The sequence below is a fragment of the Paenibacillus arenilitoris genome (assembly GCF_014705655.1).
GTDB classification, from domain to species: Bacteria; Bacillota; Bacilli; order Paenibacillales; family Paenibacillaceae; genus Pristimantibacillus; species Pristimantibacillus arenilitoris.
Window position 1 is genome coordinate 1 of sequence record NZ_JACXIY010000023.1, and the last position, 57,671, is coordinate 57,671.

Sequence of the window (57,671 nt, forward strand, 5' to 3'; positions counted from 1 at the left end):
GGCGCGGCAGAGGCGTACGTCGCCGCCTCTGCCGCTGCCGCTTCGCGGACCTGGCCGCCTCCGATGACGGCGACCGCGTCCGCGAGCGGCAGGAGCGCGTCGAGGTCGTGCGTGGCCACGACCGCTCCGCGCCCTGCCGCCCTGTGCGCCTGCAGCGCCGCGCACAGGCGGCTGATCCCGACGGCGTCAAGCCCCGCCGTCGGCTCGTCGAGCAGCAGCCATTCCGGCCCGCACGCCAGCAGGCAGGCGAGCGAGAGCCTTCGCTGCTGGCCGCCGCTAAGCGTCCACGGGTCGCGCTCGAGCAGCGACGTCTCCAATCCGACCTCGGAGAGCGCGGCCGCGATGCGCCGATCCGCCTCTGCGTCCTTCAAGCCGTATGGCCGCAGCGAATATAGCAGCTCTTCCCGGACGGTCGCGGCAAACCATTGCGATTCCGAATGCTGCATGGCGATGCCGACCTTCAGGATCGCTTCGCGGTTCAGCTTCCCCCTTCCGTCTCTCCGAAGCCATAGCGGGTTCTCCCCGACGGCAATCGTACCGGCCTCTAGCGGCCGCAGCCCCGCCATCGTCTCCAGCAGCGTCGATTTACCCGAGCCGTTGCGCCCGACGAGCAGCGTAATTTGTCCCGGACGAAAAGTTGCTCGAACGCCTCTTAGCAGCTGCCGCTTCTTGTCGCCATCCGCGGCGACCGTTACCCCTTCAAGCTTCCATTCACCGGCCATAACGTTTCACCGCCTCTGCGAGCATCTCTTCCGTATAAGGAAACGGACGAACGGAAAGGCCGAGCTGTTCCAGCTCCCAAGCGACTCGGACGGGATAAGGCGCCTCGAAGCCGAGTCGTTCGCAGATGCTCCCGCCGTCCGCCCGCAGCGTCCTCTCGTAAAATCCGTCCGCGTACCCGTCGTAAACGATTCGTCCGTCTTCCAGGACGACGATCCGATCGCCTTCCCTCAGCTCCTCTAGCTTTTGCGTGATCCACAGTACGGCGATCCCTTCCAAGTGAAGCGAGCGCGCTTGCTCCAGCACGCTTCGTGACGCTCCCGGATCCAGCATGGACGTCGCCTCGTCGAGCATGAGCAGCGGCGAATCCATGGCCAGGCAGCCGGCGATGGCGACGAGCTGCTTCTGGCCGCCCGATAACGTCCCGATCGGCTGGTGCATTCGCTCCCCTAATCCGACCTTCCGCAAAGCCCGCTCGGCTATGCCGATGATCGATTCCGCCGCCAGCTCATTCTGCTCAAGCAGCAGCACGACGTCCTCGAGCGGCGTTGCGCCAAGCAATGCCGCCTCCGGCTGCTGCATGACGATCGGGACCGGCTTGCCGCTCGCTTCGGCGGACCGCGACGCGTTCGCAATCCGCCCCTTCAGCCCGGAGAGCCGGAAGCCGGCCGCCGCCTTCGCGAGCGTGCTTTTCCCGCTTCCGTTCCGTCCGAGCAGCGTGACCCACTGCCCGTTATATACCGTGAAATCGATGTCCTTCAATACAGTCGGCGGCTTCCGTCCTGCCGCCTGCGCGGGCGGCGTGACCGACACCCGCTTCATTTCAATTAACGCGCGATGCTCCAAAAAATTTCACCCAACCTCTTCCCCAATACGATTGGCTATGCTACAATTCGATTTGTTAACCTTAATCAAATATATATGGTTAACAATAAATCCGCAAGTACATAAAGGAGTCGTGTATGCTTATGCCAACCAATAATATCCGGTCGCTCGTCTTCACCGCCCTCTTCGCGGCGCTGTTCGTCGTCATGAGCTCGCTGACGATCAAGCTGGGCGGCTCGTTCGTCCCGTTCACGCTGCAGACGCTAGCCGTCGCGCTGACCGGCCTGTTCCTGACGCCGCGCAATGCGTTTCTAAGCATCGCCGCCGTCATCGTGCTGGCCGCCTTCGGACTGCCGCTGTTCAGCGGGCAAGGCGGGATCGCGACGCTGACCGGACATACCGCCGGCTTTATATTCGCGTTCCCGTTCTGCGCCATGCTCATCAGCCTGGCGGTCGGCGCCTACTTGAAGAAGGAAGGCACCAAACGGAGCAAAACGGCGGCCCTTGTCGCCTTCTTCCTCATTTTCGAGCTGTTCAGCTCGCTCTGCGCTTACGTTCCCGGCATTCCTTGGCTCATGCACGTGACGGGCTTGCCGCTTGGCAAAGCGCTTGCCGCCGGCTGCTATCCGTTCCTGATCGGAGACGCGGTCAAATCGCTGGCGGCTGCCCTATTGGCCGTCTCCATGCTGCCGTACGTCATCCATATCCGGACATCGACGGTCAAAGCGAGGCCGGACGGCGCGGCTTACGAAGCGTAACCGAAAGATCGGCCTATACGGAAAGAAGCGTTTGTCGCCAAGGACAAACGCTTCTTTTTTTTTATCGGAATCGGATTCAGCCGTTAAATTGCGCCGCCCTAGTCGCTGCATTCCTCGGGAGCCGGCTCGGAAGCGTCCTCCACGTTGATTTTGTCGGAGACGGTATCGCGCACGATCGTAACGACCAGCTGCATCAAATAGTTAATGTCGGCTTGGCTTTGCTGAAATTCCGCTACGATCGGGATGCCGTCAAGCTCGTCCTGCAGCTCGTTCATTTCGCTTTCGATTTTTTTCACCATATCGGCGTTTTTGAACGTCGTTTCGAAGGCGACGACTTCCTTCTGCTTCTTCTTGATTTGGCTGATCAGCTTCTGCACCCGTTCGTTGCCGTTAATTTGCTGCTCCGCGCGGCGGTAATGCTGAACTTCCGCAGAGGTAAAAATAAGATCGGCCATTTCCTTCGCTTTATTCATAATATCCTCGCGCACGATCAGGTCGCGGGTATGGAAGCTCGGAATGCCGCAGCCTTCTCCGTGCGCATGGTCATGGTCATGACCGCTATGCTCCGGATGATTGACTGCCGTTTGCTGCTCTGCCATTTGTCATCTCTCCTGTTTTGCCGTTAACCAACGGCTTCTTGTGCGCCTTGGTCCATCGCTTCCGCCTTGATGTACCAAGTTTGCGCGTCGGTAACCTTTGCCTGGATGAATTGCCCGATCCATTCCTTCGGTCCTTCCAGATGAACCAATTTATTCGTCCGCGTTCGCCCGGACAAAATCGCGGCGTTGTTTTTGCTTTCGCCTTCGATCAGCACTTCCATGACTCGGCCGCGCAGCTGCTCGTTCTTCTCCCGGGCGATCGAAGCCAGCAGCGCGTTCAATCTCGCGAGACGCGCCTTCTTCACTTCCTGCGGCACGTTATCCTCCATCCCGGCAGCAGGCGTGCCTTCGCGCGGCGAATAGATGAACGTGTAGGCCGAATCGAAACCGACCTCTTCCACCAGCGTCAGCGTATCCTCGAACTGCTCCTCCGTCTCGCCCGGGAAGCCCACGATAATATCCGTCGTCAGCATGACGTCAGGGATGGCCCGCTTGATTTTTCCGACGAGCTCAAGGAACGCTTCACGGGAATACTTGCGGCTCATCCGCTTCAAAATTTCCGTGCTTCCCGATTGTACAGGCAGATGGATATGCTCCACAAGATTGCCTCGGGTAGCGAGCACCTCGATCAGATGATCGTCGAAATCGCGCGGATGGCTCGTCATGAACCGTATGCGCGGAATATCGATCTTCGACATGTCGTGCATCAGATCGCCGAAACGATAGTCGATATCCTCGAAATCTTTGCCGTACGCGTTCACGTTCTGGCCGAGCAGCGTAATTTCCTTGAAGCCTTGGCGGGCGAGATCCCGGACCTCCGCGATGACGTCCTCGGGACGGCGGCTTCTCTCCTTGCCGCGCGTATACGGAACGATGCAGTACGTGCAGAACTTGTCGCAGCCGTACATAATGTTCACCCAAGCGCGCATTCCTTCGCGTTTCTTAGGCAAATTTTCGATAATGTCGCCTTCCTTGGACCATACCTCGACGACCATTTCCTTGCTGAAATATGCGTTTTGCAGCAAGGAAGGCAGCCGGTGAATGTTATGCGTTCCGAAGATCATGTCGACGAAGGCATGCCTCTGCAAAATGCGGGCGACGACCGATTCCTCCTGCGACATGCAGCCGCATACGCCGAGCAGCAAATCCGGCTTCTCCGTCTTGAGCGTCTTCAAGTGCCCGAGCTCGCCGAACACCTTGTCCTCCGCGTTCTCGCGGATGGCGCATGTATTCAGCAGGATGACATCCGCTTGGCGACGGTCCTCCGTGGCCGTATAGCCCATCTGCTCGAACATGCCCTTCATGACCTCGGTGTCGTGCTCGTTCATTTGGCAGCCGTACGTTTGAATCAGATAAAACTTTCCGGCGCCGATCGTCCTCAGCTCTTCCGGAATCGAGAAGTCGTAGTGCACCTGAATGTCCTCTTTGCCGCGTTTTTTCTCGTCTTTATGGCTCGGCGCCGAATTTATGTTGACGATCCTTCCCTTGATCCGGTAGGTCGTAGAATGCTCATCCTGACCGATGACCTTCGCATCGCTGAAATCGAAATATTTGGAGAAGTCCTTCTCCCCGGCGGACTTTCCCTCCGTCTTCCCCCGATTGCTATCCAACGTCAATTCAGCTCACTTCCTTAAGGGTCCATTTAAATTGCCGTTTCGTATAGCCCAATTCAGTATTATACCAGTTAACGAAATAGAGGGTCAATAAACGTGCCGCAAAAACAGCGCTGGATCTCCTCGCGCGTCAAGCCCATCGTATCCCGCAAATGCCTCAGCGTATGCGGCGAATGGACCGCGATGAACGCATGGGCCGTGTAGCCCGGGTCGATATCCGGAATAAGCCCTTCGTCCGCGGCCTCGCGCAGCAGTCCGCTAAGCGTAGCGTGCAAATACAAGTAAGGCGGAGCTTGAAAGAAATCGGATTTTTTCTCGTCTACTTTTATGTGGGCATGAAGAACGCCGAACCATTGCGATTTTTTGTCGATGAACGCGATGACCTGCTTCATCACCTCGCAGAGCCGATCGTATACGGGCGGCTGCGGCTCCGCCGTCAAATAGTCGTCGATCTGCTTTATAAAAGCGCCGAAGTTTTCTTTCATCATGTCCATGCACAAATCGCCTTTGTTGGCGTAGCGCCGATAGAGCGTCCCTTGTCCGATGCCGGCCGCTTTCGCGATTTGGTGCATGCTGACCGATTCGATCCCATGCTCCTCGAACAAGTGATTGGCCGTGTTCAGTATGACATTGCTCAAATCTTGTTTCGTTCTGCCCCCGTCTGGTATCGTCATCGCCACTGTCTCCTAAACGAATTCTTACAAATATTTTCAAAATAAACAATTGACAATTGCGTCATTCGTCTTTATTATTCAGTAATGCGGACAATTGTCCGCTCATAGAAAACGGTCATCCTAATTGTAGCCTGTTCCGCTAGGAACGGTCAACAATTCGAAGAATGGCTTCATTCGGATAGGAGGGAAAGAAATGGCTTCAACAGCCAAACAAGCGGCGCCGGCAGGAGATTCCATGTCGATTCGCGCCATTCTCGCGCCGCTGGTCGCCATTATCGTCGGCATGTTTATGGTTATTCTGGACGGAACGGCGATGAACGTCGCCATGCCAGGGCTCATGGACGATTTCAAAAGCTCGATGACGGTCGTTCAGTGGACGATTACCGGCTACGCTTTGGCGCAAGCGGCGGTCATTCCGCTCGCGGGCTGGTTGTCGGACCGGTTCGGCGCCAAACAAATTTTTCTGTTCTCGATCATTATGTTCACGATCGGCTCGGGGCTCTGCGCCCTGGCATCCACGGCGGAGCAGCTGATCGTATTCCGCGTCATTCAAGGGCTCGGCGGCGGCATGGTGGCGCCGATCGCGATGGCCTTCACCTTCAGGCTGAGCCCTCCCGGCAAACAGGGCGCGGTCATGGGCATGATCGGCATCCCGATGCTGCTTGCTCCTGCGCTCGGCCCCGTCGTAGCCGGCTGGCTTGTCGATTACGTGTCCTGGCATTGGATTTTCATTATCAACTTGCCGATCGGCGTCATCGCCGTTATCGTCGGACTCCGCACGCTGCCTAATCTCGAACGGAAGCGCGTGCCTGCGCTCGACTTCCTCGGCATGCTCCTTGCTCCGCTTGCCTTCGCCATGCTCGCCTACGGCGTAAGCTCGGCGGGAGGCGGCGAAGGCGGCGGCGGAAGCGGCTGGTCTTCGACCGAGGCGCTGACGGGCATGATCGTCGGCGGCGTCGCGCTTATCATTTTCATTATCGTTGAACTGAACCGCAAAGAGCCTTTGCTCGAGCTTCGCGTGTTCAAATCAAGCCTTTTTACGCGCGGAATCATCCTGCAATGGATCGTGCAAATCGCATTGTTCGGCACGATGTTCCTTGTACCGGTCTTTCTGCAGATCGCTAAAGGCTACACAGCTTTCAACACGGGGCTGATCATGCTCCCTCAGGCGCTGGCAGCCGGTCTCTTCATGCCGATCGGCGGCAGGCTGTTCGATAAGTTCGGGGCGCGTCCCGTCGTCATCACCGGCCTCTCCATCGTTACGATTGCGGCTTACCTGCTTAGCCGAATGTCGGCCGACACGACGCTTGTTATGTTAATGATTCCGCTTGCGATGCTCGGGGCCGGCATGGGCTTATCGATGATGCCGCTCAATACGCATATTATGCAGTCTGCGCCAAGAGAACTCGTTAGCCGCGTCACCTCGCTGACGGCAGCGGCGCAGCAGGTGATGACCTCCTTCGCGATTGCCGGGTTGTCCACCATTCTGGCGGGCAGGATGGAGCATTACTCGGCGACGGAGCCGGGCCCGAACATCGTCTACTTGTCCTACGGCGATACGTTCTTCATCCTTGCCTCCATCGCGATCGTCGGAGCGATCGTCGCCATGCTTCTGCGCAGGCCGAAGCAGGAGCCGATTGCCGGCCCGGATGAGAAGCAGCCTGAGGTCAGCATGATGATGGGCCATTAATCGGCGATACAAATTAACAAAGCTGCAGCGCTTCGTCTTCGACAGACGACGCTGCAGCTTTTTGCATTAATCGATAATTTCGCCTATATCCCCGTTCTTCACGCCGGCGGCATTCGCTTCGTCCGTATCGATGTGCATATCGAGCGCGTACTGCTCCGATACCCGCGCGACGACCTGCTCGAACACGACGCCGCGTTCGCCGCCGAACCGAACGCGAAGCAGCTGTTTGTCGGCAATGCCGAATTTCTCGGCATCGGTCGTATGAAAGTGGATATGCCTGGCCGCGACGATCACGCCTTCCTCGATGTCGATCTCGCCTGCCGGCCCTTTGATCTTGATGCCGGCCGAGCCGGCCGTATTGCCGGATTCACGGACGGGCGGGTTAACGCCGAGCGCGAACGCATCGGTGCGCGATACTTCCAGCTGCGTCCCCTTGCGTGCCGGACCTAGAATCCGCACCTTCGGGAAGCTGCCCTTCGGCCCGATCACTTCCACCGATTCGTTAGCGGCGTATTGTCCCGGCTGGGATAACGGCTTCATCTCCGTCAGTCCGTATCCTTCGCCGAATAATAATTCCACATGCGCTTGCGACAAATGTATATGTCTCGCGGACACCCCGATTGGAACTTGTTTATGTATCATGCTGCCACTCTCCTGCTACGAAATAAAAAGCATACGGCCCGGGGGGCCATATGCTTATCATATCACTTATTTAAACTCGGCAACAAGCTTGTCGAACTCGCCGGAAGTAATCATCACATCCTGCTTCGCGAGCGCTTCTTGCTTGAAGCCCGTAATGAGATCCTCGTACGATTTGCGCGACGTATTCTGGTAGATGAGACCGGTCAGCATGCTGTTCGTTTCCATGATCTTGTTCATCGCAAGCATCCGGTTCGACGGATCGTAATCCGGGAATTGCTCCAAGTTCACGATGTTTTCCTTGAACCAGTCGTACGTATTGATCTTATTGAAGGTCACGCACGGACTGAACACGTTGATAAGCGAGAAGCCCTCGTGCTTGATGCCCTGCTCGATCAGGCTCGTCAGCTGCTTCAAATCGCTGGAGAACGACTGGGCCACGAATGTGGCGCCGGCAGACATCGCGATCTCGAGCGGCGAAAGCGTCGACTCGATCGAGCCTTCCGGCGTCGATTTCGTCTTGAAGCCTTCCGCGCTTCGCGGCGAGGTTTGGCCCTTCGTCAAACCGTAAATCTGATTGTCCATAACGATATACGTGATGTTCAGGTTGCGGCGGATCGCATGAACCGTATGCCCCATGCCGATCGCAAAGCCGTCTCCGTCGCCGCCAGACGCGATGACGGTAAGTTCGCGGTTCGCCAGCTTCACCCCTTGCGCGATCGGAAGCGCTCGTCCGTGAATGCCGTGAAAGCCGTAAGCGTTAATGTAGCCGGAAATCCGTCCGGAGCAGCCGATGCCCGATACGACGGCAAGCTGTTCGGGCTCGAGGCCAACGTTCGCGGCCGCGCGCTGAATCGCCGCTTGTATGGAGAAGTCCCCGCAGCCGGGGCACCAGTTAGGCTTTACATTATTTCTAAACTCTTTGAACGTTGCCATTTGCGCTCAACTCCTTGCAAGCTTTATGAACCTCGGAAGGCAGGAACGGATTTCCATCGTATTTCAGCAAACTTTCGATCTTGTCGGCAAAGCCGGCGTTCATTTTGATTTGAGAGGCGAGTTGAGCCGTCGCGTTGTTCTCGATGACGATAACTTGCTTCGCATTGTGCAGATAAGGCCGCAGCAGCTCCGTCGGGAACGGATGGATTTGACGCACCGTTACGTGATTGGAAGTTATGCCATCCTCGGCAAGCGCCCGGCGCGCTTCGTCGATCGTTCCGCCCGTGGATCCCATGCCGACGATGAGCAAATCCGGCTTCTCGCTCGGAGCGTCAACCCGGATCGCGTCGCGAATGTACATGCCGCTCAGCTTGCCGAGACGCTTATCCATCATTTTTTGGCGGTTGACCGCGTTCTCGGACGGTCGGCCCGTCTCGTCGTGCTCAACGCCCGTTACGTGGTGGAGTCCGCCCTTCTCGCCAGGCAATACGCGCGGGGAGATGCCGTCTTCCGTAAGTTCGTACCGTTTGAACAAATCGTGACCCTCGAGTGCCGGCACGTTCTCGGCCAGCTTGCCCCGTCTGATTTCGATTTTGCCGTAATCGAGCGGCTCGCAGGATTGTTTGCCCAGCGACAGCTGCAAATCGGTCATCAGGATGACGGGTACCTGGTATTCCTCAGCCAGGTTGAAGGATTCGATCGTATCGTAGAAGCAGTCTTCAATCGACGCGGGCGCGATGACGATCTTCGGAATTTCGCCGTGCGTACCGTAGATCATCGCGTTAAGGTCGGATTGCTCCTGCTTGGTTGGCAGACCCGTGGACGGACCCCCGCGCTGCGTATTGACGATGACGAGCGGCGTCTCCGTCATGCCCGCAAGGCCGATCGCCTCCATCATGAGCGAAAGCCCCGGACCGGCTGAAGCCGTCATTGTGCGGACGCCCGCATAGTTGGCGCCGATCGCCATCGTGACGGCAGCGATTTCATCTTCGGTTTGAATGACGGTGCCGCCGAATTTCGGCAGCTTCTTGATCAGATATTCCATAATTTCCGAAGCCGGGGTAATCGGATAGGCGGACATCAATCGGCAGCCTGCCGCGATGGAGCCGAGGCCGATCGCTTCGTTGCCGATCATGAACAGCTTCTGCATGCCGTCCGCTTCGTCGAGCTTGAACGCGTCAAGCGGGCCGCCTGCCTGTTCGAGCACGAACTCTGCGCCGCGCTTTACGGCTTCGATATTTTTCTCGACGATCGCTGCGCCCTTCCGTCCGAACTCTTCCTCCACCGCTTTGTTGAACACTTCCAGCGGCAGCCCGAGCAGAGCCCAAGACGCGCCGGAGGCAACCATGTTCTTCATAAGCGACGTGCCAAGCTCTTCCGCCATGGCCGTAATCGGCACGGCGAACAGCTTCGCGTCGATCCCGTCCGGAACGACCGGATTGAACTTCGCGTCCGCGACGATGACGCCTCCGGAACGCAATTCCTTCGCGTTCAGATCGATGCTCTCCTGGTCGAAGGCGACCAGAATGTCCAGATCATCGGAAATCGCGCGAATCGGCTTCGTGCTGATGCGGATCTTATTGTTCGTATGCCCGCCTTTGATTCTCGAAGAAAAGTGACGATATCCGTACAAATAATAGCCCAAACGGTTGAGCGCCGTGGAAAAGATACGGTCCGTGCTCTCGACGCCTTCCCCTTGTTGCCCCCCGATCTTCCAAGACAATTGACTGATCAAAATGCCCATCTCCTCTTTTTCTAGAACGTGCAATTATTCGACGCATCAAGCAATTATATAATAGAAGTTATAATAGTCACAACAAGTTTAAAGGGCATTATTGCAAAAATCAAGATGTAAACGCTTAAATGAAACATAGTTTGTTTCGATTGAATTCATATCGCAAATAGATCGGACTGTGGTTCATTGTTGCGGCAAATGTCGGCTTAAGAACCGCAGCGCGTTCCCGGACATCAACCTGTCCGCCACGCTTGCCGAATACCGGCGCAGAACCGCTTCCCGAAGCCTCCAGACCTCCGCCGGATGGGTAAGCTCCGTCACGTAACGGTCAATCCCGTCGAAGTCGGATCCCAGCATAACTTGCTCCGCTCCCCCGAGCTCGCATATGCGCTCGATATGGATCAGAATATCGTCTACCGTAACGTTTTCTTCCTTGGAAACAAACCACGGAACGTAAGTGATCCCGATCAGGCCCCGCATCGCGATAATCCGCTTGATCTGCTCGTCGGTCAAATTTCTCGGATGGTCGCAAACCGATCTGGAATTGGAATGCGATGCGATGATCGGCTTGGTCGAAAGCTCTGCTACATCCCAGAACGCCCGCTCGGACAGATGCGATACATCTACCAGTATACCCAAATGATTGCATTCTTCTACAAAAGCTCTTCCTTTTGCCGTTAATCCCGCTCCGCGAGCTTCCATCGCGCCGTCCGCCGCCCAATTCGCATGATTCCAAGTAAGCCCGGCGGCCCGGATGCCGAGCTGGTGCATGATGCGAAGCAGAGACAGATTGCCCTGCAATCCGTCCACTCCTTCAAGGGATAGCAAAGCGCCGATCTTGCCGTCGTTCAAGCAGCTCTCCAAGTCGGCGGAAGTCCGCACCCAGCGCATATCCTCGCAAGACAATACCGATTGATGAAATCGGTCCAGGCTTTCCAAGATCGGCTCAAGCCGGCCGTTCATCGAAGCCGGAATATAGACCGCGAAGGTCTGCAATGCGACTCCGGCCGATTTCAATCGCTCGTATGTAACGTCCAGCGTGCCCGGTTTACCGCCATGAAACGTTAATTTATCGTCCAGCAGCAGCTTGCACAGGACGTCGCAATGAAAATCAACGATCCTCATCTCCGCACCTCGCCGTCTTCTGTCTTCTCGAATCGCAGCAAAAAACCTGTCTACGACGTAAACAGGCGATTAGTCAACTTATTTTCTCCGCCTCTTACGCCCAAACGATGGCTTTACCGAGGCTCCACGATCAATTTAATGGCTGTACGATCCTCTCCGTCAATCACGATGTCCGTGAAGGCCGGAATACAAATTAAATCCACCCCGCTGGGAGCGACGAAACCGCGCGCGATCGCGACAGCCTTAATGGCTTGGTTCAATGCGCCAGCACCAATAGCCTGCAGTTCCGCGCCGCCGCGTTCGCGAAGAACACCTGCAAGCGCGCCTGCAACGGAATTTGGATTGGATTTTGCTGAAACTTTTAATACATCCATGAAAAAGAACCTCCCCTTGGACTGTTGGATGGATTCCACTTTTAAATAGTATTCGAGAGAGGTTAAAAAATTCCTGCTTTATTCCTTTCAATTAACGAACAGTTCTGAATTGTCGGAATGTTTCAATGTTTCAAAATTTCCGAGCGCTACATGAGCAGCCAATCTTCTTCGGTTAACCGGATTTTCTCGATTTTTCGCGCCAAGCCGGTCGCATCGTCCAGCTGCACCGAGATCGCATGCAGATGCCACTTTCCTTCGTCGACGACGAATCGGACCGGAAGCTGCGTCATAAATTTGTGGAGCACCGCGTTTCTCTCCATGCCCAGCACGCCTTCCTTCGGGCCTACCATTCCAACGTCCGTAATGTATGCCGTGCCGCCCGGCAAGATCGTATCGTCGTTCGTCTGCACATGGGTGTGCGTGCCAAGCACGATCGATGCGCGGCCGTCCAGATGCCAGCCCATCGCAATTTTCTCCGAGGTTGCTTCGGCATGAAAATCAACCAAAATGTTCTTGGTCTTCGCATCCGCTTCCTCGACCAGCTCATCGGCTTTGCGGAACGGGCAATCGATCGGAGGCAGAAACGTGCGGCCCTGCAAATTGATGATCGCCAGCTGCTTGCCGTTCGCTTTGATGAAAGCCATCCCTTGCCCCGGCGCGCCGGGAGCGTAGTTCGCCGGGCGGACGATACGCGGTTCCTCGTCGATCCATTCAAAAATATCTTTATTGTCCCACGTATGGTTGCCCATCGTAATGCCGTGGACGCCCCACTCGAAAAATTCCTTTGCGATCGTTGCCGTAATGCCCCGCCCCGCCGCCGCGTTTTCGCCATTGGCGATAATGATATGCGGATTGTATTTGCTCTTCAGCGCGGGCAGTACTCGTTTCAGCGCGTTTCTTCCCACATTTCCTACGATGTCTCCGATGAATAATACGTTCATGTCTTCACACTTCCTTTATGTACGCTTGCAGACAGAAAAGTGGCTGCCAAGCAGCCACTTTTCTGCAATGCATATGGGATTGTGCTTATTTCGCGTATTCGACTGCACGGGTTTCCCGAATAACCGTAACTTTAATATGTCCCGGATAATCGAGCTCGCTCTCGATTTTTTTCGTAATATCGCGAGCAAGACGGAAAGCTTCCGTATCGTCGATCTTGTCTGGCTGAACCATGACGCGCAATTCGCGTCCGGCTTGGATCGCGTAAGATTTCTCCACGCCGTCAAACGATTCGGAGATGTCTTCAAGCTTCTCCAGCCGTTTGATGTACGTCTCGAGCGTCTCGCGGCGAGCGCCTGGACGTGCTGCCGACAATGCGTCAGCTGCGCCCACCAGCATCGCGATAACGGAAGTTGCTTCCGTATCGCCGTGGTGGGAAGCGATACTGTTGATGACAACAGGATGCTCCTTGTATTTCTTCGCAAGCTCAACGCCGATCTCTACATGCGAGCCTTCCACTTCATGGTCAAGAGCCTTGCCGATGTCATGCAGCAATCCTGCGCGCTTCGCCAGCGTGATGTCTTCGCCGAGCTCCGCCGCCATCAAGCCGGTCAGGTAAGCGACCTCCATCGAATGCTTCAATACGTTCTGTCCGTAGCTTGTCCGGTATTTCAATCGTCCCAAAATCTTGATCAAATCCGGATGCAAGCCGTGAACGCCGACCTCGAAGGTAGCCTGCTCCCCGTATTCCCGGATGCGCTCATCCACTTCCTTGCGAGATTTCTCGACCATTTCCTCAATGCGGGCAGGATGGATACGACCGTCAGCCACAAGCTTCTCCAAAGATGTGCGGGCAATTTCGCGTCTAATAGGGTCGAATCCAGACAAAATGACCGCTTCCGGTGTATCGTCGATGATTAGATCGATACCGGTCAAAGTTTCCAAGGCGCGAATATTCCGGCCTTCGCGTCCGATGATGCGGCCCTTCATCTCTTCGTTCGGCAGCGTAACGACGGATACCGTCGTCTCCGCTACATGATCCGCCGCACAACGCTGGATCGCCAACGAAATAATGTCGCGCGCTTTCTTATCGGCCTCTTCTTTCGCTTGCTGCTCGATCTCTTTAATCATCTGCGCTGTTTCATGTCGTACTTCTTGCTCAACATTGGATAAAATAATCGACTTCGCATCTTCCATCGTCAAGCTGGAAATCCGCTCAAGCTCGCTGAGCTGCTGCTTGTAAATGGAATCAATCTGCTCTTGCGTTTCATCGATCCGTTTCTCTTTGTTGGCTACCGATTCTTCTTTGCGCTCTAACGCTTCCAGCTTTTTATCCAACGACTCCTCTTTTTGGAGCAAACGTCTTTCCTGACGCTGAGCCTCGTTGCGTCGCTCACGAATGTCTCTCTCGGCTTCGGAACGAAGTTTGTGGACTTCGTCTTTTGCCTCCAGCACCGTTTCTTTTTTCTGGGCTTCTGCTTCCTTCTTCGCGTTCTCCACGATTTGGATGGCAGCCTGCTCAGCGCTCGAAATTTTCGCCTCGGCAATCGACTTTCGAATAAAATAACCAATCCCAAAGAAAATTGCGCCAACAAAGAGACAGATCAAGATCCAAATTACATCGGACATCTTGTTCACCTCCCTGCTGCATACCAAGGCAAGGCTTGGGATGTTATTAGGTTTTCAACCGGTTTCCATACCGTTTCAACAATTACTCATTTTGACGAAAAAAATCGTTTTGAATCAACTTTTGGAAGGAAAATTGATTCAAAGTAGAAGGAATACAACCTCATTTTATCTTTTCATAAAATCAATTGTCAAGCAAAAGCCCATCATCCTCATCGGACGAATCTGCTTCGCCACTCGAAACGACAAGCTTTACCGCTTCCCTCACGATATCCCCTGGAAACCCTCTGCGCAGCAAATAGCCCATAAGCTTCCGCTTTCTGTCCGCCGTCTCGCCTTTTAAGCTTCTCCACTTCTTCTCGGCCGCCTTCTCCGCCGCGGCTAATTCGAGCTTGCGGTCGAGCGCATCGGCCGCTTCCGCGGAGGCTTGCTTCGATACGCCCCGCTGCTTCAGCTCCTGCTTTATCCAAAGCCGTCCCTTCAAGCCGTTCTTTAATCGGCCGGCGGCAAATTGACGCGCATATTGTTCATCATCAACAAGATGCTCCTTTTCTAAACGGTCTAGCGCGAACATTATATTGTCTTCTTCCAGTTCCTTGCGGGATAAATAGTGATGAATTTGCTTTCTCGTTCTTGGTTTAAAACCAAGATAGTAGACGGCAAGCGCATATGCGCGGTATCTCTCGTCCTCCGTCCGGATTTCTTCGAGTTGTTCCATAGACAGCTCTGCGCCTTTCATTAGCCGGTGCTTGATCAAAATGTCTTCGTGTACCGTAAGAAGAAGGGTCTCGGACTCGGCGTACAAATGATATCGTTTCCGCTCCTTCTTATCCTGCCGGACCGATAAAATCAGCCAAGGTCCGGTCCCTTGCACTTTCTCGTTCTCGTGCTCGATTGGTATCACCCCGAACTTCCTTCGTAAACACAGCTTCGCCGTCCCACCAGGGACGGCGAAGCTGTGCATTCTATATGAAAACAGCGTTATTAACGTTTACTCCAGATCCTCGAACTCTTCGTCCTCGTCTTCCTCCGGGCTGAAGTTCGCTTGCGCGGCCACGGCCGACAGATTGCTCTGCTCGCGAATTTGCTTCTCGATCGCACCGGCGATTTCCTTATGATCCTTCAGAAACTGCTTGGCGTTCTCCCGGCCTTGACCGAGACGCTCGCCTTCGTAAGAGAACCACGCCCCGCTCTTCTGGACGATGTCCATCTCGACGCCGATGTCGATCAGGCTTCCTTCCTTGGAAATGCCCTCGCCGTACATAATATCGATCTCCGCTTGCTTGAACGGAGGCGCGACCTTGTTCTTAACGACCTTGATCCGCGTGCGGTTGCCGACCATGTCGTTGCCTTGCTTAAGCGTCTCTACGCGGCGCACGTCGAGTCGTACGCTGGAATAAAACTTCAATGCCCGTCCGCCAGGCGTCGTCTCGGGATTGCCGAACATGACGCCCACTTTCTCGCGAAGCTGGTTAATGAAGATCGCGATCGTCTTCGATTTCGCAATAGCACCCGACAGCTTCCGAAGCGCTTGCGACATCAAGCGAGCTTGCAGGCCGACGTGGGAATCGCCCATGTCGCCTTCGATCTCCGCCTTCGGCACAAGCGCCGCAACGGAGTCGATGACGATAACGTCGACTGCGCCGCTTCGCACGAGCGCCTCGGCAATCTCAAGCGCCTGCTCGCCCGTATCGGGCTGAGACAGCAGCAATTCGTCAATGTTTACGCCCAGCTTGCTGGCATACAGAGGATCGAGCGCATGCTCCGCATCGATAAAGGCAGCTTGTCCGCCGATACGTTGGACTTCTGCGATGGCATGCAGCGCTACTGTCGTTTTACCCGATGATTCCGGTCCGTACACTTCAATGACCCGTCCGCGGGGCAAGCCGCCGATTCCTAAAGCGATATCTAGAGCAAGCGAGCCGCTCGGCACGGTCTCTACCTGCATATGTGTGGATTCCCCTAATTTCATGATCGAGCCTTTACCAAACTGTTTCTCGATTTGACGTAAAGCCATTTCCAACGCTGCGCGGCGATCCGACAAGAAACTCACATCCTTCATCGTTTATAATGTTATGATACCTTTTTTCGGAACGTTTGCCAAGCATTTTTTCGAACATACATTCGTCTTTTTTCTCACGCCCCTTCAAGAGAGCATAAAAAAAACCGCAGCAAAGTAATCTTCGCCACGGTTCTTCCGATAACTATTTACAAGTATAGCGGTCCTCGTCCGATTTGACAACCGTTAATTTGGCGGGCGACGTTAGTCGCGAAGCGACAGCCATAGCCGGTAAAGCGCGGCCTTGACCGCTCTGATCCGGATCATCGTCCTGCCGCCGCTTAAGTTCATCGTATGCACGACGGTCGGCTTGCCCCGCTCCGCCAATCCGAAGTAGACGAGACCTACGGGCTTGCCCTCCGATTCCGCCGGACCGGCGACGCCGGTAAGCGAGATGCCAAAGTCGGCGCCGGCCAATTCCCTGACCCGTTCCGCCATCAAGGCGGCCGTCGATTCGCTGATCGCTCCGGGCGCCCCTTCGCCTTCGAGCTGTGACATCGGAACGCTGAGCAAGCGGTGCTTCATGTGATTCGTATAGGTGACGACCCCGCCCAGAAACTCTCCGCTGCTTCCCGGTACGTTCGTAATGAGCTCGGCAAGCAGACCTCCGCTAATGCTTTCCGCGCTTGCCAGCTTGCGGCGCGAAGCTCTTAGCAGCCTTATAATCTCCTCTTCGATCGGAACGTCCCGTTCGGCATACAAATAATCGCCTGCGCGCTCCTTGATCATCGCCACGGCGGCGTCGATTTTGACGCTTGCCTCCGCTTCCGAACCGGCCTTGGTGGAAACGCGGATCGCAACCTCCCCTTCCTTCGCGTAAGGGGCCAAGGTCGGATCAACCTGCCCGTCGATCAGATCCAGCAGCGTAGCTTCCAGGTTCGATTCGCCGATCCCGGCGAACTTCAATATCCGGGAATAGAGCGGCTGTTCATCTACGAGATTGGAACGAAGCCAGTTCTCGCCCGCTCCGTCCATCATCGGCTTCATTTCCTTCGGCGGACCCGGCAGGAGCAAATACAAGGTCCCGTCGGCCGTTAAGCCGTTCCCGACGGCCAGGCCCGTCGTATTTTCCAGCGGCTCGGCGCCTTCGATCGACATGGCCTGCCTTCGGTTGCTTTCGACCATATGAAGTCCCCTGGAAGCGAACAGCTGCTCGATTTTGGCCATGGACGGCTCATGCAGCCGCAGGCCGAGGTTCAAATAATCGGCAAGGACGTCCTTCGTCAAATCGTCCTGCGTCGGCCCGAGTCCGCCGGTGAACACAAGCAAGTCGGCGCGGCTCCGCCCGATTTCGATCGCTTGCCGCAGACGGCCCGGATTATCCCCAACCACCGTCTGGAAATAAACGTCGATGCCGAGTGACGCAAGCTTCTGCGACAGGTATTGCGCATTCGTATTTACGATTTGACCGAGCAGCAGCTCCGTACCGACCGCGATAATTTCAGCTTTCATTCTTCATTTCCCTTCTCCAGCGGAATGATTTATAAGTAAGTTATATGCAAAAGCATCCCCCCGCTTGACGGAAAGATGCTTTTATCCTTTACTCTATCGGAATAAGGTGTTTGTTCTTCACGAAGTAATCGACGCCCGAATACACGGTAACGGTCGCGGACGTCCAGATGGCGATCGTGTCGAACGGAAAATCGATGAACGTGAACGGGAAATTGTTAATAAGCAAGGCGATGATCATCGTAATTTGGATCGCGGTTTTCCACTTGCCCCATTTGCTGGCCGCCATGACGGAGCCTTCCAGCAAGGCGACCTGCCTGAGACCCGTAACGGCAAACTCGCGGCTAATGATGACGATCGCGATGAGCGCGTTAAGCTTGTCCATCTCGACGAGCGAGATTAAGACGGCCGCGACGAGCAGCTTGTCCGCCAGCGGGTCGAGCAGCTTGCCCAAATTCGTCACGATCTTGTTCTTGCGCGCAATATAACCGTCCAGTCCGTCCGTGCTAGCCGCCACAATGAAAATTAGTGCCGCCACGACTTGATTGTATGTAATCGAGAAGCCGGCGAAGCTTATCGATCCCAGGTCCAATTTAATGAGCAGAAAAAACATGATGACCGGCACTAAAAAAATTCTGGCTAAGGTGATGCGATTCGCCAGATTCACGCAATTCCCTCCTTAGATCGATCTGACTCATAGGTGTGCGTTACGCGAACCCCACGTTCGTGATTCAAACCTGAAATCGAAACCCGATCGGCATTCCATCCTCCGCAGCCTCGGTCGGCTGCATTCGCTATTCCTGTCATCCGTGAATCCTCCAGATCCTTCCGCGAAGCTATCTAACCAAGTATAATACATGCCAATACACGTGTCAAAAGCGCGGCGCGCCTACGTTCTTCGGCCGGTCGCACCGGTAAACGAAAAGCCCCGTCTCACGAAACGAATGCGTGAAACGAAGCTTCTCCCCTTACGATCGGTAATTCGTAAATTGAAGGTCCACCGGCAGGTCGGCCTCTCTCAGCAATTTGATGACGGCTTGCAAATCGTCGAGGCTTTTGCCGGTTACCCTGATTTGATCGCCTTGGATTTGGCTTTTCACCTTAAGCTTCGAATCGCGAATCAAAATATTGATTTTTTTCGCGACGTCCTGCTCGATGCCCTGCTTCAATCGAATCCTTTGGCGGACGGTTCCGCCCGACGCGCCTTCGACCTTGCCGTAATCCAAGTTTTTGATCGGGACGCCCCGCTTCACCATCTTGGAGAGCAGAATGTCGATAACGCTCTTCAGCTTGTAATCGTCGTCGGAAGCAACGACGAGATCATCCTTCTCCAGCGCAATGCTGCTCTTGCTCCCCTTGAAATCAAAGCGGGTTTCGATCTCGCGCTCCGCCTGCTTGATGGCATTCGCCAATTCCTGCATGTCAACCTTTGAAACAATGTCAAATGCGTTTTCTGAAGCCATGTACACCTCTCCTTTGTTCCGTTGCTGCTACTGCGCCGCAGCGTTGCCTTCCGTCCCGCCCGTCTCCCCGTCCTCAGCCTGGCCTTCGCCGGCCGGCGCTTCTTCTTGGACGGGATGAAGCAGCAGTTTCTTGGAGCCCGCCCTGTCGCCATCGGGGACGGGCACCCCGTCAACCGTAATTTCGGTCAAATCCGAACGCCCCACGTTAATGTAGAGCGGTCCGGTCAAATCGTATGACTGCACGGTGCCGTCCTCCGCGTTTTTGGAAAACAGCTTGTTCCCCGAGTTGCTGCCCTCCCTAACCTCAAGCCAGCTTTTGCCGCCGACCACTTTGATTTCAAGCTTATGAGGCCCGGCCGGCCCGATGTCGTATTGATCCGCCTTGCCTACTTTGCTGCCGAACGTAACCGTGGTAGGCGCCATCGTCGGCACGGGTGGCGTTGGCGATACTTCAGGAGGCGTAGCGCCGCTCCCTGCCGGTTCGTCCGTCTCTTCGTCGGCCGGCGGCGGCGACGAGGCATCGGTAATATTCGTGCCCTGATCGGCTTGCTTCGGCGGATCCGCATCCTGATTGATGAAGTACACCCAAACGACGACGACGATCAGAATAAGAAACGACCACATCATGATGTTGAAGCCGATTTTGCCCAGCCTCTCCGAGGATTGCGATTTGACACGCCGCGGCGCCCGAACCGGGATCGGTTCCGCGACCTGTTCGACGGTAGCTGCCGGCACTTCATGCTGATAAAGGCGGAGCACTTCATCAGGATCCAGTCCGACGGCTTCGGAATAGTTTTTTACAAAAGCGCGCACGTAGAAAGGACCGGGCAGAACCGTGTGATCCCCGCTCTCGATCGCTTCCAAATACCGTTTTCGAATTTTCGTGGTCTCCTGAATATCATCCAGCGATAAGCCTCGCTTCTCTCTCGCGTTCTGAAGCAATACGCCTAAATCAGACATGAAACGGCCTCCTTCCGGCTAAAAATCGTCTGTGTAGTTGGCTGTGAACGATTCGTATGTAATTTCCTCATCCGGGGTATTTCTAAGCTCGACGATGATGTCGAAATGGCTGTATTCGTAATGCGATTCCTTCACGAAAATGTCGGGATGCTCGATCACCTTCGTCGACGGCATGGCCATGATTTCCTGCAGCAGGCCGTGATGCTTCTCGTTCGAGCGGATGGTGCTTACGATGCCGTCGATGATGAAAATATTGTTCGGCTGCATCTCGTCCTCGGACAATTGGCTCCGCACCGTCTGGCGGAGAAGCGTCGAGGAGACGAATGTCCACCGTTTGTTCGAGCACACGCTGCCCGCGATGATCGATTCGGTTTTGCCGACGCGCGGCATCCCTCTTAATCCGATAACCTGATTGCCATCGCGTTTAAACACCTCGCCCAAAAAATCGACCAAAAGACCAAGCTCGTCGCGCGTAAACCTGAACGTCTTCCGGTCGTCGGAATCCCGCTCGATATAGCGCCCGTGCCGCACGGCCAAAATATCGACGATTGTAGGCGTTCTCAGTTTATTTACGGTAATATTATCGACCTTTTGAAGCATTTTGCCAAGCAGCTCGATCTTCTCGTCGTCGTCGGTTTGAAGCAGCATGCCGCGCGTGCGGTCCTCGACGCCGTTGATCGTCATGATGTTGACTTCAAGCATGCCGAGCAAGGAAGCGATATCGCCGAGCAAGCCCGGACGATTTTTATGTATTTTGTATTCCATGTACCATTGTTTCGTCTCCAACGCTGTCACCTTCCTGAACCGGTTCGTTTAGACGTCACGGATGAAAATTATGGGTATGTGCGTCATAACACATAATTCTACAATTTTCGTCATAATCCTGCAACCTTTTCGAAAACCGTACAGAAAAGCCTCCGGCTAGGAGGCTTTTCTGCTGCTTCTTTTGACGAATAATGCCGTCGCGTCGCTTTGTCGGTTAGGATTCCTGAACGAGCTTCACCATCAAGCGGGCGATCGTTTTGCGCTCGGCCTCGTCGCCTACTTCCCAAAGCTGCTTCAGAACCCGTTCTTCTTCATTTTTCGGATCGACCTTCTCATCGAGAAAGCTGCCGATTTCATAAGCGAGCGTCGAAATCGTTTCATCCGTCATTCCGGCTTTTTTCGCTTGCGAAACGCGGTCGGCCAAAAAATGCTTCCATGTCGCAAAATTAGAAAGGACAGTTGACATGTTTCTTCGCCTCCTAAAGGTGTAAAAGAATCATCAACAGTCGTTATTTTGCTACAAAACGCTTCAAATTATTCAGCTTGTCCCTATGCAGGTTGAACCCGCGCTTTACGTGTGCCATCCTCCGTTCGGACTTATGACTTGTCCGGTAATATAGGAGGATTCGGGAAGGGACAGGAAGTACACGAGCGAGGCGATCTCTTCCGCGGAGCCGAACCGCCCGGCCGGAATTTCCTGCTCGAGCGCCGCTTTCTCCTCCTCGTTGAATCCGACCATCATATCCGTGTCGACGACGCCGGGAGCGACGGCATTCACGGTCACCCCCGCCTGCGCCAGTTCCTTGGCTAGCGCCTTCGTGAACGCGTTCATGCCGCCCTTCGTCGTCGAATAAAGCACCTCGCAGGAAGCGCCCGACAGCCCCCAGATGGACGAGACGTTAATAATTCGTCCGTACCGCTGCGCGACCATATGCGGCATGAAAAGCTGCGTGCATAGAAACATGCCCTTCAGATTCACGGCCATCACGTCATCCCAATCTTCCTCCGTGACGTCCATCAGCATGCCGTAATGCGAAATGCCGCCGTTGTTCACGAGGATATCCGGCAGCATGCCGTGCACCGCAAGCTTATCCCGCATCCGCTCAAGCTGCTCCCTCGAGCGCAAATCGGCCGAAATCGTCAGCACGTTAGCTCCAAGCGCCATGCAGGCGCGAGCCGTTTCGTTGGCGATCTCGTGCGATTGCAAATAGTGAATGACGATGTTTACGCCTTCCGCGGCGAATCGTTTGGCGATCGCCGCCCCGATGCCGCGGCTTCCCCCGGTAATAAGCACCGTCATTTGCTGCAAGGTTTTCATTTTCCGGGCTGCTGCACGATCGATACGGCCAGCTGGTCGAAGTCAAAATGCTCTCGCAGACGCCGATTCACGTCGTCCAAGGTGCAGCTTTCATAGAAGGCCAGCACGTCGAACATGTCGCTGTCGCGGAACCGGTATCTCGTAAATTCGCCGGCGATGGCTTCGGGGGAATTCAGCATCCGTAAATATCCGCCGATTTTTTTGCGCTTGGATCGCTCGAACGATTCCGGTTCGATGCCGCTCTTCAAGCGTTCTTCGACCGCGGTACGGATAAGCTGCAGCAGCCGATCCGGATCGGGCGTGTCGCCGCCGATGACCGAGAACGCGTAACCCGTGCTCGAGTTGTATTCATGGCCGAACGAATCGGAGATGAGATCGTTCTCGTACAGCTGCTGATAAAGCCGGGAGCTCGGTCCGATCAGGGCGTCCAGCATCAGCTTCGTCGTCACTTCCTGGCGCAGCAGCGCTTCTCCGGTCAGCCCGACCTGCTTCTCTTTGAAGCCCAGCATGCATTTCGGCAGCGACACCGCAAGCTCCGTCACCTTGCGCGCATGCTTCACGCTCTGGGGCTCCTTCTCGAAATAACGCTCGATCTTGCTCTGCGGCTCAAACGATTTGGCGTTCTGGTTCGCCCGCACGAGCTCGATCACTTCTTCCGCCTTCACGCCGCCAACGACGAACAGCAGCATGTTCGAAGGATGATAAAACGTTTCGTAGCAGCGGTACAGCGTTTCCTTGTCGATTTGCCGGATCGATTCGACGGTTCCGGCAATATCGATATGAACGGGATGCTCATGATACAGCGCGTCGATCAACCCGAAATAGACTCTCCAATCCGGGTTATCGCGATACATATTGATTTCCTGCTCGATAATCCCTTTTTCCTTCTCGACGTTCGCGTCGGTGAAGTACGGATTTTGCACGAAATTGATCAGCGTCTCCAAATTCGCGTGAACTTGTTCGGTCGCCGAAAATAAGTAGACCGTTCGGTCGAAGCTTGTGAACGCGTTCGCGGATGCGCCCTGTGAGGCGAATACGGCGAAGATGTCCCCGGTAGGCTCTTCGAACATTTTGTGCTCGAGGAAATGGGCGATGCCGTCCGGCACTTTGACTTGAGGCTCGCCCCCGACGGAGAACCGGTTGTCGACGGAGCCGTACTTCGTCGAGAACGTGGCGTAGGTTTTGCTGAAGCCTTCTTTCGGAAGCACGATCACCTCCAGCCCGTTGTCGAGCACTTCCCTGTACAACGTTTCTTGAACGTTCGGATAATGAAGGGTTTGCATCCGTCACGCCTCCTTTCGATCGCGCAAAAAGTAAATCGTATCCAGCTGAACGCGCTCGGCCACCTTAACGATATCCGCCGTCGTAACGGCCAGCACCTGCTCAAGCAGCTGCTGGGCGCTCCTCTGCTTGCCGGTAAGCACGCTGTTGAAATCGTAAGCGATCATTTCGTAAGCCGAGTCCTGCAGCTCGCGCAGATGGTTCGAAATCATCGCCTTCGTCTGATTCATCTCAAGCTCCGACAGCTTGCCTTGCTTCATGCTCTCCAGCTGCTCCTTGATAATCGCGACGGCGCGCTCGTAGTTGGCGAACTCGATGCCCGATTGAATCGTGCAAATTCCCTTATGGCCGTCCAGCCGCGACGCGGCGTAATAAGCCAGGCTTTCCTTCTCGCGGACGTTGAGAAACAGCTTGGAATGCGGATAGCCCCCCAGAATGCCGTTATACATGAGCGCGGCGGGATAAGCATCGTCGTCGTAACCGACGCCCGTACGGAGGCCCATGTTCAGCTTTCCTTGGCTCACGTCCATCCGTTCGGTCACTTGCTTCACCTCGCCGACGGGATGGTTTACGCCCGGCTTCGAATACGGCGAAGGCGTGCCCGGCTTCAGCTTGAACGCTTCGGTCACGAGCCGAGTAACCTCCTCGAGCGTCGTATCCCCGACGACGTAAAGATCGAGCGCCGCTTCCGAGAGCCATCGCTCGTAATGTCCTTGCAGCGACGAAGGCGAGATTTCGCCGATCCGTTCCAGCTGCCCGAGCGGGTGCAGCCGGTACGGCTCATCCGCGCACATCTCCTCCAGGCAGCGCTCCGCGGCGTAACGGATTTTATCGTTCACGATCGCCTCCAGCCGCTTTCTGAGTGTCGTCTTCTCGGCGTCGACGTACTTCGCGCGGAAGCCGCTCTCTTCGAGCAGAGGGTCGGTTACGACGTCGCCCAAAAACTGAAGCGATGCGGCGAGCAGCGGCGTATTGGCGGATACGAAACGGTCGTTGATGATATCCATGCGAAATTGGACGATTTGGGAATCGCCTCTTTTGTATACGTCAAATCCGAAGCCCGCTCCGTATAAATCGTCAAGCTTCTCCCGAAAGGCGATCGTCTCCGGCGTGTTCGCCGTTCCTCTTCTAAGCACGAACGGAATGAGGGCAACCGGCGTCACCGTCGCTTCGTCCAGCGGCAATCCTGCAAACAGCGAAATGGCAAACGTTTTGAATCGTTTCGTCGGCAGCACATGCAGTCGGATGCGCTGCAGCTGCCCTCTCTCGAATTGGGTCACTCGGTTTGCTCCTTCCTGGCGGCTCGATATATAAGTAAATCTATTCCAGTTGTCAAGTCTCTATACCATTCTAACCTATCGGAAATGGAAGAAGCAACCACTGCTGCCCTTGGCAGAAACGGCTGCTTCCTATCTTTAAACTCGTATGCTACATGCAGAAAATGTGCTTGCCGATCGTCTTGATCTGGGTCCGGGTCCATATCCATTTCGACGTTGCCGTATCGGGGTTGAAATAGTAGAGGCAGCCGCCCGACGGATCCCAGCCGTTAATCGCGTCCTCTACCGCTTCGCGCGCCTTCTCGTTCGGCGTCAGCCATATTTGTCCGTCCGCAACGGCCGTGAATGCGCCAGGCTGAAAAATAACGCCGTAAATCGTGTTCGGAAAGCTTTGCGATTTCAACCGGTTAATAATGACGGCCGCAACGGCGACTTGTCCTTCGTACGGCTCGCCCCGCGCTTCCCCGTAAACGGCGTTGGCCATGATGCGCAGATCGTTATCCGACAAGCCGAGCCGGTTCGACTTGGCGATCGAAGAGTCCGAGCTTCCTCCGCCTCCGCCGCTTGAGCCCGGATTGTTCGTCGTCGGTGCGGTCGGTCTCCACGACTTCGTCGCTTCCCATAGCTTAAGCTTCGTCTTGGCGCCGACGACGCCGTCCGATTTCAATCCGAACTTCCATTGAAACCAAGTGACCGCGTTGCGGGTCTCCCTGCCGAATTGGCCGTCGATTTTCCCTTTGAAATAACCAAGGTGCGTCAGCCGTCCTTGAAGTTCGTATACATCGTTGCCTGATGAGCCTTCCTTTAACGTCGCGTTGCTGAACGTTTCGGCCGCTTCCCGTCCGCCGTGCAGCAGCGAGAAGGATCCGAACAGCAGCAGCACGATAATCGAGGTCACCGCTATCAACCGTTTTTTCATGAAGGGATCTGCCTTTCTCATGCAAGTTCGTACGCCTGATAGTAGGCGTCGTCTACCTGTAGTATGAGAAAGTGCTCCCGCTTCTATGCACAATCTCCCGATGCGGGCAAACCCCGTAAAATCAGGAGCTTATCCGGCCGGCCTGAAACTGCTCGATCGTAATGAGAACTTCGCGCGGTTTGCTTCCTTCGTACGGACCGACGACGGAGCGCGCTTCCATCTGATCGATCAGCCGGGCCGCTCTCGTATAGCCTATTCTCATTCTGCGCTGGAGCAGCGATACCGAAGCTTGCTTCGCTTCGACGATTATTTGGACCGCCTGATCGTACAGCTCGTCGAGATCGTCGTCGCCCTCCGCGGTTTCTTCCTCCACCTCGGGCACTAAATCTTCTTTGTATTCGGCTTCGGCTTGATCCCTCGCGTAATTGACGAGCGTCTCCACCTCCTGGTCGGACAGGAAAGCGCCCTGGACCCGGATCGGCTTGGACATACCTACGGGCAGGAACAGCATGTCCCCGCGGCCGAGCAGCTTCTCCGCGCCGGCCATGTCGAGAATCGTCCGCGAATCGACTTGCGAGGATACCCCGAAGGCGATCCTGGACGGGATATTCGCTTTGATAACGCCCGTAATAACGTCGACGGACGGCCTTTGCGTCGCAATAATAAGGTGAATGCCCGCCGCGCGCGCCATCTGGGCCAGCCTCGCGATCGAATCCTCGACGTCGTTCGCCGCGACCATCATCAAATCCGCAAGCTCGTCCACGATAACGACGATATACGGAAGCACGGCGGCCGGATTGTCGGCCATGAGCGCGTTGTAACCTTCGATATTCCGCGTTGCCGATTTCGAGAACAATTCGTAGCGCTTCTCCATCTCGACGACGATTTTTTTGAGCGCGAGCGAAGCGCGCCTCGGATCGGTCACGACGGGCGCGAGAAGATGCGGAATACCGTTGTATACGTTCAATTCGACCATCTTGGGGTCGATCATCAGAAATTTAACTTCGTCGGGAGCCGCTTTGTACAAGATGCTCGTTATGATCCCGTTAATGCAGACGGATTTGCCGGAGCCGGTGGCGCCGGCAACGAGCAGATGGGGCATCTTGGCCAAATTGCCGACGATGGTTTGACCCGATATGTCCCTGCCGAACGCGATGGACAACTTCGAAGAAGCGTTCTGGAACGTCGCCGTCTCCATCACTTCCCGCATCGTAACGACCGACACTTCCATGTTCGGCACCTCGATGCCGATCGCCGACTTGCCCGGAATGGGAGCTTCCATCCGAACGTCCTTTGCCGCCAACGCCAGCGCGATATCGTCCGTAAGTCCGACGATGCGGCTTACCTTAACGCCGGTCGCCGGCTGCACCTCATACCTGGTGACCGCCGGCCCGCGAACGACGTCGAGCACTTTCGCGCGAACGCCGAAGCTTTCCAGCGTCGCCTCCAGCTTTCTTTTGGAGTCGTACATATCGGTGGCGTCCGATCCTTTGCCCAACGGATTCGGCTTATTGAGCAAGGAGAACGGCGGCAGCAAATACGGCTTCGAAGCTCCAATGCTTCCCTCCGCTTCCGATGCCGGCTTCCTTGCGGCTTGCTCCGAGGCTTCTCCCGTCTCCAGCGCATCCGAGCCATCGACTTCCCCTCGATCGGTTGGGTCGATATCCCTGGGATAACCATCTTCATCTTCCGTTTCATCCGTCTCTTCCGCCATTTGCGGATCGAAATCGGTAAGCGCGCTGTCGTCGGCGTCCAACGTACCGAGCTCGCCGGGAATAACCGAATCGGCGCGATCGTCCGGGCCGTCATCCTCCCAAGGAGCGCGCTCGTCCTGCGCGGCTTGGCCGGGATGGACCGTATCGCCCAAATCGACGCCGGACTTCTCCCAAGCCGGCTCGCCCGGCTGCCTGGACGGGCTGCCGTTTCCTCTGGAATGCTCGTCTTCTGGTTCAAGCACCCACTCGTCGTCCTCGTTATCCGCATCGTCCGGCACCTGCTGCCTCGCCTCCTGCTTCCAGGAGAAGAAGAGCGATCTTCGCCTTCTCGGAGGCGGAGCGACGTAGACGTCGTCATCGTCGTCCATCGTATCGTCGTCGTAATCGGCCGCTCCTCCGCTCGGGCCCGCATTCGCTGCCGCCGTTCTAGCGGACGCTCTTGCGGATGCGCGGTTCGTCCATTTCGCCCCGAGCAGCTTGAAGACGCGAACGGCTCTGACGCTGACGATTCTGCCCAGCTCAACGTAGGATTTGCCGGTCATCAACATAATGGCGATGGCAAACATAACGAACATGATGAGCTTCGCGCCATAATAACCGAATAAAGAAAAGAACAAGGAATATTGCACGGCTCCGACGTAGCCGCCGCTAATCTGTTTATCCCGTATCGGCACGTCGTTCTCGGGCGTGACGGATATTAACGACAATCTTAAATCGCTGCTAAGCTGGTTTAAGATGAGGCCTCCCGACAACTCGGACGTTGGGCCGAGCTTCCGATCGATCTCGGAGATCGAGCTCATCAAGGTAAAAGCCAACACCAAAATAAGCAAGCCTGTCCGCTTATTCGTCCATCCGCGCGGCCAAGCTCGCTTAATCATGACGGCAAGCCCTATGAAGATGCCGACCAGTGCCAGAACGAAATAAAATTTGCCCAGGACGAGACCGAACAGCTTCGATAACGATCGGCCAACCGCCGCTTCACCCGAAAGCGCGATAATGGAAATCGTAATGAGCAGAATGCCGTAAACCTCATATTTTAAAGTAGCTCCGATTGATTTCTTACGTCTTCTTCTCTTTGCCAAATCAGTCACCTCTGGTAAAACATTATACCATAGGTGGACAAATGTTCCTATGAGACATAGGTACGAACATCAGTTTGGCGTCGAACGATAACTGACGAGCGTACCCGGCGTCAAATTCGGATTCAAATAATCGTCAAGACTGCAGTCGAGCAGCCGCACGATTTTGCCGATTCCGGGAGCGACGGGCGTAACCTGCATTTTGATGCCGTGCGCGTAAACTTCTTGCGGCGCCTCCGCTTTCTCGTGAATACCGTCGAGAACGAGCTCGAGGGGCATATTCGTATACAAGGTCATACCGGGCTCACCGCCAGCTTCGACTGCTTATGCGCTTCTATGCGCATATTCAGCTCGCGAATCGCTTCGCCCAAACCGCCGACCCTGTCGATCAATCCGTGCTTGACCGCATCCGCGCCGATTACCGTCGTACCGATATCCCTCGTCAGCTCGCCCGTCTTGAACATTAAATCTTTGAAGGTCTGTTCGGTCACGTTCGAGTGGGCCGTCACGAACCGGACGACGCGCTCCTGCATTTTGTCCAAATATTCGAACGTCTGCGGCACGCCTATGACAAGACCGTTCAAGCGGATCGGATGAATCGTCATCGTAGCCGTCTCCGCGATAAACGACAAATTGCCCGCCACCGCGATCGGAACGCCGATCGAATGGCCGCCGCCGAGAACAAGCGTGACCGTCGGCTTGGATAAGGAAGAAATCATTTCGGCAATCGCCAGACCCGCTTCGACGTCGCCGCCGACCGTGTTCAGCACGATAAGCACGCCCTCGATTTTCGGATTTTGTTCCGCCGCCACCAGCTGAGGGATAAGATGCTCGTACTTCGTCGTTTTATTTTGCGGCGGCAGAACAAGATGCCCTTCCACCTGCCCGATGATCGTCATGCAAAAAATGTTCGATTCGGCCGGCGCGGGCGTCGCCGTCTGGCCGAGCTGCTGAATCGTCTCGACGACGTTGCCCGTCTTCCTCTTCTCGTCCGCGCCCGGTTCTTGCTGCTCGGATGTCATTCCGTTTCTTGTTTGCCACATGATGTATAGGATCCCCCTCATTCAAGCGTAACGACCGCCGCTTCGCAATAGTTAAAATACAGCTTGTCATAGTATGGAGTCGGGGGCTGAATTTATTCGGAACATTTGATTGCATAAAAAAAAGGATCGCTTGTATCCGCTGCGGCATGCGCGGTTGCGACAAGCGATCCTCATTCATTTCGTGATTGGGGGTTATACTTCCATAATGATTGGCAAAATCATCGGACGTCGGCGGGTCTGCTCGTACAAGAAGCGTCCCAGTGCGTCTTTTACGTTCGTCTTCAGCGAGGCCCACTCGTTCACCTTATCGTTCATTAGCCGGTTCAGCGTTGAAGTTACGATCCGGTTCGCTTCGTCCAGCAAGCCTTCGGACTCGCGCACGTACACGAAGCCGCGCGAGATGATGTCCGGTCCGGACACGATGGCGCCGTCCTGCTTGCTGAGCGTGACTACAACGACCAGGATGCCGTCCTGCGACAGCAGCTTGCGGTCGCGCAAGACGATATTGCCGACGTCTCCTACGCCAAGCCCGTCGATCAGGACGTTGCCGGCCTGCACCTTCGCGCCTTTGCGTGCGCTTCCGTTCTGGAACTCGACCGTATCGCCGTTATCGACGATAAATATGTTCTCGCGGTCGATGCCAATCGATTCGCCGAGCCTGCCGTGCTGACGCAGCATCCTGTACTCGCCGTGAATCGGAATAAAATATTTCGGCTTAATCAAATTAAGCATGAGCTTCAATTCTTCCTGACTGCCGTGACCGGATACGTGCACGCCCGAGACGGAACCGTTGCCGTAGATAACGTTGGCGCCAAGGCGGAACAGCTCGTCGACCGTGCGGCCAACGTAGCGTTCGTTGCCCGGAATCGGCGTCGCGGCGATGATGACCGTATCGCCAGGCAAAATGTCGACCTTGCGGTGCGTCGAGCGCGCCATTCTCGTTAGCGCCGACATCGGCTCGCCCTGACTGCCTGTACATAAAATGACCACGCGATCGGCCGCCAGCTTGTTTACTTCCTCCGGCTCGATGATCATGCCCTCCGGAATGTTCAAGTAACCGAGATCGGAAGCGATGCCGACGACGTTAACCATGCTTCGTCCGACGACGGCAATTTTGCGGCGGGTTGCGATCGCGGCATTGATGATTTGTTGAATCCGATGCACGTTGGACGCGAACGTCGCGACCACGACGCGTTGCGACGATTTGCGGAAAATGTCTTCCAGGTTGTCGCCCACCTGCGCTTCGGACGGCGTAAAGCCCGGGCGTTCCGCGTTCGTGCTGTCCGATAGCAGCGCCAGTACGCCGCGTTTGCCGATTTCGGCGATCCGCTGCAGGTCGGCGAACTGATCGTTGACCGGCGTATGGTCGAACTTAAAGTCCCCCGTATGGACGACCGTTCCTTCAGGCGTGTCGAGGCATACGCCGACCGAATCGGGAATGCTGTGGTTCGTCTTGAAGAAAGAGGCGCGAATCGATCCGAGCTGAATTTCGGAATCCGCGTTGATGAGAATCCGTTTCGTTTCGCCGAGCAAGCTCGCTTCCTTCAATTTCCCTTCGATTAGACCAAGCGTCAGCTTTGTCGCGTAGATGGGAACGTTTAAATTTTTGAGTACGTACGGCAATCCGCCGATATGGTCCTCGTGTCCGTGCGTAATGATGATCCCGCGCACTTTGTCGCGGTTTTCGGTTAAGTACGAAATATCCGGAATGACGATATCGATTCCGAGCATATCCTCTTCCGGGAACTTCAATCCCGAGTCGACAACGACGATGTCGTTGTTGTGCTGAATGACGTACATGTTTTTTCCGATCTCGCCTACTCCGCCAAGCGCGAATACGAGCAGCTTATCCTGGTTGTTCTTTTTAGACAAGTGTATCTTGACCTCCTTATATGATTACAGAGCAATTGCTGCCCCGTTAATTCCATTCGCTAATCGCTATTGTTCTTCGTTCCGATGTGCTGAAAACGCCGGATGCCGCTCCGGCGCTTTGTTCCATTGCTAAATATTTGCCGCACCCAATCACTTGAACCCATTATACATGAAGAAAAAGATGGAATACAAGTGAAACCCGATAAGCCGTTACCGGATAGGCTTCCCCAAAAAATAAAACCGATGCTGGATGCACCGGCTGCAATCAACGATTCGCGTATGATTACAAAATCAACTCGCGCAAAAATGCGGCTTCCGCTTCGTTTACCGTGACGAGCGGCAGTCTTACTCCGCCAACCGGAAATCCCTTCAGGCCGAGGGCGTATTTCACGGCTACCGGATTCGGAACGGGATGCGGGCAGTAGAACAGGCCTTTGAACACCGGGAAGCATTCGCCGTTCAGCTTGGCGGCCTCCTGCACCTTGCCGTTCAGGTAAGCGTTGATTAGGTTTTTCATCTCTGCGCCGATAATATGGCTGGCCACGCTGACGATGCCGTATGCGCCAACGGCAAGCGAAGTCAAGGTGGCGCTGTCGTCGCCGCTGTACACCTTGAATCCATCCGGGGCTTCGCTAATAATTTGCGTAAGCTGATCCGAGTTCGCGCAATCCTTGGTCGCGACGACGTTGTCGATCTGGGCGAGACGAAGCGTGGTCTGCGCGGAAATATTAACCCCCGTGCGTCCTTCGACGTTGTACAGGATGACCGGCAGCTTTGTCGATTCCGCGATCGCTTTGAAATGCTGGTACAGCCCTTCCTGATTCGGGCGGTTATAATAAGGTGCGACCAGCAGCACGCCGTCGACGCCGGCCGCCTCCGCCTCCTTGGTCAAATGGATGGAATGGGCCGTGTTATTGCTGCCCGTACCGGCAATAATTTTGCAACGGCCATTCGCGTGCTTGACGGCGAATCGGAACAGCTCCAGCTTCTCTTCGTCCGACAGCGTCGGCGATTCGCCGGTCGTTCCGGAAACCACTAGACTGTCGCTTTGCTGATCCTCTATCAAATAATCGATCAACCGGCCCGTCGTAGGCCAATCGATCCGACCATCCGCATCGAATGGCGTTACCATCGCGGTAATCAATCTTCCAAATTCCATTTGAATTCCTCCTAGAAAATGTGACAGTCTATCGATGCAGCTCGAACTTCGCGTGCAGCGCACGCAGCGCCTCCGCCATATCCGTCTGACGGATGAGCACCCAGATCGTCGTATTGGAATCGGCCGATTGCATAATGGTGATGCCCTGTTCCGTCAGCGCTTCCACGATGCGCGCCATAACGCCGGGCTCGCCGTTCATGCCTCCGCCGATGACGGAAACTTTGGCGCATCCGCTTATGGCCGTCGGCGAGTAGCCGCCTTCCCTCAGTACGTGCACGGCGCGGTCCGCATCCTTGTCGAAGACGGTATACACGGCTCCGCTGGGCGTCACGTTTATGAAGTCCACGCTGATATGATGCTTCGCCATCGATTGAAAGACTTGCAGTTGTACGTCGTTGCGGCCTTCAATGGCTTTGACCGAAATTTGCGTGATGCCGGTCGAGTGGGCGATTCCCGTCACGTGCCGGTCCTTCACGGATAAACTGGCTTTAAGAGCCGGCGAATCCGTCACCAGCGTCCCCGTCTCCTCCGAGAAGGTCGAGCGTACGCGAAGCGGAACTCTGGCTTGCTGGGCGATCTCTACGGCTCTGGGATGAATAACTTTCGCCCCTTGCCTCGCCATGTTGCAAATCTCGGCATAGCCGACGACCTGCAGCGGCCTCGCTTCCTCGACGATCCGCGGGTCCGCGGTCAAGATTCCGTTAACGTCCGTATAAATATCCACCATCTCGGCCCGGAGCGCCGCGCCGAGCGCGGTCGCGGACGTATCGCTGCCGCCTCGGCCAAGCGTCGTCGTATCGCCGCTTGCCGAAATGCCTTGGAAGCCCGTTACGATGACGATCGAGCCCGCTTGCAGATGGCCGATGATTTTATCTGGACGGATCTCTTTGATCCGCGCTTGCCCAAACTGCTCGTCGGTCAGTATGCCCGCCTGTCCGCCGGTCAAAGCTACGGCCGGGATGCCGCCCGCAATTAGCAGACTGCATAGCGCGGCGGCGGAAATAATCTCTCCGCAGCCGAGCAGCATATCCCGCTCCCGCGCGGGCAGCTTGTCGCCGTTGTCTCGAATTAGCTGCAATAACGTATCCGTGGCATACGGATCGCCGCTCCTGCCCATGGCCGAAACGACGACGACGATGGAGAAACCGTTAGCCCGTTCTCTCCTTATATGATCGATTACGCGTTCTCTGGCCCGTTCGGTCGATAGAGAGGTGCCCCCGAATTTTTGAATCAGGATGCGCATTTCATTCTCCTCCGTTAACGATCCCAGGAAGAGCAGCGTATTACCCTTTACTTAATGGCCTAACCTGTTGCGATATTGCTGCGATTCATATCCATCCGTTACTGCGTCTGTAAGCGGGTTGTTCTTGACGATCCGCCTATTAAGTCCGCGTTCGCGCTCGAGCTTGCAACTCGAACGGCCGAGGCGCGCAGGCCGGTTTGCCGTCTGCTTCGGCCGCTAGCGGGCACTGCTGGGTTCGCGGGATCATCCTCGCCCGGCGCGTCCGCCAGCAGTCGCTTAACCTCTTCCAAATCGTAGTTGTATTTATGCTAGGTCAAGCATTATTGCGCCCGTTCGACGAGCAGCGGCTGCAGCTGCTTGCCCTGCAGGGCGGCCTCGCAAGCTTCCATGATCAAATCCATCCGGGCTACCAGCGAATTAGGCTTCTGAACCGGATTATCCTGACCGAACGGCACGAAATAGATGTTCTTGGCCACCAGCAGCTTCGCGATATTGGCAGCGTTCAGCCCGAGTCCGTCATTCGTCGAAATCGCGAGCACGAGCGGACGGCCGTTACGCATCTGCGCCTTGGCTGCCATAAGAACGGCGCTGTCCGTAATGGCGTTCGCGAGTCGGCTCGTCGTATTTCCCGTGCACGGCGCGATGACGAGCACGTCAAGCAGCTTCGAAGGCCCCAGCGGCTCCGCTTGCACGATCGTCGATATAAGATCATTGCCCGTGATCGCTTTAAGCTGCGTCTGCCAATCCTCCGACGAACCGAATCTCGTGTCCGTCGTCATAATCGTATTCGACACGATCGGGATCACTTTCGCTCCCGCGTCGACGAATCTCTTAATTTGAGGCATCACTTCGGCAAACGTGCAGTGCGATCCGGACAGCGCATAGCCTACCGTAATTCCGTTCCAGTTCATATCCCGTTCCCCCGCTTCATCGAATCTTCCAAAATCAACTGTGATAAGCAATCCGCCATGATTCGGCCAGCTGTTTTCGGTGCGACGATTCCGGGAAGTCCGGGCGCGAGCAGCGCCTTAATCCCCCTCTTCTCGGCAAAGCGGAAATCCGTTCCGCCCGGCTTCGAGGCAAGGTCGATTATGACGGCTCGAGAAGGTAAATTAGCGATAATTTGTGCTGTGACTATCATAGTCGGAATTGTATTAAAAAGCAAGTCAATATTGCTTACATGCTGCAACAAACCGCTGATGTAGAAAGGCTCGAAGCCCATCTCCGCCGCCCTTGCGAATTGCTCCGAACGGCGTACGCCGACCTTCACCTTCGACCCGAGGCCCTGCAGCGTCCGCGCCAACGTAAATCCGGTCCGGCCAAGTCCGAGCACCATCGACGAAGAGCCGTGAATCGTAATGTCCGTGTTCTGAATCGCCATCATCAGGGCGCCTTCCGCGGTCGGTATAGAGTTGTAAATGGCCACGTCGTCGCGGTCGAACAGCTCCACGAGCTTCAAGCTATTCTGATCGCAAAGCTCGCGCAAATACGATTTGGCCATCCCCGTATATACGGTGCAATGCTTCGGCAGCTTTGCCAAATGGCTGTTCGTAAGCTGAAGCTGCCGGTCGCTGAATACCGCATGGATGAATCCTTGATCGTCCGTGCCGACGGCAGGAAGCAGCAGCGCGTCGACGCCTTCGAACAGCTGCTCTTCGAACTCGGCCTGCACGGCTCCGTCAAGCGACGAATGCAGACCGTCAAAGCCCGATACGGTTACCGTCGCATCAAGCTCCGTCAGCTTGCGGATGACTTCCAGCTGTCTCGCGTCGCCGCCAAGCATCAGCACTTGAACGCCTGTTAGCATCAAGCTTCACTCCTTTCTTGCTACTGGCTCTAAATCATCTTATGCCAGCGCCCAGAGCGGGGTGAAAAAGAAAAAAAGATCGGAGCATCGGCTCCGATCTTTCTCCTCATCGTTATTATAACGTCACTGCGACTATACGCCCGTATGCCCGAACCCGCCCGCGCCCCTAATCGTCTCGGGGAGCTCTTCCGCTTCGGTTATCGTTACGCTCGGCACTTGCTGGAACACCATTTGGGCAATGCGTTCCCCTCGCGTTATCGTGAACGGCTCCTGTCCCAAATTAACGAGCAGCACCTTCACCTCGCCGCGATAATCTGCGTCGATCGTCCCGGGCGAGTTCAGGCAGGTGATGCCATGCTTCAGAGCAAGCCCGCTGCGGGGCCGGATTTGGGCTTCCAGCTCACCGGGCATCGCCATGGCGAAGCCCGTCGGGATTAGCTTGCGCTCCCCAGGCGCCAGCACGACAGGCTCCTCAACGGCCGCCTGCAGGTCGAAGCCTGCCGCCCATTCGGACATTTTGCGCGGAATCGCGATATCTTCGTTGCCGCCCAGCCGCTTAAATTGAACTTGAAACAAATTGATCCCTCCTGATTTGCGCCGCCGCTTTATCGTTCGATCCGACCATCGCGACCGCGAACGGAGACGCAAGCAGCCGCTTCGTCACCTCGCGGACGTCGTCCATCGTCACGCCGTCGATTCGTTTCAGCAGCTCGTCTAGCGTGTAGTGCCTGCCGATCATCAGCTCGTTCTTCCCGAGCCGGTTCATTCGGCTGCTCGTGCTCTCCAAGCTCAGGATCAAGCTCCCTTTGAGCTGTTCCTTGCCGCGATGAAGCTCGTCGTCGGCGAGACCGTTTACGGACAGCTCCCCGAGCTGCTCGATCGTCAAATCGAGCACGTCCTTCGTCTGCTTGGGCGCCGTGCCCGCATACACCGTGAATAAGCCCGTATCCGCATAGGACGTATGATAGGAATAAACCGAATAGGCAAGGCCCCGCTTTTCTCGGATTTCCTGGAACAGCCGCGAGCTCATTCCTCCGCCCAGCGCGTTATTAAGCAAAATCATCGCGTACAAGTTTTTATCGGTGATCGAACAGCCTGGAAACGAGATGCAAATATGGTTTTGCTCCGTTTTTTTCTTATGGAACAAATAGTCGCCGCGGAAGGCGGGCGAAACGTCCGGAGCCTCTCCCTTGCTTCGGTTCGCGAACGCGCCGAAATGCTTCTCGAGCAGAGCGAGCAAGGCGTTCTCCTCCACGTTGCCCGCGACGCTGATTACCGTATTGTCAATCGTATACTTCTCGTCCATATAGCCGCGGAGCGTATCCGAATTCATCGCGGTCAACCGCTCGTCGAGTCCAAGGATCGAATATGCCAACGGATGGTCGCCGTAGGAAGCGCGAGAAGCCTCGTCGTGCACCTTGTCGTCAGGCGTGTCCTCGTACATCGCGATTTCCTCGAGAATGACGTTCTTCTCCTTCGCCAGTTCCTCCGGATCGAGCGTCGAATGGAAGAACATATCCGAAAGCGCGTCAGCCGCCAGCGGCAAGTGCTCGTCGAGCACCTTCGCGAAATAGCATGTATATTCCTTGGAGGTGAACGCGTTCACATTGCCCCCGATGCCGTCGAACAAGTCGGCGATGTCCTTCGACGAGCGATTCGCCGTCCCCTTGAAGAGCATATGTTCGATAAAATGCGAGATCCCGTTATTTTCCGGCGTTTCGTTGCGGGAGCCGGTTTTGACCCAAATCCCGAACGAGACCGATCTGACGGTCGGTATGTATTCAACGACGACGCGCAAGCCGTTGCTGAGCGTATATTTGTTCACCTGGTGTCCTCCTAAAGTTTTGTCTGGCAGCCGTATACACTTGATAGCTACTATATCAGAATCCGCCTTCGCTCTCAACAGCGGCCGGAACGCGGCTGGAGGACAGCGTCTCGCTGACCGTGCCGATCGCGTACCCTCTCGCCTTCGCCGTCTGGATGATGCCCCCGATCGAGTCCCGCGTGGTAGCGGTCGGATGCATGAGGATCAGGGCGCCGGGCTCGAGCTTCGCCGATATCCGGCGCAGAACCGTATCCGCGGGAGGCTTCTGCCAGTCGATCGTATCGATCGTCCAGAGGACCGTTTTCAAGCCTTGTTCTTCGGCGATTTGCACCGTAGCCTGGCTATAAGAGCCAGACGGCGGCGCGAACCACTTATTATCGACGTTAAGGACGGATTTTAGCAAATCTTCCGTTCTCGCGATTTGCGAGTGGGCGGCCTGCCGGCCCAGCGTCTTCATATCGGGATGGGAGTAGGCGTGGTTGGACATCTCGTGTCCGTCAGCTTGAATTTGCTTGGCTACGTCCGGATTTTTTTTCAGCCAGCTGCCGTCGAGGAAGAAGGTCGCCTTCACTTGCTCCCGTTTGAGCGTAGACAAGATGAAATCTATGTATTCGTTGCCCCATGCGACGTTGATCATGAGCGAAATCATTTTTTTGTTCGGATTGCCCCGGTAGATCGGAATCGGCCCCAGGTCCTTCAGCTGGATGGCGGGCTCGACCTCCTTGAAAAAATAACGGATCGGGCTAACGCCCGGCGCCGCCAGCGCCTCTTGCAGCGTCTTGTCGATATCGACTTCGAGGCCGTTGTAGCCGGGAATCGCTTTCCATACCCGATCGATTCTGGCGTTCTCCGGCGCGATTCGCCTCTTCTCCGCTTCGCCCGTAATCTCCGCGAGCAGCCGCTGCCTCTCCGATTCGTCATGCGCCGAGCGCATCGCGGTAATGGCGGGCTCGCCGTATTTCATCGCGGCGAGAAACCGGGACACTTCGTCGTTCGTGCTGACGAACGCCAACACGAGAAGCATACTGGCGGCTATGACTATCGCTTTTCTAACCATCATCTTCTTCACTCCCATAAGACGGCCTCCCATGCTCTCAAGGCTTGACACCGGAAGAAAGCACGTTACTCCATATGTATGAGAATTGGGACGAGGATATGAAAAACAAAAAGAGACAGATCGAATCTGACTCTTTTTACTCCATGCCGTATGGGTCCCCGATAAAGCGCGGTTCCGGGCTCTTACTTCTGAGCCGCTTCCTGCGTCAGCAGCACCTTCGCGGACAAATTGATTCTGCCTTGCTGATCGATCTCCGTTACTTTTACCCGGATCGTATCGCCGATGTTGACGACGTCCTCGGTCTTCGCGACGCGCTCGGTGGAAAGCTGGGAAATGTGGACGAGTCCGTCCTTGTTCGGCAAAATTTCGACGAACGCGCCGAACTTCTCTACCCGCTTGACCGTGCCGACGTAAATTTCGCCGACGACGACTTCCTTCACGATGCCTTCGATGATCGATTTCGCCTTCTGGTTCATCTCCTCGTTCGACGAAGCGATGAATACCATGCCGTCTTGCTCGATATCGATTTTGACGCCGGTTTCTTCGATGATTTTATTGATGATTTTGCCGCCGGCGCCGATAACGTCTCGGATTTTGTCCGGATTGATGCGCAGCGTCAAAATTTTCGGAGCGTACTTCGACAGGCTCGTCCGGGAAGCCGGCATGCTCGCAAGCATTTTGTCCAAAATGAACATCCGTCCGACGCGCGCCTGCTCCAGCGACTGACGCAAAATTTCGCGGTCGATGCCGGCGATCTTAATGTCCATCTGAATAGCGGTTACGCCCTCGGCCGTGCCCGCTACTTTGAAGTCCATGTCGCCAAGGTGGTCTTCCATGCCCTGGATGTCCGACAAAATGGAAAAATGGTCGCCGCTCTTAATGAGACCCATCGCAATGCCCGCGACTGGAGCTTTAATCGGCACGCCCGCGTCCATCATCGCCAGCGTGCTCGCGCAAATGCTCGCCTGCGAAGTCGAGCCGTTCGATTCGAGCACCTCGGATACGAGGCGGATCGTATACGGGAAGTCCGCTTCCGATGGAATAACCTTGGACAGCGCGCGCTCCCCGAGCGCGCCGTGACCGATCTCGCGACGTCCCGGCGCGCGCAGCGGACGGGCTTCCCCTACGCTGAACGGCGGGAAGTTGTAATGGTGCATGAAGCGCTTCGTCTCTTCCGGTGAAATGCCGTCCAATATTTGCACGTCGCCCATCGCGCCGAGCGTACAGACGCTAAGTGCCTGGGTTTGTCCGCGCGTGAACAAGCCGGAGCCGTGCGTTCTAGGCAGCAGGGCGACATCGCATTCGATCGGGCGGATTTCGTCCAGCTTCCGGCCGTCCGGACGAACCTTCTCGACGGAAATGAGGCGGCGCACTTCTTCCTTTACGATGTCGTACAGCACTTCCTTCACGTCGGCAAGGAGCTCAGGCGTTTCGGCGTATTGCTCCTCGAAGTGGGCGACGGCCTTGCTGTTCACGGCATCGATCGCGTCCTGGCGCGCATGCTTCTCCTCGATGCGAATCGCTTCCACCAGCTCGGCGGACGCGAAAGCGCGAACGTCCTCGTTCACTTGCTCGTTAACGGCATGAAGCTTGACTTCCATCTTCGGCTTGCCGGCTTTTTCCTGCAGTTCTTCGATCTTAGCCACGATGTCCTTAATCGCTTCGTGTCCGAACATGATCGCCTCGAGCATGACGTCTTCCGGAACCTCGTTCGCTTCCGCTTCGACCATCATGATCGCGTCCTTGGTGCCCGAGACGACAACGAACAAGTCGGTCTGCTGCTCCTGCTCAACCGTCGGGTTGATCAAAAACTCGCCGTTGATGCGGCCTACGATTACGCCTCCGATCGGCCCGTCGAACGGCACGTCGGAAATGGAGAGCGCCGCGGAAGTCCCGATCATGGACGCGATTTCGGGCGAGCAGTCCTGATCGACGCTCATGACGATGTTCATGACCTGCACGTCGTTCCGGAAGCCTTCCGGGAACAACGGGCGGATCGGCCTGTCCGTCAAGCGGCTGGACAAGATCGCTTTCTCGCTGGGGCGGCCTTCGCGCTTGATGAAGCCGCCGGGAATTTTGCCGACGGCGTACAGACGCTCTTCGTAGTTGACGGTGAGCGGGAAGAAATCCAAATCTTTCGGTCCCGGCGAAGCCGTGACCGTACACAATACAACCGTGTCGCCGTATTGAACGGTTACCGCGGCATTCGCCTGCTTGGCCAGGCGGCCGGTCTCGAGCGTCAACGGTCTGCCGCCGAGCGTCATTTCAATTCGTTGTACCATCTTATCCCTCCTAATATGTAATCTGTCTTTCTATCGCAGCGCCTTTACTGGCATTTTTTTCTGAGAAATTACCTATTACAAAAAGCAACCCGAATCCTCGTATCCGTTATTCCCGGACGGCAGGACAACCAGGTTGCTTTTCATTACGCATGTTTTAACGGCGAAGGCCGAGTTTTTCGATCAATGCGCTGTAACGTCTAACATCGTTGTTCTTCAAGTAAGCAAGCAGCTTACGGCGCTGACCTACCATCTTGAGCAAACCGCGACGGGAGTGGTGGTCTTTCTTATGCTCCCGCAAATGTTGCGTCAAGTTAACGATGTTCTCAGTCAGGATAGCGACTTGAACCTCCGGAGAACCGGTGTCGGTAGCGTGCGTCTTGTGAGTCTCGATCAGTTCTTGTTTACGTTCTTGCGTAATTGCCATCCTCGTTCACCTCCTTCTTCATAATCGCCGTTAGCCTCGACGCCGTCGGTGAGAACGGGCACCCAAGCTAAGGTTAAGTCAATGGGCAAAGCATACGAAAGTATGTCTACTCACAACGTTTTAAAGTATAACATATCGGATAGTCCGTTGTCGAGGAGAACGTGGGCCCTGTCAGGATAATCCGCGCATTCGCCTTAAAGTGTATAATGCTCGGCCGCTTTCCTGGCTTGCAAGCTGTCCGCTTCAATTTGCTTGATCAGCTCGTCGACGGATCCGAATTTGCGTTCGGGCCGGATAAAGGAGCGGAATTGCACCCGGATCCGCTCGCCGTAAATGTCGCGGCCGAAGTCGAACAAATGGGCTTCCATGACCGGCTGCACGTTCTGCTCGTTGAAGGTTGGCTTAATCCCGTGATTCAATACGCCGGAGTAAGCCTGCCCGCCGACCCAGAGCGTAATCGCGTACACGCCGAGCCTAGGCGGAACGTACGGAGCGCCATATTGCAGATTGGCCGTCGGGAATCCGATCGTCCGGCCTCTGCCGTCGCCGTGGACAACCGTTCCCGCAACCTCGTACGGGCGGCCGAGCAGGCGCTCCGCCAAAGCCAGATCGCCCTGCTCCAGCGCTTCGCGGATATAGGTGCTGCTTACCTTGATCCCGTTCTCGTACAACGGTTCGACGATATGCACATCGATATCCGGTTCGCCAAGACGCTTTAACGCTTCCGTGTCGCCCGCGCCTCTGTGGCCAAAGTTAAAGTCAAAGCCGACGACGACCTTCTCCGCGCGAAGCTTTCGAAGCACCTCGTCGACGAAGCGCCCCGGAGGCACGGCCGCGAATTGTTTGTCAAAGTGCATGACGAAGGCCAGATCCACGCCGAGCTCCGCGAACAGCTCCATCTTCGCATCGAGCGGCGTCAGGCAGCGGTAATATTGCTCGCCCTGCCCGAGAACGTCCTTCGGATGGGGATCGAACGTCAGCACCGCGGAATGCATCCCGGCTTTTTTCGCTTCCGCAACCGCTTGGCGAATGACGTTCTGATGTCCCCTATGAACGCCGTCGAAATGGCCGATTGCCAGGGAAAGAGGTTTGTCCAGCGATAACGTGGCCAAACCGTTTATAGGATAACGTAATGGTATTATTTCCAACGCCGACACACCTGCATTTCCTGTTAACTTTCTACATTCGAAAAAACTTTGACCGGTTTGAACGCGTTAGCGGCGGCATCGACCTCGAATATGCCGAGAAACGCTTGCTCTTCGCTGTATAAGCGGACAAGCCGGCCCGGCTCCGCATGCTCTGCGCTTTCGCCCGCATGCTTGATGCCGATTCGCTGCCCTAACAGCGCCTGCTTGCCTACCGCGGCCGGAACGACCGCTTTGTCCATGTGGGCAATGGCCTGATCGGCTGGGATCAGCCGCGCCTCAAGCTCGCCGCTTTGCTGCAACCGTTCGATTTGCTCCAGCGTGAGGCAGCTTTCCTTCGTGATGCCTCCGGACATCGTCCGGGTCAGCTTCGCCATCGCTGCAGGTACGCCGAGCGCTTTGCCGATGTCCACGCATAACGTTCGGATGTAAGTGCCTTTCGAGCACAGCACGGAAAACGTAATGGTCGGCTGATCCTGCTCAAGCTGCGCATCGATAAGCTCGATGTGATGAATCATCACTTTGCGCGGCTTCCTCTCGACCGTCTTGCCTTCCCTGGCCAACTCGTAGAGACGTTTCCCGTCCACCTTGACGGCCGAGAACATTGGGGGGACCTGCCAGATCTCGCCGGCGAACCGGCCGAGCGCCGAGCGGATCTCGTCCATCGCAACGTTGATGACAGGCTGCCGGTCGACAATCGTTCCCGTCAAATCCTCCGTATCGGTAGCGATGCCAAGCTGCAGGACCGCTTCGTACGCTTTGGGTCTCTCCTGCACGTATTCGACGACTCTCGTCGCGCGGCCGAGGCAAAGCGGCAGAACGCCCGTAACCATCGGATCCAGCGTGCCCGCATGTCCGATCCGCTTCATCTTCAGAATGCGCCGCACTTTTGCGACTACGTCGTGCGAGGTCCAGCCCTCCGGCTTCCATACTGCCAAAATGCCGTCCATCGGTTAAATCAACGCCTTTCTGACTGCTTCCACGAGCCTCGCCGTCGCGTCGGTCAGCGGGCCATCGAGCCTGCAGCCCGCCGCCCTTACGTGCCCGCCCCCGCCGAACGACTGCGCGATCTCCGCGACATTCGCCTTGCCGGCGGAACGAAGGCTCGCTTTGACGGTTCCGTCTTCCGTCTCCTTGAACAAGATGCCGACCTGCACGCCGTCCACGTTAAGCGCGTAATTGACGATACCCTCCAAATCCTCCGGCACGGCGTTCGTATTCTGCAAATCGTTCTTGGCGATATAAACCCAGCCGATTTCCTGATTATCCGTAAACGTCAGCCGGTTTAAAGAAAGTTTAAGCAGCTTTAGCTTGGCCATCGTCATTTTCTCCAGCAGACGGTCGGCGAGCTCGCTACCCGGTACGCCGGTCGCAAGCAGACGCGAGGCGATTTCCATCACCCTGGCGCTCGTGTTCGAGTAGCGGAACCCGCCCGTATCCGTCAGCAAGCCGGTGTAGATGGCGGTGGCGGAATCCAAATCAAGGGCGATGCCCGCTCGCTCGATAAGATCGTACAAAATTTCTACGGTCGCCGCCGCACCGGGACGGATGACGTTCGCGGCGCCGAAAGCGTTGTTCGTCGGATGATGATCGATATTAAGCAGCTTGGCGTCAGGAGCAAAGCAGTCCGATACCTCGCCGATCCGCTTGAAGTCAGCGCAATCGACGGCGATGACCGCATCGTATTTCTGCACAGGGGCGGCCTGCTTGTAATTGACGATCTCGTCGAAAAGATGCAGATAGCTCAGCCTCGACGGCAGCTCTCCCTCATTGATCAAGACCGCCGTCTTGCCCAGCTTCCTCAGCAGCCAGCCAACGGCCACGGTCGAACTGATGGCATCGCCGTCAGGCTGAACGTGCGAGACGACAAGGAAGCTGTCCGCGCGGTCGATGAACGCGAGCGCGTCGTCGAGCTGCTCCAAATAGCCGACTTGCATCGTCATCGGGACGCGTTCCCGCTGTTAATATTTTCGAGGAGCGCCTCGATCCGGCTGCCGTACTCGATGCTGCTGTCGAACTTGAAGATCAGCTCGGGCGTATGGCGAAGGCGCATCCGCTTGCCCAGCTCGGAACGGATATATCCCGTTCCGTTCGCCAGCGCTTTAAGCGTCGCTTCCTTCTGTTCCTCGCTGCCGAGCACGCTCAGAAACACTTTCGCCTGCGACAGATCGCTCGTCGCTTCAACCCCGGTGACGGTAATAAAGCCGATCCGCGGATCTTTCAGTTCAGTCTGTATGATTTGGCTGAGCTCTTTTTTAATTTGCTCGCCGACCCGTCCTACCCGGATTTTTGCCATGCTCTACTCACCTCTCTACGGATTCCATCACAAACGCTTCGATAACGTCTCCTTCTTTGATATCGTTGAAGCGCTCAAGCGTAATTCCGCACTCGTAGCCTTGCGCGACTTCCTTCGCGTCATCCTTGAAGCGTTTGAGCGAGTCGACCTTGCCGGTGTACACGACAATGCCTTCTCGGATGAGCCGCGCTTCCGCGTTGCGCGAAACTTTGCCCGAGGTCACCATGCAGCCGGCGATGGCGCCGACCTTCGTCACCTTGAAGACGTTGCGCACTTCGGCATGGCCGATGACAACCTCTTTGAATACCGGATCAAGCATGCCTTTCATCGCTTGCTCGATTTCGTCGATAACGTTGTAAATGACGCGATGCATGCGAACGTCGACTTTCTCTTGCGCGATGGTCGCCTCCGCCTGCGGATCCGGACGAACGTTGAAGCCGATGACGATGGCGTTCGATGCCGAAGCCAATATGATATCCGACTCCGTGATCGCGCCGACGCCGCTGTGGATGATCTTTACGCGCACGCCTTCGATGTCGATCTTGGCGAGCGAGCCTTTGAGCGCCTCGGCGGAACCTTGAACGTCCGCTTTAATAATAACGTTCAGGTCTTTAATTTCACCATCTTTGATATGGCTATACAGATCGTCGAGCGTAACGCGCGTATTCGCGCCCATTTCGGATTGACGCTGCTTGATCGAACGGCGATCGGCGATTGCGCGCGCCTTGCGCTCGTCCTCGAAAACCATGAACGGATCGCCGGCCAGAGGCACTTCCGTCAAGCCGGTAATTTCCACAGGCGTCGACGGACCCGCTTCCTTCAGACGGCGTCCTTTATCGTTAACCATCGCTCTGACGCGTCCGAAGCAATTCCCCGCAACGAAGGCGTCGCCGATTTTGAGCGTGCCGTGCTGGACGAGAATCCGGGCGACCGGACCTTTGCCTTTGTCGAGCTCGGCCTCGATGACGGTTGCGCGGGCGCGTTTGTCCGGGTTTGCTTTGTAATCGTTGACTTCGGCGACGAGCAGTATCATTTCGAGCAAGTTTTCAAGGCCGATGCGCTGCTTAGCGGATACTTCCACGAATATCGTATCGCCGCCCCACTCTTCCGGCACGAGCTCGTACTCGGTCATTTCCTGCTTGATCTTGTCTACGTTCGCTTCCGGCTTATCGATTTTGTTCACGGCTACGATGATCGGAACGCCCGCCGCTTTGGCATGGTTGATCGCTTCGACCGTCTGCGGCATAATGCCGTCGTCGGCCGCGACGACGATAATCGTAATGTCGGTCACCTGTGCGCCGCGCGCGCGCATTAATGTAAACGCTTCGTGGCCAGGCGTATCGAGGAAGGTGATCTTCTTATGGTTGATTTCGACCTGGTAAGCGCCGATATGCTGCGTGATGCCGCCGGCCTCGCCGCCCGTGACGTTCGTCTTGCGGATCGAGTCGAGCAGCGTCGTCTTGCCGTGGTCGACGTGGCCCATAATCGTAACGACCGGAGGACGCGATACCAAATCTTCTTCTTCGTCCGTTTCCTCCACCGTTTCGAAGGAATCTTCCTCAACCGGAATTTTCACTTCGACCTCAACGCCGTAATCGCCGGCGATCAACAGAATCGCATCCATGTCGAGCTCTTGGTTGATCGTAGCCATAACGCCGAGGAAAATCAGCTTCTTGATAACCTCGGACGCGTCTTTATGAAGCAATTTCGCCAAATCGCCGACGGTCATCGTGCCGCGGACGATAATTTTTTTCGGCGTGTTGTCGATTTTCTCCCGAGGAGGCTGCTGCTGGAATTTGCCGCCGCGCCCTTTGGAGCCGCGGTTGTTTCCTTTGAAGCCGTTCGTCTTGGCGTCGTCGAAACGTCTCTGATTCGGACGGTTCGACTTGCCGCGGTTGCCGCCTTCGTCGTTCCCGTTGCCGCGATTTCCCGGAGCCGGCCGCGAATCGAAGCTGCGATTCTGGGTTTGCTGCCCTTGACGGTTGCCGCCTTCCGGACGCGGCGCCCCGCCGCGTCCGCCCGCGTTTCCTTGCGGCCCCTGTCCGCCTTGGCCGCCGCGATTTTGGCCGGACGGTCCCGGACGGTTGCTCGATCCGCCTTGGCCGCCGCCCGGACGGTTGTTCGATCCGCCTTGGCCGCCGCCCGGACGGTTAGCCCCTCCGCCGCCTTGTCCCTGGCGGTTTCCTTGAAAGCCTTGTCCCTGGCCCTGACGGCGCTCGCCTTGGCCGCCTTGCGTAGGACGGTTCTGCTGCGGGCGGTTGCCCTGCTGACCTGATGCTCTTTGCTCGCTCTGTTGTTGGTTGGTTGGTGTTTTCGTATTAATAGAATTCATAGGCCCCTGTCTGTCATGATTTGTATTTTTATTCCCTTGTCCATGCTGCCCCTGCGGCTTCCGGTCCTGCTGCTGCGGACGGCTTGCCGCCTGCTGGGGAGACGACGATACGGCGACGCTTGCCGTATCCTGCGCCCGTTTGGCCGCCGCGTTCGCTTTGATGTCACGGAAGAAGCCTTCAACCTTGTGCACCATTTCATTCTCCATGACGCTCATATGGTTGTTGACGGGCAGGTTTAGTCTTTTAAGAATCGTAATGATTTCTTTGCTGCTCATATTGAGAGATTTCGCATATTCATATACGCGCAGCTTGTCTTTGTTGTCCTTGCTGTCTTGTTTATTGTCCAATATGATCCACCTCCGTATTATGGCTCAGATGACTCGCAATCATTTTTCCGAATTGCGCATCGGTTACCGCAAGCACGACGCGTTCAGGTTTGCCTATCGCCCTTCCTAGCTGCTCGCGGTCGAATGCTTCGGCGAGTTGTATCCCGTAGGTGCCGCATTTGTCACGAAACTTTTTTTTTGTATTGGCCGATGCATCCCCGGCAAGAATGACGAGATGCGCTTGTCTGTTCCGAACCGCCTTAAGCACGATTTCATCGCCGGTAATCAGCTTGCCTGCCCGCATGGCCATGCCGAGCTGCGACAAGCCCTTATTATTCTGCTTCATCGCCGATCAGCTCCTTGCCGGCGATAAACTGGTCCTCCACCGCGATAAAATCACGCTCTAACTGGTCGTATATCTGATCGCCGACCGGCTGCTTCAAAGCCCGGTCAAGCGCCTTCGATTTTTTAGCCAGCTTGAAGCAGCTTACTTTGCCGCATAAATAAGCGCCGCGGCCCGCCTTCTTGCCCGTCAGGTCAATTTGCACCTCTTCGGCCGGTGTCCGAACAACCCGGATGAGTTCCTTCTTCGGCATCATTTCTTGACAGGCGACGCATTTGCGAAGCGGTACTTTTCTCGGTCTCACCGTCCACCCCTCCTCTGCCAGCTGAATTGACGTCTGTGTAAGCTGTTAATCGATCGACACCGAATCCTGGTGCATGACCGCAGTCGTCGATTTCGGACGGCCGAGCTCCTGTTCCGCCTGCGTCTCGCTCTTAATGTCGATCTTCCAGCCGGTAAGCTTGGCCGCAAGCCTCGCGTTCTGGCCTTTGATGCCGATCGCGAGCGACAGCTGGTAATCGGGAACGATGACCCGCGCCATTTTCTCCTGCTCGAATACGATCACTTCGAGCACCTTCGACGGGCTGAGCGCGTTCGCCACGTATTCGTCGACATTATCCGACCAGCGGACGATGTCAATTTTTTCGCCTTTCAGCTCGCCCACGATCGTTTGGACGCGAAGCCCCTTCTGGCCGACGCAGGAGCCTACCGGATCGACTTCGGCATTTCTCGAATGTACGGCGATTTTGGAGCGGAAACCCGCTTCGCGCGCGACGGAACGAATTTCGACGACGCCGTCGTATATTTCGGGCACTTCCAGCTCGAATAGACGTTTCAAGAGGCCCGGGTGCGTTCGCGACAAAATAATTTGAGGACCTTTGGTCGTATTCTCCACTTTCGTAATAAACGATTTGACGCGGTCCCCATGCTTGAACTTGTCGGTCGGCATAAGCTCCGTCAATGGCAGCACCGCTTCGACCTTGCCCAGATCCACGAACAAATTGCGCACGTCTTGGCGCTGAACGATGCCGTTGACGATATCTTCCTCTTTATCGATAAATGCGTTGTAAATAAGTCCGCGCTCCGCTTCGCGAATGCGCTGCGTCACGACCTGCTTGGCGGTCTGGGCCGCGATCCGGCCGAAATCGCGCGGCGTCACTTCAATCTCGGCAACGTCGTCGAGCTGGTAATGCGGGTTGATCTCGCGGGAAGCCTCAAGCGTAATTTCGAGGCGAGGGTCGAGCACCTCGTCGACGACCGTCTTGCGGGCATATACTTTAATGACGCCGGTGTGGCGGTTAATGTCGACCCGCACGTTCTGCGCGGTATTGAAATTACGCTTGTAGCTGGAGATCAACGCGGCCTCGATCGCTTCCAGAAGCACGTCTTTCGTGATCCCCTTGTCTCTTTCGATTTCCTGCAGCGCTTCAATAAAATCCATGCTCATTGGAACGGAGTTCCCCCTTTCGATATGAAAGCCAATAATTGTCGATACCTTAAAACACGATGGCTAGTCTGGCGCTGGCAACCTTCGCGTAAGGAATCGAAAGTTCCTTCTTGCCGGTGCGGACGACCGCGGTTTCCCCGTCAAACGAAAGCAGCAGCCCCTCGAATTCCTTAGCGCCGCCAATCGGTTCATATGTCGTTAGGAAAACATGCTTGCCGACTGCCTTGATTACGTCTTCCTGCTTCTTGAGCGGGCGCTCCGCTCCGGGCGAAGATACTTCCAAAAAATAGGCGTCGCTGATCGGATCGTTTTTGTCCAGCTGCTCGCTGACGTACTCGCTGATCCTTCCGCAATCGTCAATATCGATTCCGCCTTCTTTATCCACGAATATGCGAAGGAAATAGTTGCTGCCTTCCTTGACGTACTCGATATCAACCAGTTCAAATCCGTTGCCGTTCAAATATGGCAGAACCATTTCCTCAACGGCGGTTTTGATTTTGGATGTGCTCAAATTCCGTTGACCCCCTGTTTTTGCGAGCTAATGCCTTTTTGCCGAATACAAAACGTAAAGAGTGGGTTTCCCCACTCTTCTGCACCAAAGTCATTATCATCATCATTGCCAGAAAAATTATAACATAACCTCATATAGGTGACAAGAAATCTTTTCTATTCCACCCTTGTCAGAACAACGAAAGCTGGTTCGATTCCGGCAAGCCGCGGAAGCAGCCCATGCCGCCCAGCACCTCGACGATCGTCTTCGTCGCCTTCGATTTCATTTGGAAATCCTCGATCGACAAAAACTCGCCTTCCTCCCTCGCCGCCGCAATGTTGCGGGCGGCGTTGTCGCCGATGCCGGCGATCGCGGCGAACGGCGGGATTAAGGAATCGCCGTCGACGAGAAACTTCGTCGCGTCGGAGCGGTACAGGTCGATCGGCTTGAACGAGAAGCCGCGGGCCGTCATCTCGAGCGACATCTCCAGCTGCGACACCATGTTCTTCTCCTTCGGCAGCGCGTTGAAGCCTTTGGCTTCGATCTCGATCAGCTTGCGCAATATCGCGTCGTAGCCTTGGCAGAGCAGCTCGAGGTCGAAATCGTCCGCTCTGACGGTAAAGTAAGTCGCATAGTATTCGATCGGGTAATACAGCTTGAAGAAGGCGGTGCGGACGGCGGATATGACGTAAGCGGCCGCGTGCGCCTTCGGGAACATGTACTCGATGCGCAGGCAGGAATCGATATACCATTGCGGTACTTTGCACCGTTTCATTTCCTCGATCCACTCCGGCGTCAGCCCTTTGCCTTTGCGGACGCTCTCCGTAATTTTGAAGGCAAGCCCCGCATCCATTCCCGCTTTGTAGATCAGATAAAGCATAATGTCGTCGCGGCAGCCGATAACGGTCTTGATGTTGCACGTGCCGTTCTTGATAAGCTCCTGCGCGTTGCCGAGCCATACCCCCGTCCCGTGCGACAAGCCCGATATTTGCAGCAAGTCGGCGAAGGAGGACGGCTGCGTCTCCTGAAGCATCTGGCGGACGAACTTGGTGCCCATCTCGGGCACGCCGTAGGTGGCGACGGAGGAGCGGATCGCTTCCGGCGACACGCCGAGCGCGTTCGTCGAGTTGAACATGCTCATGACCTTCGGATCGTTCATCGGGATCGTCGTCGGATCGACGCCGGTCAAGTCCTGCAGCATCCGCATCATCGTCGGATCGTCGTGTCCGAGAATATCGAGCTTGAGCAAATTCTCGTCAAAGGCGTGATAGTCGAAATGCGTCGTCTTCCACTCCGCGTTCACGTCGTCCGCCGGGTATTGCACAGGCGTTATGTCTTCGACCTCGATGTAATCGGGTACGACGACGATGCCGCCCGGGTGCTGTCCGGTGCTTCGCTTAACGCCGGTACAGCCGCTAGCCAGTCTCGCCAGCTCTGCGCCGCGCCACTTCTTGTTATGCTCTTCCTCGTACTTCTTGGCGAAGCCATAGGCCGTTTTCTCGGCGACGGTGCCGATCGTGCCCGCACGGAACACGCTCTTCTCACCGAACAACACTTTTGTGTAATTGTGCGCGACCGGCTGGTAATCCCCGGAAAAGTTAAGATCGATATCGGGAACCTTATCGCCCTTGAAGCCGAGGAACGTTTCGAACGGAATGTCCTGCCCTTCGCCCTTCATTGGCTTGCCGCATTTCGGGCAGTCCTTGTCGGGCAGATCGAAACCGCTCGGCACGCTGCCGTCGAGAAACCAGTCGCTGTGGCGGCAATCCGGATTTTTGCACAAATAATGGGCCGGAAGCGGATTAACTTCGGAAATGCCCAGGAATAACGCGACGACCGACGAGCCGACGGATCCCCTGGAACCGACGAGGTAACCGTCCGCATTGGACTTTTTGACAAGCTTCTCCGAAATCAGGTAGTTCGCCGAAAATTTAAATTTAATAATAGGTACGAGTTCTTTTTCCAGGCGATCGATGACGACCTGCGGCAGCTGCTCGCCGTACATGGACTTTGCCGTGTCATAGCACGTATTGCGGATTTCCTCGTCGGCGCCTTCGATGTTCGGAGCGAACAGCTCCTTCGGGAACATGTCGAACGGCTCGAAGCGGTCGGCAAGATCGTTCGTGTTCGTAATGACGACTTCCCTTGCCCTCGCCTCGCCGAGGAACGCGAATTCCTCCAGCATCTCGTCCGTCGTGCGAAGATGGGCGTCCGGCTTGCGCATCCCCTTCAACGGGCTGAAACCCGTAATGCCGTGAATGGTAATGTCGCGGTACATCTTGTCGCGAGGATTTAAATAATGGACGTTGCCCGTCGCGATGACCGGCTTGCCGAGCTCGTCGCCGATTTTGCAAATCCGGCGGAGCGCCTGTTCGATCTCGGCCCGGCTTCCGACGAGCCCCTTCTCGACCAGGTGCATATAGAAGTCGATCGGCTGAATTTCAAGCACGTCGTAGAAACGAGCGACCTCGAGCGCCTCCTCCTCCGATTTGTTCAGCACCGTCTCGAAAAATTCGCCCTTCTCGCATCCGGAAATGACGAGCAGTCCTTCCCGCAGCTCGGTGAGCTTGCTCTTCGGTATCGTCGCGACCTTCTTGAAGTATTCGGTATGGGATAACGATATAAGCTTGAACAGATTTTTTTTGCCGGCCGCGTTGAGAGCGTATATATTGCAATGGAACGGCCTCGAGTTCGATAAATCGATGCCGACATAGTCGTTTAATTGATTCAGGTCCGTAATGTTCCGCTCGGCCGCGTCGGCGATCAGTCCGAAGAGGATGCCGCCAAGCGCGAGGGAATCGTCCACGGCGCGGTGATGATTCTCCAGGCTGATCTTATATTTGTCAGCCAACGTGTTGAGCCGGTGATTTTTGAGCGACGGATGCAGGAAGCGGGCCAGCTCCAGCGTATCGAGCACCGGGTTTTTGACCTCCGGCAAGCCGATCGCCTTGCAGTTCGCTTGAATGAACCCGATATCGAACCTCGCGTTATGCGCGACGAGCACGTCGTCGCCGATAAATTCGACGAATTCCCGCAGCTTCGGCTCCAGCTCCGGCTGGCCTTTTACCATATCGTCCGTAATATTCGTCAGCTGCTGGATATGATAAGGAATTTTCTCGTGCGGGTCGATGAGTGTGGAGAAGCGGTCGATTTCTTTGCCTTCCCGCATCTTTACACCCGCAAGCTCTATGATCTTATTATTAATGACGGACAAACCGGTCGTCTCGATGTCGAAGACGACGTACGTCGCGGACGCGAGCGGCTCGGGACGCGACTCGAGCACCATCGGCACCGCGTCGTTGACCACGTTCGCCTCCAGGCCGAACAGCACTTTAATACCGTGTTTCTTCGCCGCCTTGTTCGCGTCGGGGTAACATTGCACGTTGCTGTGATCCGTAATGGCGATAGCTTTGTGGCCCCATTTGGCGGCGGTCTTGATGTAGACGTCTACCGGCGTTACGGCGTCCATGACGCTCATCGTCGTGTGCAGGTGGAATTCCACCCGCTTCTCTTCGGCTTTGTCCGTACGCTCCGCCGGCGCTCTTACTTCATGCAGATCATTCGGCATCATGACGAGCTCCGGCTCCATCATGAAGCGGTCGTATTCGATCCGGCCCCGCGCCTTGACCCATTTGCCGTTGGCCAGCTGGCTCAGCACTTTAACGTCTTCCTTCGTCTTGGCGAACATCTTCATCGCGATGGAATCGGAGAAGTCCGTTACGTTGAACGTAAACAGCGTGCTGCCGTTCCGGAGCTCCTTCACGTCAAGCCCGAAGACGGCGCCCTGCACCGTAATTTTTTTCTCTTCCTCGACGATGTTCATGAGCGGAACGGGGTCTTCCTTAATATCGTAACCGACCGCCAGTCTTACTTCGCCTACTTCCTCCTGCTCCGACTCGGCTTGCGCGCTGGCCATCAGCTGCTGCACGAACTCCCGGTCCTCTTGCACCATCCGAAGCGCATGCTCGTCGTAAATTTCCTGCCTGGCCTCGCTTACGATCATCTTAACCTTGCAGGTTCGGCCGAAGTACGTGGCGTAGAACCGGATGATCTCCTCGTCCAGCCGCTTCTTGCGCGCGAGCTCGAGGCCGGTATTGTCAAGCAAGGACAGCATAAGCAGATCGCCCTCGGCATCGATGTGCGCCTTCTGCAGCCAACCGTTGACCGAGGCGATTCCGCGCTGGGCCCATTCGGTGAACATGCCCCAATATTGCGTAAGGATCGACGACGTCTCCACGACCGGATCGTATTGGAGCGTGAACGATACGGACGCGATATGCTCGAATTTGATTCGAACGGCCTGACATAGGCTGTTGTAGGCCTGTAAAGGAACCATGGACGTTTTGCGGATGCAAAACGTCCATTCCCGGTTGCTGCTGCTTACGATAACTTGATCGATATAACCGTCTTGATAATATTGATGGATGAGATCCTGCGGCAGCCCGGACTGCTGCAACAGCAGTTCGAAGCGTTGCCGCTTGTCCGCGGTTTGGCTCATATGGGTACACTCCTTAAGATCCGAACCGAACGAGCTTCAGTTCTTAATAAGCACGCGCGAATACGACCGTATGCTTGGCCGGATCGCCGCATACGAGACATGACTTCTTGTGCTCCGACGGTTCGAACGGAATATTGCGGCTCGTCGCCCCCGTCTCTTCCTTCACCTGCTTCTCGCAAGCGGCGGAACCGCACCATCCGGCTTCGACGAAGCCTCTTTTCGCTTCCAGAAAGCTCTTCATTTCGTCCAGCGTTTCGACCGAGCGCAAATTGTCGTTCCGGAATTGCTTGGCCCTGTCGTACATTTCCTGCTGCGTCTCCGCGAGGAACGCCTCGACCTCGGCGACGAGATTCGCCTGCTGCACGATCCGCTTCTCGCCGGTAATGCGCGAGACGAGCACGACTTGTCCGTTCTCCATGTCCCGCGGCCCGAGCTCGAGCCGAAGCGGAACGCCGCGCATCTCGTACTCGTTGAATTTCCAGCCCGGACTAACGTCCGCGCGGTCGTCGACGCGCACCCGGACGCCCGCTTTCTTCAGCTCCGCATACAGCTCGTCCACTCGTCCGACGACTTGATCTCGCATCTTGGCCGGTCCGATCGGAATCATAATGACCTGCGTTGGAGCAACCTTCGGCGGTAGGGCCAAGCCGCGGTCGTCCCCGTGAACCATAATCAGGGAACCGATCAGCCGCGTGCTCGCGCCCCATGACGTCGTATGGACGTATTGCAGCGTATTTTCACGGTCCAAAAACTTAATGTCGAAGGCGACCGCGAACTTCGTGCCGAGATAATGGGACGTGCCGGCTTGCACCGCTTTGCCGTCCTTCATCATCGCTTCGATCGAATACGTGTCGACCGCTCCCGCGAACCGCTCGGAAGGCGTCTTCTCGCCTTTAATGACCGGAATCGCCAGAAACTCTTCCACGAACTGCGCGTAGATGTCCAGCATCTGCATCGTTTCCTTGCGCGCTTCCTCTTCCGTCTCGTGGGCCGTATGGCCTTCCTGCCACAAGAACTCGCTCGTGCGAAGGAACGGCATCGTCCGCTTCTCCCAGCGTACGACGTTAGCCCACTGATTAATGAGGACCGGCAGGTCGCGGTAAGATTGAATCCATTTCGAATACATATGCCCGAACATCGTCTCCGACGTCGGACGGACCGCAAGGCGCTCTTCGAGCTTCTCGCCGGCCGCTTCCGTCACCCAAGGCAGCTCCGGATTGAAGCCTTCGACGTGCTCCTTCTCCTTCTGAAAGAAGCTTTCCGGAATAAAGAGCGGAAAGTAGGCGTTCCGATGCCCCGTTTCCTTGAAACGGCGATCCAAGTCTCTCTGGATGTTCTCCCACAGCTCGTAGCCTTCCGGGCGGAAGACGATGCAGCCTCGAACCGGCGAATAATCCATGAGCTCGGCCTTCTTGATAACGTCGATATACCATCTGGAGAAATCCTCGCTTTGAGGCGTTATCTCCGTCACGAATTGTTTGTCCTTTGACATGAGCGACTGCCTACTCCCCTCTGACCAAGCGTAAAATATCATTATAGGTGACCACGAGCATGAGCAGCATGATGAGCGCGAAGCCTACGAAATGCACCATGCTCTCCCGGTTCGGGTCGATCGGACGGCGGCGAACCGCTTCGATTCCGAGGAAGATGAGCCGGCTGCCGTCCAGCGCCGGAATCGGAAGCAGATTGAATATGCCTAAGTACAGGCTCAGCAGCGCCGTCCATGACGTCAGCTGCGCGATGCCCTTCTGGGCGATTTGGCTAGTCACCTCCGCCGTGCGGACGGGTCCGCCGAGGTCGTCCAGCTTGAACTCGCCGAACAGCAGCTTCTTAAAGCCTTCAAAAATGCTGATCGTCATATTTTTCATAAGCGAAGCCGCTCCCGTGAACGTCTCGGAGAACGTCGCGGCGCGCGTCGGCAAAGCCGCCGTTATGCCCACCTTGCCGATACCCTCTTCGTTAGGCTCCGGCGTCAGCTCGATTTGCTGCGTCTTGCCGTCGCGGATGATATCCATCTTCACCGGCTTATTCGGCGATTTGCCGATAATATCGATCATTTTGTCGAAGTCCGCTCCGATCTTGATGCCGTTCACCGCATCGATCACGTCGCCCTTCCGCAAATCCGCTTTATCGGCAGGCATGCCTGCCGTTATTTCGTTGACGAACAGCTTATCCGGATTGTCGACGGGAATGCCGGCCATCTGTATGTAAGCCGCGAACAAAATAAACGCCAGCACAAAGTTCATTAGCGGACCGGCAAAAATAGCCATGGCCCGCTGTCCCACCGTTTTGCTGCCGAATTGCCTGTCGATCGGCGCGATTTGCGTCTCTCTGCCTTTGGCGATCATGAGCGCCTTCGGATGTACCGGATAGCTCTCGTTCTCGCCCTCGACGTCCAGCGTGACCGATAGGCTGCGCTCCAAATCGATGCGCACGACTTCGCCGCGCACGACGTTGCTTCGTTCGTCGAGCCTGTCGAGGTATAGCCTCGTCACCGCGTCGTCCTTGATTCGAACGGCGATCGTCTGCCCCGGCTGCACTTCGACGATCTCCGGGTCTTCGCCCGCCATTCGCACGAAGCCGCCAGCCGGTATAAGCCTCAGCGTATATCTTGTCTCTCCGCGTTTCACTGAAAACAACTTCGGTCCGAAGCCGATGGCAAATTCCCGAACCAAAATGCCCGCGCGCTTGGCGAAAAAGTAATGACCCCATTCGTGGATCGTGACGATCACGAAAAAGACGAGCACGGTCAAAAAGACCACTTGAATCATGTGCATTAAGCTGAAGCCTCCTGTTCGTTACGGCCTGTACATAGATTATCATTATTCTCCCGTCCGATACAAGAGAACCGGTATTTGGTTCTGTTTACACAGTTTCCGCCATCCGGCGCGCCCATGCGTCAACCTCTGCGATCATTTGCAAATCGGTCACATCTGCGGCGACATGCTTGCCGACGACCGTTTCCAGTATGTTTTCAATATCGAGAAACGCGATTTCCCCCTTAAGAAAGCGGGCAACGGCGACTTCGTTCGCCGCGTTGAATACGGCCGGCGCCGACTGGCCGGCGCGCCCGCATTCGAATGCGAGCCGCAGGCAAGGGAATCGGTTATAATCCATCTCGCGAAAATGAAGCTTGCCGATCTCCGCCAGCTTCAGCCTGTCCGTCGGCGTCGGGCTGCGCTCCGGATACGACAGCGCATACTGAATCGGCACGCGCATATCCGGGAGCCCGAGCTGCGCGATAACGCTGTGATCGGCAAATTCGACATAAGAATGGATAATGCTCTCCGGATGAATAATGACATCCAATTGCTCGTATGTAACGTCGAACAGCCAGCGCGCTTCAATGACTTCCAAGCCTTTGTTCACCATCGTCGCGGAGTCGATCGTAATTTTCGCGCCCATCGACCAGTTCGGATGATTCAACGCTTCGGCTACCGTAACGCCCTCAAGCTGCTCGCGGGTGCGGTCGCGGAACGATCCGCCGGAGGCGGTTAACGTAATCTGCTTCACGGCTTCGCGGCTTTCTCCGTTCAAGCATTG

52 protein-coding genes (1 of these 52 running past the window's edge) are annotated in these 57,671 nt (G+C 55.9%); 2 read left to right on the top strand and 50 right to left on the bottom strand.

Annotation, left to right across the window (positions count from 1 at the left end; genetic code table 11):
* Both IDH41_RS18880 and IDH41_RS18885 read right to left on the bottom strand, forming a co-directional pair.
* A partial coding sequence (locus IDH41_RS18880) for an ABC transporter ATP-binding protein (RefSeq protein WP_190863774.1) occupies positions 1-722 on the bottom strand: 722 nt, incomplete at its 3' end.
* Positions 712-1,566, bottom strand: coding sequence for an ATP-binding cassette domain-containing protein (locus tag IDH41_RS18885; RefSeq protein ID WP_190863776.1), 855 nt, complete (start codon positions 1,564-1,566; stop codon positions 712-714). The genes IDH41_RS18885 and IDH41_RS18880, both read right to left, overlap by 11 nt.
* A 122-nt stretch (positions 1,567-1,688) precedes the next feature.
* Between IDH41_RS18885 and IDH41_RS18890 the strand changes: the two genes are divergently transcribed.
* Entirely contained in the window at positions 1,689-2,303 is a 615-nt protein-coding gene (locus IDH41_RS18890; RefSeq protein ID WP_190863778.1) for a biotin transporter BioY, read from the top strand.
* Between the two features lie 98 nt (positions 2,304-2,401).
* Here IDH41_RS18890 and IDH41_RS18895 read toward each other — a convergent pair whose 3' ends face one another.
* From IDH41_RS18895 to IDH41_RS18905, 3 genes are all read right to left on the bottom strand, one after another.
* Positions 2,402-2,902 carry a RicAFT regulatory complex protein RicA family protein gene (locus IDH41_RS18895; RefSeq protein ID WP_190863780.1) on the bottom strand — a complete coding sequence of 167 codons (501 nt, stop codon included), beginning with the start codon at positions 2,900-2,902 and terminating at the stop codon, positions 2,402-2,404.
* A gap of 23 nt (positions 2,903-2,925) precedes the next feature.
* Positions 2,926-4,518, bottom strand: coding sequence for a tRNA (N6-isopentenyl adenosine(37)-C2)-methylthiotransferase MiaB (miaB, locus tag IDH41_RS18900; RefSeq protein WP_223829862.1), 1,593 nt, complete (start codon positions 4,516-4,518; stop codon positions 2,926-2,928).
* 68 nt (positions 4,519-4,586) lie between these two features.
* Positions 4,587-5,189 (bottom strand): TetR/AcrR family transcriptional regulator, encoded by a 603-nt coding sequence (locus tag IDH41_RS18905; protein ID WP_190863782.1) that lies wholly within the window; start codon positions 5,187-5,189, stop codon positions 4,587-4,589.
* 178 nt (positions 5,190-5,367) lie between these two features.
* Between IDH41_RS18905 and IDH41_RS18910 the strand changes: the two genes are divergently transcribed.
* A complete protein-coding gene (locus IDH41_RS18910; RefSeq protein WP_317890781.1) occupies positions 5,368-6,879 on the top strand; it encodes an MDR family MFS transporter in 1,512 nt (503 codons plus the stop codon).
* Between the two features lie 66 nt (positions 6,880-6,945).
* Here IDH41_RS18910 and pduL read toward each other — a convergent pair whose 3' ends face one another.
* From pduL to IDH41_RS19135, 45 genes are all read right to left on the bottom strand, one after another.
* Positions 6,946-7,521: a phosphate propanoyltransferase gene (gene pduL, locus IDH41_RS18915; protein WP_190863786.1), complete on the bottom strand. Its 576-nt coding sequence runs from the start codon at positions 7,519-7,521 to the stop codon at positions 6,946-6,948.
* Positions 7,522-7,587: 66 nt separating this feature from the next.
* Complete coding sequence (locus IDH41_RS18920; RefSeq protein ID WP_190863788.1) at positions 7,588-8,454, bottom strand: 2-oxoacid:ferredoxin oxidoreductase subunit beta; 867 nt, start codon at positions 8,452-8,454, stop codon at positions 7,588-7,590.
* Entirely contained in the window at positions 8,432-10,189 is a 1,758-nt protein-coding gene (locus IDH41_RS18925) for a 2-oxoacid:acceptor oxidoreductase subunit alpha (protein ID WP_190863789.1), read from the bottom strand. Before IDH41_RS18925 ends, IDH41_RS18920 begins: the two co-directional genes overlap by 23 nt.
* 183 nt (positions 10,190-10,372) lie before the next feature.
* Positions 10,373-11,314 carry a dipeptidase gene (locus IDH41_RS18930; protein WP_190863791.1) on the bottom strand — a complete coding sequence of 314 codons (942 nt, stop codon included), beginning with the start codon at positions 11,312-11,314 and terminating at the stop codon, positions 10,373-10,375.
* 113 nt (positions 11,315-11,427) lie between these two features.
* Positions 11,428-11,688: a stage V sporulation protein S gene (locus IDH41_RS18935; RefSeq protein WP_006036664.1), complete on the bottom strand. Its 261-nt coding sequence runs from the start codon at positions 11,686-11,688 to the stop codon at positions 11,428-11,430.
* Positions 11,689-11,834: 146 nt separating this feature from the next.
* Positions 11,835-12,629 carry a TIGR00282 family metallophosphoesterase gene (locus IDH41_RS18940; protein WP_190863793.1) on the bottom strand — a complete coding sequence of 265 codons (795 nt, stop codon included), beginning with the start codon at positions 12,627-12,629 and terminating at the stop codon, positions 11,835-11,837.
* Positions 12,630-12,714: 85 nt separating this feature from the next.
* The gene (gene rny, locus IDH41_RS18945; RefSeq protein ID WP_190863795.1) at positions 12,715-14,256 is read right to left on the bottom strand and encodes a ribonuclease Y; all 1,542 of its coding nucleotides are present in this window, start codon (positions 14,254-14,256) and stop codon (positions 12,715-12,717) included.
* Positions 14,257-14,437: 181 nt separating this feature from the next.
* Positions 14,438-15,157 carry a RecX family transcriptional regulator gene (locus tag IDH41_RS18950; protein ID WP_317890780.1) on the bottom strand — a complete coding sequence of 240 codons (720 nt, stop codon included), beginning with the start codon at positions 15,155-15,157 and terminating at the stop codon, positions 14,438-14,440.
* Positions 15,158-15,244: 87 nt separating this feature from the next.
* Complete coding sequence (gene recA, locus IDH41_RS18955; RefSeq protein ID WP_190863797.1) at positions 15,245-16,297, bottom strand: recombinase RecA; 1,053 nt, start codon at positions 16,295-16,297, stop codon at positions 15,245-15,247.
* A gap of 219 nt (positions 16,298-16,516) precedes the next feature.
* Complete coding sequence (locus IDH41_RS18960) at positions 16,517-17,764, bottom strand: competence/damage-inducible protein A (protein WP_190863799.1); 1,248 nt, start codon at positions 17,762-17,764, stop codon at positions 16,517-16,519.
* An 88-nt stretch (positions 17,765-17,852) separates the two neighbouring features.
* Positions 17,853-18,428, bottom strand: a complete 576-nt coding sequence (gene pgsA, locus IDH41_RS18965) for a CDP-diacylglycerol--glycerol-3-phosphate 3-phosphatidyltransferase (RefSeq protein ID WP_190863801.1) — start codon at positions 18,426-18,428, stop codon at positions 17,853-17,855.
* 301 nt (positions 18,429-18,729) lie between these two features.
* Entirely contained in the window at positions 18,730-19,224 is a 495-nt protein-coding gene (locus tag IDH41_RS18970; RefSeq protein WP_190863803.1) for a YajQ family cyclic di-GMP-binding protein, read from the bottom strand.
* Positions 19,225-19,251: 27 nt separating this feature from the next.
* Positions 19,252-20,184 carry a helix-turn-helix domain-containing protein gene (locus IDH41_RS18975; RefSeq protein WP_190863804.1) on the bottom strand — a complete coding sequence of 311 codons (933 nt, stop codon included), beginning with the start codon at positions 20,182-20,184 and terminating at the stop codon, positions 19,252-19,254.
* An 18-nt stretch (positions 20,185-20,202) separates the two neighbouring features.
* Positions 20,203-20,970 (bottom strand): DUF3388 domain-containing protein, encoded by a 768-nt coding sequence (locus tag IDH41_RS18980; protein ID WP_190863805.1) that lies wholly within the window; start codon positions 20,968-20,970, stop codon positions 20,203-20,205.
* 193 nt (positions 20,971-21,163) lie between these two features.
* Positions 21,164-21,415 (bottom strand): DUF3243 domain-containing protein, encoded by a 252-nt coding sequence (locus IDH41_RS18985; RefSeq protein ID WP_190863806.1) that lies wholly within the window; start codon positions 21,413-21,415, stop codon positions 21,164-21,166.
* A gap of 105 nt (positions 21,416-21,520) precedes the next feature.
* Positions 21,521-22,267, bottom strand: coding sequence for an elongation factor P 5-aminopentanone reductase (gene ymfI / locus IDH41_RS18990; protein ID WP_190863807.1), 747 nt, complete (start codon positions 22,265-22,267; stop codon positions 21,521-21,523).
* A complete protein-coding gene (gene yfmH, locus IDH41_RS18995; protein WP_190863808.1) occupies positions 22,264-23,550 on the bottom strand; it encodes an EF-P 5-aminopentanol modification-associated protein YfmH in 1,287 nt (428 codons plus the stop codon). The genes ymfI and yfmH overlap by 4 nt, the downstream gene beginning before the upstream one ends.
* 3 nt (positions 23,551-23,553) lie before the next feature.
* Entirely contained in the window at positions 23,554-24,828 is a 1,275-nt protein-coding gene (gene yfmF / locus IDH41_RS19000) for an EF-P 5-aminopentanol modification-associated protein YfmF (RefSeq protein ID WP_190863809.1), read from the bottom strand.
* 148 nt (positions 24,829-24,976) lie between these two features.
* On the bottom strand, positions 24,977-25,744 hold the full coding sequence (sleB, locus tag IDH41_RS19005) for a spore cortex-lytic enzyme (protein ID WP_190863811.1): 768 nt from the start codon (positions 25,742-25,744) through the stop codon (positions 24,977-24,979).
* 121 nt (positions 25,745-25,865) lie between these two features.
* On the bottom strand, positions 25,866-28,541 hold the full coding sequence (locus tag IDH41_RS19010) for an FtsK/SpoIIIE family DNA translocase (protein ID WP_223829863.1): 2,676 nt from the start codon (positions 28,539-28,541) through the stop codon (positions 25,866-25,868).
* Between the two features lie 69 nt (positions 28,542-28,610).
* A complete protein-coding gene (locus tag IDH41_RS19015; protein ID WP_190863813.1) occupies positions 28,611-28,835 on the bottom strand; it encodes a YlzJ-like family protein in 225 nt (74 codons plus the stop codon).
* Positions 28,832-29,560 (bottom strand): ClpP family protease, encoded by a 729-nt coding sequence (locus tag IDH41_RS19020; protein WP_317890782.1) that lies wholly within the window; start codon positions 29,558-29,560, stop codon positions 28,832-28,834. Before IDH41_RS19020 ends, IDH41_RS19015 begins: the two co-directional genes overlap by 4 nt.
* 213 nt (positions 29,561-29,773) lie before the next feature.
* The gene (locus IDH41_RS19025) at positions 29,774-31,453 is read right to left on the bottom strand and encodes a ribonuclease J (protein WP_190863816.1); all 1,680 of its coding nucleotides are present in this window, start codon (positions 31,451-31,453) and stop codon (positions 29,774-29,776) included.
* A gap of 283 nt (positions 31,454-31,736) precedes the next feature.
* Positions 31,737-32,612, bottom strand: coding sequence for a 4-hydroxy-tetrahydrodipicolinate synthase (dapA, locus tag IDH41_RS19030; RefSeq protein ID WP_190863818.1), 876 nt, complete (start codon positions 32,610-32,612; stop codon positions 31,737-31,739).
* Between the two features lie 28 nt (positions 32,613-32,640).
* A complete protein-coding gene (gene dapG, locus IDH41_RS19035; protein WP_190863820.1) occupies positions 32,641-33,855 on the bottom strand; it encodes an aspartate kinase in 1,215 nt (404 codons plus the stop codon).
* Positions 33,856-34,175: 320 nt separating this feature from the next.
* Positions 34,176-34,766, bottom strand: coding sequence for a dipicolinate synthase subunit B (locus IDH41_RS19040; RefSeq protein WP_190863823.1), 591 nt, complete (start codon positions 34,764-34,766; stop codon positions 34,176-34,178).
* A complete protein-coding gene (gene dpsA / locus IDH41_RS19045) occupies positions 34,763-35,662 on the bottom strand; it encodes a dipicolinate synthase subunit DpsA (RefSeq protein WP_190863825.1) in 900 nt (299 codons plus the stop codon). Before dpsA ends, IDH41_RS19040 begins: the two co-directional genes overlap by 4 nt.
* 132 nt (positions 35,663-35,794) lie before the next feature.
* Complete coding sequence (gene dut, locus IDH41_RS19050) at positions 35,795-36,238, bottom strand: dUTP diphosphatase (RefSeq protein WP_190863827.1); 444 nt, start codon at positions 36,236-36,238, stop codon at positions 35,795-35,797.
* Entirely contained in the window at positions 36,219-37,487 is a 1,269-nt protein-coding gene (locus IDH41_RS19055) for a M16 family metallopeptidase (RefSeq protein ID WP_190863829.1), read from the bottom strand. The genes dut and IDH41_RS19055 overlap by 20 nt, the downstream gene beginning before the upstream one ends.
* A gap of 55 nt (positions 37,488-37,542) precedes the next feature.
* Positions 37,543-38,562, bottom strand: a complete 1,020-nt coding sequence (locus IDH41_RS19060) for a polysaccharide deacetylase family protein (RefSeq protein WP_190863830.1) — start codon at positions 38,560-38,562, stop codon at positions 37,543-37,545.
* A 164-nt stretch (positions 38,563-38,726) separates the two neighbouring features.
* Entirely contained in the window at positions 38,727-40,826 is a 2,100-nt protein-coding gene (gene pnp, locus IDH41_RS19065) for a polyribonucleotide nucleotidyltransferase (protein ID WP_190863832.1), read from the bottom strand.
* A gap of 154 nt (positions 40,827-40,980) precedes the next feature.
* A complete protein-coding gene (gene rpsO / locus IDH41_RS19070; protein WP_114379021.1) occupies positions 40,981-41,250 on the bottom strand; it encodes a 30S ribosomal protein S15 in 270 nt (89 codons plus the stop codon).
* Between the two features lie 194 nt (positions 41,251-41,444).
* Positions 41,445-42,398, bottom strand: a complete 954-nt coding sequence (locus IDH41_RS19075) for a bifunctional riboflavin kinase/FAD synthetase (RefSeq protein ID WP_190863834.1) — start codon at positions 42,396-42,398, stop codon at positions 41,445-41,447.
* Positions 42,399-42,421: 23 nt separating this feature from the next.
* Entirely contained in the window at positions 42,422-43,345 is a 924-nt protein-coding gene (gene truB, locus IDH41_RS19080) for a tRNA pseudouridine(55) synthase TruB (RefSeq protein WP_190863836.1), read from the bottom strand.
* Between the two features lie 3 nt (positions 43,346-43,348).
* The gene (locus IDH41_RS19085) at positions 43,349-44,338 is read right to left on the bottom strand and encodes a DHH family phosphoesterase (protein ID WP_190863838.1); all 990 of its coding nucleotides are present in this window, start codon (positions 44,336-44,338) and stop codon (positions 43,349-43,351) included.
* Positions 44,335-44,691: a 30S ribosome-binding factor RbfA gene (rbfA, locus tag IDH41_RS19090; RefSeq protein WP_190863840.1), complete on the bottom strand. Its 357-nt coding sequence runs from the start codon at positions 44,689-44,691 to the stop codon at positions 44,335-44,337. Before rbfA ends, IDH41_RS19085 begins: the two co-directional genes overlap by 4 nt.
* 7 nt (positions 44,692-44,698) lie before the next feature.
* Positions 44,699-47,299 (bottom strand): translation initiation factor IF-2, encoded by a 2,601-nt coding sequence (gene infB / locus IDH41_RS19095; protein WP_397328255.1) that lies wholly within the window; start codon positions 47,297-47,299, stop codon positions 44,699-44,701.
* Between the two features lie 61 nt (positions 47,300-47,360).
* A complete protein-coding gene (locus IDH41_RS19100; protein WP_190863844.1) occupies positions 47,361-47,696 on the bottom strand; it encodes a L7Ae/L30e/S12e/Gadd45 family ribosomal protein in 336 nt (111 codons plus the stop codon).
* Positions 47,683-47,997, bottom strand: coding sequence for an RNase P modulator RnpM (gene rnpM, locus IDH41_RS19105; protein WP_190863846.1), 315 nt, complete (start codon positions 47,995-47,997; stop codon positions 47,683-47,685). The genes IDH41_RS19100 and rnpM overlap by 14 nt, the downstream gene beginning before the upstream one ends.
* A 45-nt stretch (positions 47,998-48,042) precedes the next feature.
* Positions 48,043-49,140 (bottom strand): transcription termination factor NusA, encoded by a 1,098-nt coding sequence (nusA, locus tag IDH41_RS19110; RefSeq protein WP_190863848.1) that lies wholly within the window; start codon positions 49,138-49,140, stop codon positions 48,043-48,045.
* 49 nt (positions 49,141-49,189) lie between these two features.
* Complete coding sequence (gene rimP / locus IDH41_RS19115) at positions 49,190-49,651, bottom strand: ribosome maturation factor RimP (RefSeq protein ID WP_190863850.1); 462 nt, start codon at positions 49,649-49,651, stop codon at positions 49,190-49,192.
* A 169-nt stretch (positions 49,652-49,820) separates the two neighbouring features.
* Complete coding sequence (locus IDH41_RS19120) at positions 49,821-54,128, bottom strand: PolC-type DNA polymerase III (protein ID WP_190863852.1); 4,308 nt, start codon at positions 54,126-54,128, stop codon at positions 49,821-49,823.
* Between the two features lie 43 nt (positions 54,129-54,171).
* A complete protein-coding gene (gene proS / locus IDH41_RS19125; protein ID WP_190863854.1) occupies positions 54,172-55,620 on the bottom strand; it encodes a proline--tRNA ligase in 1,449 nt (482 codons plus the stop codon).
* A 10-nt stretch (positions 55,621-55,630) separates the two neighbouring features.
* Entirely contained in the window at positions 55,631-56,905 is a 1,275-nt protein-coding gene (gene rseP / locus IDH41_RS19130) for an RIP metalloprotease RseP (RefSeq protein ID WP_190863856.1), read from the bottom strand.
* Between the two features lie 88 nt (positions 56,906-56,993).
* Positions 56,994-57,671: the 3' portion of a 1-deoxy-D-xylulose-5-phosphate reductoisomerase gene (locus tag IDH41_RS19135; protein ID WP_190863858.1), read on the bottom strand. It continues 462 nt past the right edge of the window; 678 of the gene's 1,140 nt are visible here — the last part of the coding sequence; the start codon falls outside the window, past its right edge; the stop codon is at positions 56,994-56,996.

What these genes read in the sequence shown, in the direction of transcription:
- IDH41_RS18890 (WP_190863778.1), top strand. Translation starts at nt 1,689, where the DNA reads ATGCCAACCAATAATATCCGGTCGCTCGTCTTCACCGCCCTCTTCGCG.
- IDH41_RS18895 (WP_190863780.1), bottom strand. Translation starts at nt 2,902, where the DNA reads ATGGCAGAGCAGCAAACGGCAGTCAATCATCCGGAGCATAGCGGTCAT.
- IDH41_RS18905 (WP_190863782.1), bottom strand. Translation starts at nt 5,189, where the DNA reads ATGACGATACCAGACGGGGGCAGAACGAAACAAGATTTGAGCAATGTC.
- pduL (WP_190863786.1), bottom strand. Translation starts at nt 7,521, where the DNA reads ATGATACATAAACAAGTTCCAATCGGGGTGTCCGCGAGACATATACAT.
- IDH41_RS18920 (WP_190863788.1), bottom strand. Translation starts at nt 8,454, where the DNA reads ATGGCAACGTTCAAAGAGTTTAGAAATAATGTAAAGCCTAACTGGTGC.
- IDH41_RS18930 (WP_190863791.1), bottom strand. Translation starts at nt 11,314, where the DNA reads ATGAGGATCGTTGATTTTCATTGCGACGTCCTGTGCAAGCTGCTGCTG.
- IDH41_RS18935 (WP_006036664.1), bottom strand. Translation starts at nt 11,688, where the DNA reads ATGGATGTATTAAAAGTTTCAGCAAAATCCAATCCAAATTCCGTTGCA.
- IDH41_RS18940 (WP_190863793.1), bottom strand. Translation starts at nt 12,629, where the DNA reads ATGAACGTATTATTCATCGGAGACATCGTAGGAAATGTGGGAAGAAAC.
- rny (WP_190863795.1), bottom strand. Translation starts at nt 14,256, where the DNA reads ATGTCCGATGTAATTTGGATCTTGATCTGTCTCTTTGTTGGCGCAATT.
- IDH41_RS18960 (WP_190863799.1), bottom strand. Translation starts at nt 17,764, where the DNA reads ATGAAAGCTGAAATTATCGCGGTCGGTACGGAGCTGCTGCTCGGTCAA.
- IDH41_RS18970 (WP_190863803.1), bottom strand. Translation starts at nt 19,224, where the DNA reads ATGGCTTCAGAAAACGCATTTGACATTGTTTCAAAGGTTGACATGCAG.
- IDH41_RS18975 (WP_190863804.1), bottom strand. Translation starts at nt 20,184, where the DNA reads ATGTCTGATTTAGGCGTATTGCTTCAGAACGCGAGAGAGAAGCGAGGC.
- IDH41_RS18985 (WP_190863806.1), bottom strand. Translation starts at nt 21,415, where the DNA reads ATGTCAACTGTCCTTTCTAATTTTGCGACATGGAAGCATTTTTTGGCC.
- ymfI (WP_190863807.1), bottom strand. Translation starts at nt 22,267, where the DNA reads ATGAAAACCTTGCAGCAAATGACGGTGCTTATTACCGGGGGAAGCCGC.
- yfmH (WP_190863808.1), bottom strand. Translation starts at nt 23,550, where the DNA reads ATGCAAACCCTTCATTATCCGAACGTTCAAGAAACGTTGTACAGGGAA.
- sleB (WP_190863811.1), bottom strand. Translation starts at nt 25,744, where the DNA reads ATGAAAAAACGGTTGATAGCGGTGACCTCGATTATCGTGCTGCTGCTG.
- IDH41_RS19015 (WP_190863813.1), bottom strand. Translation starts at nt 28,835, where the DNA reads ATGACCTTGTATACGAATATGCCCCTCGAGCTCGTTCTCGACGGTATT.
- IDH41_RS19020 (WP_317890782.1), bottom strand. Translation starts at nt 29,560, where the DNA reads ATGACATCCGAGCAGCAAGAACCGGGCGCGGACGAGAAGAGGAAGACG.
- dapA (WP_190863818.1), bottom strand. Translation starts at nt 32,612, where the DNA reads ATGGAATTTGGAAGATTGATTACCGCGATGGTAACGCCATTCGATGCG.
- dapG (WP_190863820.1), bottom strand. Translation starts at nt 33,855, where the DNA reads ATGCGCATCCTGATTCAAAAATTCGGGGGCACCTCTCTATCGACCGAA.
- IDH41_RS19040 (WP_190863823.1), bottom strand. Translation starts at nt 34,766, where the DNA reads ATGAACTGGAACGGAATTACGGTAGGCTATGCGCTGTCCGGATCGCAC.
- dpsA (WP_190863825.1), bottom strand. Translation starts at nt 35,662, where the DNA reads ATGCTAACAGGCGTTCAAGTGCTGATGCTTGGCGGCGACGCGAGACAG.
- IDH41_RS19060 (WP_190863830.1), bottom strand. Translation starts at nt 38,562, where the DNA reads ATGGGAGTGAAGAAGATGATGGTTAGAAAAGCGATAGTCATAGCCGCC.
- pnp (WP_190863832.1), bottom strand. Translation starts at nt 40,826, where the DNA reads ATGGTACAACGAATTGAAATGACGCTCGGCGGCAGACCGTTGACGCTC.
- rpsO (WP_114379021.1), bottom strand. Translation starts at nt 41,250, where the DNA reads ATGGCAATTACGCAAGAACGTAAACAAGAACTGATCGAGACTCACAAG.
- truB (WP_190863836.1), bottom strand. Translation starts at nt 43,345, where the DNA reads ATGGACGGCATTTTGGCAGTATGGAAGCCGGAGGGCTGGACCTCGCAC.
- IDH41_RS19085 (WP_190863838.1), bottom strand. Translation starts at nt 44,338, where the DNA reads ATGACGATGCAAGTCGGCTATTTGGAGCAGCTCGACGACGCGCTCGCG.
- rbfA (WP_190863840.1), bottom strand. Translation starts at nt 44,691, where the DNA reads ATGGCAAAAATCCGGGTAGGACGGGTCGGCGAGCAAATTAAAAAAGAG.
- infB (WP_397328255.1), bottom strand. Translation starts at nt 47,299, where the DNA reads ATGAGCAGCAAAGAAATCATTACGATTCTTAAAAGACTAAACCTGCCC.
- IDH41_RS19100 (WP_190863844.1), bottom strand. Translation starts at nt 47,696, where the DNA reads ATGAAGCAGAATAATAAGGGCTTGTCGCAGCTCGGCATGGCCATGCGG.
- nusA (WP_190863848.1), bottom strand. Translation starts at nt 49,140, where the DNA reads ATGAGCATGGATTTTATTGAAGCGCTGCAGGAAATCGAAAGAGACAAG.
- IDH41_RS19120 (WP_190863852.1), bottom strand. Translation starts at nt 54,128, where the DNA reads ATGAGCCAAACCGCGGACAAGCGGCAACGCTTCGAACTGCTGTTGCAG.
- proS (WP_190863854.1), bottom strand. Translation starts at nt 55,620, where the DNA reads ATGTCAAAGGACAAACAATTCGTGACGGAGATAACGCCTCAAAGCGAG.
- rseP (WP_190863856.1), bottom strand. Translation starts at nt 56,905, where the DNA reads ATGCACATGATTCAAGTGGTCTTTTTGACCGTGCTCGTCTTTTTCGTG.